This is a genomic window from Nocardiopsis moroccensis (assembly GCF_055763695.1).
The window spans coordinates 4,620,152-4,676,729 of the sequence record NZ_CP199747.1 but is presented as its reverse complement, the minus strand read 5'-3'; the positions used below and the strand labels follow the sequence as shown (position 1 = coordinate 4,676,729).

The following is a 56,578-nucleotide window of genomic DNA, read 5'->3' as shown; positions in this document are numbered from 1 at the left end:
CCACCAGGCAGCCGCCGCCGACCTCGCACGCTCGGGCCGTGATGTGATCATAGCCACGGGCACCGCCTCGGGGAAGTCGCTTGCCTTCCTTATGCCCGCGGTGGACGCGGTTGACTCCGGCGGAACGGTGCTCTACCTCTCACCGACCAAAGCACTCGCCCAGGACCAACTCCGGTGGATTACGGACCTGGGACTTTCGGGCATGCGAGCGGCCGTCTACGACGGCGACACCTCCCCGGAGGAGCGTTCCTGGGTGCGCGGACACGGGAACTACGTCCTGACCAACCCGGACATGCTGCACCACGGGATCCTCCCCGGGCACGCGGGTTGGTCGGGGTTCCTGCGCCGGCTCCGCTACGTGGTGATCGACGAGTCGCACCGGTACCGGGGGGTCTTCGGTTCGCACGTGGCCCAGATCCTGCGGCGTCTGCGCAGGGTGTGCGCCCGCTACCGGTCGGAGCCGGTGTTCGTGCTGGCCTCGGCGACCTCCGGGTCCCCCGAGCGGAGCGCCACCCGGCTGACCGGGGTCCCGGTCACCGCCGTGAGCGAGGACGGCTCGCCGCGGCCGGGGATGTCCGTCGCCCTGGTCGAGCCGGAGCTGACCGAGATGACCGGCGAACACGGCGCCCCGGTGCGCAGGACCGCGCCCTCACAGGCCGCCGAAATGCTGGCCGACCTGGTCCGGGACGGGGTGCGCACCCTGGTGTTCGTGCGCTCCAGGCAGGGCGCCGAGGTGGTCGCGATGAACGCCCGGCGGATGCTGGAGGAGAGCGGGGAGCACGACCTGGCCGGGCGGGTGGCCGCCTACCGGGGCGGGTACCTGGCGGCCGAGCGCCGGGAGCTGGAGGAGGCGCTCCGCTCGGGTGAGCTCCTGGGCCTGGCCAGCACCAACGCCCTGGAGCTCGGGGTGGACATCAGCGGTCTGGACGCCGTGCTCATCGCGGGGTGGCCGGGAACGCTGGCCTCCCTGTGGCAGCAGGCGGGCCGGGCGGGGCGGCGGGGCGAGGACGCCCTGGCGGTGTTCATCGCCCGGGACGACCCCCTCGACACCTACCTGGCCCACCACCCGGAGGCTATTTTCGGACGTTCGGTGGAGGCCACCGTCCTTGACCCGGAAAACCCGCACATCCTCGGTCCGCACCTGTGTGCTGCCGCCCAGGAGCTACCGATCACGCGTGCGGACTTCGCTCTCTTCGGTGAGACGACCGAGGAGCAACTCACCGGACTCGTAGCTCGGGGGATGCTCCGGAAGCGCCCGAGGGGCTGGTTCTGGACGAGCAATGAAAGGGCAAGTGACCTGGCCGATATTCGGGGAGCGGGTGGTCCGCCGGTCCAGATCGTGGATGTCGCCAGCGGCCAGCTCCTCGGTGAGATCGACGAGGCGGCGGCGCACGGCACCGTCCACACGGGTGCGGTCTATCTCCATCGGGGAGCGACCTATCTGGTCGAAGGACTGGACCTGGAGGAGGGGGTGGCCCTGGTGCGTGCGGCCGAACCGCCCTACAGCACCTGGGCCAGGGACACCACGGACATCTCCGTCCGGTCGGTATTGCGGGAGGAGACCTGGCCGAGCGGGGCCGCCGTCTGCTTCGGGGAGGTCGAGGTGGCCCGACAGGTGGTGGGGTTCCTCAGACGGGACGTGCGCACCGGCTCCGTCCTGGGGGAACAGCCTTTGGAGATGCCTGAGCGCACCCTCCGGACCCGGGCGGTCTGGTGGACCCTGCCGCAGGAGGGCGAGGACCGGCTGCGCAAGGAGGACGTGGCGCTGCTCGGTGCGGCCCACGCCGCCGAGCACGCGGCGATCGGCCTGCTCCCGCTGCTGGCCACCTGTGACCGCTGGGACATCGGAGGGGTATCCACCGCCGTGCACGGGGACACCGGGAAGCTGACGGTGTTCGTCTACGACGGTTACGAGGGCGGTGCAGGGTTCGCCGAGCGCGGCTACACGGCCGCCCGTGAGTGGCTCGCCGCGACCCGGGCCGCGATCGCCGACTGCGAGTGCGAGCAGGGATGCCCCTCCTGTATCCAGTCACCCAAGTGCGGAACCGGCAACGAACCGCTGAGCAAGTCCGGCGCCCTGCGCCTGCTCGACGAGGTACTGGGCGGGATCGGTGACGGGGGCGCCGTGGGCGCCGTCGGCCCGCCCCCCTTGGGGAGAGGGGACGCGGGGGAGCTCGAAGCGTAGGGGCGCAGGCGAGTGCCGGGGACGTCGGGCGGGACCCGGTGCTCGCCGGGCGCGGCGCCTCGGTGCCGAGTTGTCCACAGGTTGGGGGCGCCCACTTCCCTCCCGGCGCGCGACGGCCCAACCTGGAGGGACCGGGGCGGAACCACCTCCGCCCGGACGTCCGGGAGGTCCCATGTTCTCTTTCCCCTGCCCGAACCCACCCGACCACGCCGACGACCGCGGCATGAGCACCGCCGAGTACGCCGTGGGCACCGTCGCCGCGGTCGCCCTCGCGGGGGTTCTCTACCTCGTCGTCACGGGGGACACCGTCACCGACGCCCTCACCTCGATCATCGTCGATGCGCTCCGCTCCGGCAGCTGACCGCGGCTCGGTGACGATGGAGGCCGCGATGGTACTCCCCTCGCTGCTGCTCGTGCTGGCCGTCGCCCTCGGCGCGGTGGGCGCGGCGGCAGCACAGCTCTCCTGCGCCGACGCCGCCCGGGTCGGGGCCCGAGCCCTGGCCCGGGGGGAGCCGCCCGAGCACGCCCGTTCCCTCGCCCTCACCGCCGCACCGGGCGGTGCCCGGGTCCGACTGTCCGAGTCCGACGGCATGGCACGGGTCACTGTCCGGGTCGAACTGCGGATCGGCCCGCTCCGCGCCCCGCCGCTGACCGCTGACGGCAGCGCGGCGGTCCCACTGGAACCGGGTCGGTGAGGCGTGGGGACACGGGGTCGGCCACCGTCTGGTGGGTCTCCCTGTGCCTGCTGCTGTGGTTCGTCACCTACGCGGTGCTCCTCACATCCGCGGCCCGCCTCGAGCGGGACCGCGCCGGGACCGCCGCCGACCTCGCCGCCCTCGCGGCCGCGGCCCGGGCCCACCAGGGGGCCCGGGCCGCCTGCGCGGCGGCCCGCAGTACCGCCGAAGCCAACGGGGCCGCGCTGGGAAGCTGTGGCCTGAGCGGCCACACCGTTTCGGTGACGGTCTCGCTCTCCTCGGCGGTGCTGCCGAGTACCGTCCGGGCCCGGTCCCGGGCCGGGCCCGCCCACGGCATCCCCGGGGACACCACCGGGCAGGGGCCATGAACCCCCGTCCGGTGGGTGCTCGGTCGTGTTCTTGGGTTCTGGTGGTCGGGGTCCTTTTTCGCCGTGCTTTTGCCACCGGGGGTGACTTCGGCGCCGAACTCGCTCCTGGTAGCAGGATCACGGGGATATGCGGGTGGGCGGAAGGCGGCGTCCACCGGCCGTGTCCGTGAGGCAGGCCGATGGCAGAGTGCCGGGAGCGCCAGGGCCCTCGAACTCAGAACAAGCCCTAACGGCCCAGCGCCGAGGTGAGGAGTTCGGCGGCCATCGGCACCACCCCGATCAGGACGAAGGCGGGCAGGAAGCACAGGCCCAGGGGCGCGACGACCAGCACCCCCAGGCGCTCGATCCGCGCGGTGGCCCTCGCGCGGAGCCGCCGCCGCAGGTCGGCCGCGTGCCGGTCGAGCAGGTCCGCCACCGGCGCTCCGGTGTCGGCGGCACGGGCCAGGTCACGGCCGACCGCCACCAGGGGTTCGGGCAGGGCCGACCGCTCCCAGGACGGGAGCGGATCGGCGCCGAGCCGCAACCGTTCGGAGACCGCGGCCAGTTCGCTCCCCAGTCCGCCGCGTGCGGCTCCGGAGACCGCGGACAGGCAGGCCGGTACGGTCGCCCCGGCCCGGATCCCCGAGGCGATCAGCCCGATGAGCACCGGAAGGTCGTCGGTGATCGGCAGCCGTCCGGTCCCCCGGCGGGCACGGCGGGACCGCCACCACAGGAGAGCGCCGCCGCCGAGCACGGCGCACCCGATCGCAGGCCCGAACAGGGCCACCGCCAGGACCGTCGCAACGACCCCGGCCAGGACCCGGAGCCCGGGCGCAGCCGGCCGCCGCCGGGACGCCGTCTCCCCGGTGGGGGACCGTCCCGCCACGGACCGGGGTGGATCGGGCCGTCCCGGCCTCCGGGCCGGCCCGAGCCACACGGCGGCCACCGCACACAGCACCGCCATCACCTCGAAGAACATTCCCAACCCCCTCCTCATGCCACCGCGCCCCGGACCATACGCAGGGTCCACCAGGCGCCCACCAGATCGAGCAGCACACCGAGTCCCAGGCACAGCAGACCCAGCGGAGTGGTGAACAGGAAGGTCAGCGGTGCCCCGCCCAACCCCGCGGACATCGCCGTCCCGAGCACGGGGAGCCCGACCAGCACCAGCGCGGTGGTCCGCGGTCCCGTGGCCCTGGCGGACGCCTCGGCCCGCTGTTCCTCCCGCTCGGTCAGGCCGACCGCCAACGCGTCCACCACCCCGGCCATCCCCGCACCGGTCTCCGCCGCCACCTCCCAGCACACCGCCAGACAGGACAGGGACCACAGGCCCTCGTCCCGGTCGGCCTCCCTGCGCAGTGACCCCGCGTCCGACACCTCACCGACCAGAGGGCCGGCCTCCAGGGCCGCGACCCGCAGAGCCAGTTCGGGAGGCTGCCCGGACCGGAGCTCGGCCGCCATGACCCGGCACAGCACGATCACGGCCCGCCGCCGCTCGCCCCCCTCGTTCCTGCGCGGGAGAAGGGCACCGAGCGAGGGCCGGATGTCCGGGAGGCGCGGTTCGCGGGGGAACATCGCGGACAGCCGACTACGGTCACTGCGGGGAACCGACCAGAGCAGGGCCGCGGCCACCGCGAGCACCGCGAGGAGTATCACCGGCGCCACCCCCGGCCCAGGCGGTCGGCCACCTCCTCCGCCCCCGGGTACTCGTGCCGACGGCCGTCCGGGGCGAAGGCCACCGCGGGTACCGCCCGCACCAACCCGGAGGGCTCCCGGCGCAGGACCCGGACCTCGGACAGGCGGCGCCCCTGTCCGTCCCGGACCAGGTGCACCACCAGGACCCGGGTGGCCGCGAGCTGACTGTGCACCGCGCCCCGGGTGAGTCCGGCGGCGCAGCCCATCGCCTCCACCCGGGCGGGCACGTCCTCCGCCCCGTTGGCGTGCAGTGTCCCAGCGCCGCCCTCGTGACCCGTGTTGAGAGCCGCCAGCAACGACACGATCTCCGGTCCCCGCGCCTCGCCGACCACCAGCCGGTCCGGACGCATCCGTAGCCCCTGGCGGACCAGCGTCTCCAGCGAGACCTCCCCGCTGCCCTCGATGTTGGCCGGGCGGGTCTGGAGCCGCACCACGTGCGGGTGCTCGGGGCGCAGCTCGGGCGAGTCCTCCGCGAGCACGATCCGCTCCCGCGGGTGCACCAGCGACAGCAGCGAGGAGAGCAGGGTGGTCTTCCCGGTCCCGGTTCCGCCGCTGACCAGGAACGGCACCCGGTGGGCGACCAGGGAGCGCAACAGATCGGCCCCGGAACGCGTCAGGGTCCCACGGGCGGTCAGCCGGTCCAGCCCGAACACCCTCCTCGGCGGCATCCGCAGCGAGAGGCAGGCGCCCTCGGGCGCGATCGGCGGCAGCACGGCGTGCAACCGGGCCCCGCTCGGCAGCCGGGCGTCCACGTACGGCGCGGCCGCGTCCAGACGGCGCCCCGCCTGGAAGGCCAGGCGCTGGGCCAGCCGCCTTACCTCCTCGGCCGAGCCGAAGCGCACGTCCCGGACCCGGTGCAGCCCCTCCCCGGAGTCCACCCAGACCTGGTCCGGGCCGTTGACCAGGACGTCGGTGACATCTGCGGTCAGCAGTTCCTCCAGCGGCCCGGCGCCGGACAGGTCGGCGGCCAGTCTGCGGGTCATGGCGAGCAGCTCACTGTCCCCCAGGGCCCCGCCCTCGGAGCGGATCGCGGTCGCGACGTTGGCCGGGGTCACCCGGGTACCGGTGGCCACGAACCGGTCGCGGACCCTTTCCAGCACGGCGTTCTCCCCACGGCGGGCGATCGGAACGGCGGCCCGCGCAGCACCCGTTCCGGGGAGGCGGACGGGGGAGTCCGCCCCCGTCCCCCGGAGGTCCCGGTCCCGGCTGGAGGCCCGGCCGTGGTCCGGCCTGCCGGAGGGCTCCCCCGGACCCTTCGGGCGGCCCCGGTTGGCCAGACGGTCCCAGAGCGGCACACCCGCCTCGCTCATCGGGACCTCCGCACGCCGACGAGGGCTTCCACGACACGGTCGGCGTACCGGGCCAGCGGGGTCCGGGGGTTCCGGGCCGGGACGTCACCGGCACTCAGCACCCGGGCCAGGCCCGGTTCCGCGGGCAGGTCGGCGCCGAGTTCCAGCCCCAGGCTCCTCGCGACGACCTCGGTGGACAGACCGCCCCGGGCTCCGCGCACCACGACGCGGACCCGGTCGGCCTCCTGCCCGAGCCGAGGGGTCATGCGTGCGGCGGACACCACGGAGTACACGTCCGCGGGGACCACCACGAGCACGAGGTCGGAATGGTTGAGCAGGGCCGTGGTGGCGGGGTCGAAGGATCTGGGGAGGTCGGCCACCACCAGCTCGGCGCCCCGGCGGGCGGAGGCGAGGACGGAGCGGACCGCGCCGACGGGGAGCGGTCGGCCCTGGTCGGTTCCGTCTCCCCGGGCCCAGGTCAGCACGTCCACCCTGCCGACCCTGGGCAGTCCTTCGCGCAGGGTCCGCCAGGGCATCCGGCCTCGTTGGCGGAGCAGGTCGTCCCAGCCGGTCCTGGGGTCCGCCGCGGTGTGGTCGCAGCCCAGGTAGATGTCGGGCCCGCACCCCAGGGGGTCGGCGTCGAGCAGGGCGGTGGCCCGTCCGGCCCGGTCGCCGGCGAGGGAGAGGGCGACCGCGAGGAGGCTGGCTCCCGCTCCGCCCCGGCCGCCGACGACGGACACGAACGGCGCGGGCGGGTGCTCGGAAAGGGAGGCGAACAGGTCGACGAGGGCGGCCTCGTCCCGGGGGAGGAGGTAGGCGGAGGTGGTCTCGTTCCGGTCCGGGCGGGACCCGTCGGCCCGGGGCGGGGGTGTCCCGGCCCGGGCGACGACGGCCACGCGGGGGTGCGGCGGGGGGTGCGCGGAGCGGAGGGCGCGCTCCAGGTCTCGGCCGACCACGACGAGCGGGGCGCGGCCCCAGGCACGCAGGGCCTGTTCCGGGTCGGAGGCGATCGTGACCTCGGTGGCGGCCGCCGCGGCGAGCCGGACGAGGTCGTCGAGGAGGGCGGGGTCGGCGGTGGCGATCAGGGGGTGCTGCGGGATGTCCATCGGGCCTCCGGGGAGGGCGGGAACCTGCCCTTTCGACCTTCGCCGAACCGGGGCCGAGGCGGAAGCCTCGGTCCTGACCTGTGGATAACTCCGTGCCCGTGCCCGTGCACGGCTCCGGCGGCGGACACCGCGAGGGGGATGGGGGCGTCCGCACCCGGCGGGCGGGACACACGTACGGGGGCTGTCGTGTGTCCCGGCCCGTCAGGCGGGGCGGAGCGGATGACCTCGGACGGGCCCCGCAGGGGGAACTGGGGGCCGTCCGGTTCCGGCCTCGGGGGGACAGGCCGGATCCGCTCTCCTGGGAGGGACCTTCGGGAGCGATCGTCCGAACCTGCGTGCTCTCCTACGGGGCGCAGGGTTCGTACTTCCCGCGAAGTGACGACGGCAGTTCCGTCCTTCGGGCGCAATGTCCGCATCCGCCTGCAAAGGTGGAACCCGGTGCTGTCGGCCCTTCGCTCGACTCCTGGCCAGACGTTACCACGCAACACCGTGTATGGGTTCGGGAATCCAACAGAAAAACTTCGGCCAACCACCTTTTCGCAGAAGGGTCGTCAGCGTAGAAAGAAAGCAACAGGTGGCTGAGACCCACCCCGGCACGGAGGACGGGAACCCACGCTCCACTGGGCCCCGTAGGGCCTGTCCAGGTTTGGTGAAACCGGCTTTCACCAGGCCGGACTAGAGATAGTGGCGCTTGCTAACCCGCTCCTGCGGGCCGGAAACGGCGCCCCGGACCAGGGTTCGGGGCGCCGTTCGCCATGCGCGTGCATCTGCACGGAGCAATCGGGAAACATTCAGCACGGGCAAGCGTGACCGAACTGATATGCATTCGAGTTACTACTCGTCAGTAAATGAACTACTTTCGCGAACTCGGGGGTCTTTACCCCGACCGCCACGCCTCGATCAGCCGCGTTTGAGCGCCTCGCAGGTGGCCAGTGAGTCCTGGGCGCCCGCCCGCACCGCGCGGCAGCAGTACACGACCCACTCGGCGACGCCCTCGGGGGTACCGCCCATGTACCCGCGCAGCGCCGGACCGTACTCCTCCCGCAGGGTCTGGTGGCCGAGTTCAGAGGTGACCAGGGACTTGGGGTCCAGCCCGCGCTCGACCAGGGTCAGCCGCTCGGCGGCACGGGCCACCAGCCCGTCCCCCCAGCCGAACGGCCGGATCGCCATCAGCTCACCGTGCACCAGCGCAGAGGTCACCAGGGCCGGGACCTTCGTGCGGGAGCCCAACAGGGCGTACAGGCCCTCGAGGCGGGCGTTGGCCGCGGCGGCGCTCGGCGCGGGGCCCAGGTCCAGGGGATCCTCGACCCGTTCGCCCTCCAGACGGGGCCGGCCCAACGCGTCCTCGGACACGGCGTCGGCCGCGGCCAGGGTGTGCAGTCGTGCCAGCGCCTGCCGGGGGGCCTGGGGCCACGTGTCCACCAGAGGGCCCAGCTCACCGCCGATGCGCAGGGCGCCCTTGATCCTGGTGTCGTACACGTGCCCATCACGGATCTCGTCCATCGAGACCTCGGCGCCCTCCAGCGCCGCGGAGGCGCACGCGCCGCGCAGCGAGGACTCCATGGACACGTCACTGCTGCGACGGCGCAGGATGCGGTGCCCCAGCAGCCGGTCGACCAGGGTCCGAGTCTCGGCGACCGCGTCGCTGACCCCCGGCAGCTCGGCGATCCGGGACAGTGGGTCGGACATGGAGGCAGAAGTCGATTCGCTCACGGAAAACAACACTACGCGGCGGTAACCCCGTGCGCTCACACCACCCGGACCGGGCACGGGGGACCGCTCGTCGCGGACCGGCGACCGCTCACCGGCCGTTCGCCGCGTGCCCGGCCCCCACCGCCGCTGGACGCCGCCCCGGATGTTCACGCGGTCTGGACCACATGATTAATTGGACCCACAGCCAACGTAAGGAGAATCACAGTGGCCGACAGCACTCCCCCGAGCCAGGAGACACTGTCCAACCTTCTCCACGAGACCCGGAGCTTCCCGCCGCCCGCGGACCTCGCCGAGAACGCCAACGTCAAGGCGGGCGCCTATGACGCCGCGGCGCAGGACCGACTCGGCTTCTGGGAGGAGCAGGCCCGCAGGCTCCAGTGGGAGCAGCCCTGGGACACCGTCCTGGACTGGGATCCGCCCTACGCCAAGTGGTTCGTCGGCGGCAGGCTGAACGCCTCCGTCAACTGCGTGGACCGCCACGTCGATGCGGGTCTGGGCGACCGCGCCGCCATCCAGTGGGAGGGGGAGCCCGGCGACAGCCGCACCATCACCTACGCCGACCTCAAGGACCAGGTCTGCCAGGCCGCCAACGCCCTCACCTCGCTGGGTGTGGGCAAGGGCGACCGCGTCGCCATCTACATGCCGATGATCCCCGAGACCGTCGTGGCCATGCTCGCCTGCGCCCGGATCGGCGCGGTGCACATGGTCGTCTTCGGCGGCTTCTCGGTGGACGCCCTCGGCCAGCGCCTGGACGACAGCCAGGCCAAGCTCGTCATCACCGCGGACGGCGGCTACCGGCGCGGTAAGCCCAGCGCACTCAAGCCCGCCGTCGACGGCGCCGTCGCCGACCGGCCCGCGGTCGAGAACGTCCTCGTCGTCCGCCGCACCGGCCAGGACGTCGAGTGGAACGAGCGCGACGTGTGGTGGCACGACGCCGTCGGCTCCGCCGGCGCCGAGCACACCCCCGAGGCCCACGACGCCGAGGACCCGCTGTACATCATGTACACGAGCGGGACCACGGCCAAGCCCAAGGGCATCCTGCACACCACCGGCGGCTACCTCACGCAGGCCTCCTACACCCACTGGGCGGTCTTCGACCTCAAGCCGGAGACCGACGTCTACTGGTGCGCCGCCGACATCGGTTGGGTGACCGGCCACTCCTACATCGTCTACGGACCGCTCTCCAACGCGGCGACCGTCGTCATGTACGAGGGCACCCCGGACACCCCGCACAAGGGCCGTTTCTGGGAGATCATCGAGAAGTACAAGGTCACCATCGCCTACATGGCGCCCACGGCGATCCGCACCTTCATGAAGTGGGGCGACGAGATCCCCGCGAAGTACGACCTGTCGAGCCTGCGGGTCATCGGCTCGGTCGGCGAGCCGATCAACCCCGAGGCCTACATGTGGTACCGGGAGAAGATCGGCGGCGGGAAGACCCCGGTCGTCGACACCTGGTGGCAGACCGAGACCGGCGCGATCATGGTCAGCCCGCTGCCCGGCGTCACCTCGGGCAAGCCGGGCGCGGCGATGCGCGCCCTCCCGGGCATCGTCGCCGACGTGGTGGACGAGGCGGGCGAGTCCGTCCCCGACGGCGAGGGCGGTTTCATCGTGATCCGCGAGCCGTGGCCGGCCATGCTCCGCGGTATCTGGGGCGACGACCAGCGCTACCGGGACACCTACTGGTCGCGTTTCGAGGGCCTCTACTTCCCGGGTGACGGTGCCAAGAAGGACGAGGACGGGGACCTGTGGCTGCTCGGCCGCGTGGACGACGTCATGCTCGTCTCCGGCCACAACCTCTCCACCACCGAGGTGGAGTCCGCCCTGGTCTCCCACCCGAAGGTGGCCGAGGCCGCCGTCGTCGGCGCCACCGACAAGGTGACCGGGCAGGCCATCGTCGGTTTCGTCATCCTGCGCGGCGGCGCCGATTCGGTGCCCGAGGACCTGGTCCGGGAGCTGCGCGACCACGTCGGGGCCTCGCTCGGCCCCATCGCCAAGCCCGCCCGGCTCCTCGCCGTACCCGAACTGCCCAAGACCCGATCCGGCAAGATCATGCGTCGCCTGCTGCGCGACATCGCGGAGGGCCGGGCCATCGGTGACACCTCCACCCTCACCGACTCCTCGATCATGGATGTGATCGCCAAGCAGCTGCCCTCCGTAAAGAAGGGCGACTGACCCCTTCGGCTCACCGTCCGGTGCGAATACCACGGCGCCCCGCCCCTTCCACGGGGGCGGGGCGCCGTTCCCGCTCACCCGCGTGAGGAAACCGAACACCGCTGTTTTGCGTGCCGTGAGAGACATCAGTGGTAAGGCATGTGCGAGGATGCGGAGGATCATCCGCGTGTACGGACCGAGAGAAGGGAATCCCCACGATGGTGGACAAGCCGGGTGCCGGCCAACCTGGCGCTGCCAGCGACACCGACCGTTCCATCGGTGCGCTGGTCTCCGACGCCACCGACAACCTCTCCCGCATCGTGCGGCTCGAAATCAAGCTCGCCAAGCTTGAGGCCAAGGCTGACGCGACCCGGATCGGTAAGAGCGTCGGGGAGTTCGGGGCCGCCGGTGTGCTGCTCCACCTCGTCGCGATCCTGTTCTCGATCACCGTGGGCCTCTTCCTCGCCGAAGTGGTCGGGTGGGCCTTCTGGCTCTCCTTCCTGGCCGTCACCGGCTTCTACCTGCTGATCGCCGCACTCTTCGTCCTGTTCGCCGTGATCAACCTGCGCCGCCGTCAGGGCCTGGCCCGCACCGCGGTCACCACCTCCCGTCTCATGGGGATTCTGCGCGGCGAGATCCGTCCTCCCCAGGGCCAGGAGGTCACTCGGGACAACGGGGCCTCCGCACCCACCAACCGTTAGCCCCGGGTGTTGGACGATTCGGCGGCCTACCTCGACGGCCCCTGGGCCCACCGGACGGTCAGCGCCGCCGGTGCCCGGTTCCACGTGGCCGAACTCGGTGACGGCCCACTCGTCCTCCTCCTGCACGGCTTCCCCCAGTTCTGGTGGGCCTGGCGGGCACAGCTGGCCGGGCTGGCCGAGGCCGGGTACAGGGCCGTCGCGGTCGACCTGCGCGGCTACGGGGCCAGTGACAAGACTCCGCGCGGCTACGACCTGGTCGGCCTCTCCCAGGACATGGCGAGCCTGGTCCGCGCGCTCGGTGCCGCGGACGCCGTCGTGGTCGGACACGGTGTCGGCGGGCTCGTCGGATGGACCATGACCGCCTACCACCCGGACGAGGTGCGCGCCCTGGCCGCGGTGTCCGCGCCCCACCCCCGGCGCGCGGCGAGACTCCTCCTCCGTCCGGGGCCGGGGGTGCGGCACATGCTCCGGGCCCAGGTGCCCGTCCTTCCCGAGCACCGGCTCCTCGCGGACGGCTGCGTCCGGGTGGGCGAACTCCTGGACGCATGGTCCGGTCCGGGGTGGCCCGACCGGGAAGCCGAGGAACGTTACCGGCGTGCGTTCGCGATCCCGAAGGTCTCGCACTGCTCGCTGGAGTACCACCGCTGGATCTTCCGGTCGCGGTGGCGTACGGACGGGCTCAGGTACGGCACACGGATGCGGGCACCGGTCGGGGTCCCGGTCCTCCAACTGCACGGCGACCTGGACCCGGTGTGCCCGCCCGAGACAGCCGGCTCCTCCCGGCGGCTGGTCTCCGGGCCGTACCGGTGGACGCTGGTGGCGGGTGCCGGGCACTTTCCCCACGAGGAGCGCCCACGTGAGGTGGAGAGGGCTCTCGTAGGGTGGTTGCGGGAGATCGACGGCGCGAACGGCGGTGGAGCACTGATGGAGACACGCACGGACGGGGCGGATGGTGCCCGCGACCGCAACGAGACCGGGCAGGCACAGAACCAGCGTCCGAGGGACCGCTACGGCCGTCCGATGCCGCACGGCAGTGTCGGTGAGGTCGAACGTGTGCCCGACGACGCCGAGTTCACCGCGCAGGAGGGGATCGAGCAGGCCCAGCGTCTGCTCGACGAGGGTTTCGCCTTCACCGCCCACGAGGTGCTCGAAGCTGTCTGGAAGTCCGCTCCGGAGTCGGAACGGGAGCTGTGGCGGGGGCTGGCGCAGACCGCTGTCGGTGTCACACACGCCCAGCGGGGCAACCGGGTCGGTGCGGCCCGCCTGTTGAGGCGCGGAGCGGACCGGGTGGAGGTCTTCGGTCCGCACGCTCCGCACGGTGTGGACACGGCCGGTGTGGCGGCGTTCGCCCGGGCTCTGGCCGAGGATCTGGACGCCGGACGCGCGACCTCCGGGGACGGGATCGACACCGCGGGGATGCGGTTGCGCGGAGCGTAGTTCTGTTCGGACCGGAACGCTCTTTCTGGGGGAGGTTCCGGTGCGGCCCCGGGGCGGGCCCTGCGCAGGTTCGGACGGGTTCCCGCGCAGCCCTGGTTCTTCAGGGGCTGCTGAGGTCCGTGTGCACGTTGAGGCCCAAGAGCCAACTTTCCCTTTTATGGTTGTATGCGTGATTTAGCGTTAACATAGTGTTAATGCATTATGCGACATCATGCGTGGCCATAAGAGCGAATAAAGAAATTTATCCGCTTCTTGAGATCACCATGCGGTCACATCTTTAATTCCTCCTGGGGAAATGCCGAACGGGCCCTGATATTCAATCCCTCCCGTGCGTAGAATCCCCGGATCACCGTCCGCGCGTGAGCAACTGCGGGCGGCGTGCACCACACAGAAAGGTGGCACTGCTTCGACCCCGACAAGCGTGCCGTCGAGCCAGTTCAGGAGCCTTTCGGGGCGGCGGTACGCCCACGGCGGTGCGCGGCACCGGAGCCCACGAGGCAAACGTCCCGCACACCTTCGGCAACGGGGCCGAAAAGGACGTGCCCGTCTCAAGGAGGACGGATTGTCTGGGCTCAATCTCGCTACTGAAAGCGGCATCGCCCTGGCGTTGGAGGGCCGGGACCTCACCCTCGTCATCGTCGTCATGGTCGTCGCGCTACTCGCGCTCGCCGTCGCGGGGATGCTGGTCCGCGAGGTCCTCGCTGCCGGCCAGGGCACCGAACGCATGCGCAACATCGCGTTCGCGGTCCAGGAAGGCGCCGCGGCCTACCTGAAACGCCAGTTCCAAACCCTCGCGGTGTTCATCGTCGCCATTCCGCTGCTCCTGCTCCTGCTACCGGCGGACACCTGGGGCATCGCTATCGGCAGGTCGGTCTTCTTCGCTCTGGGCGCCCTGCTGTCCGCGGCCACCGGCTTCATCGGGATGTGGCTCGCGGTACGCGGCAACGTCCGGGTCGCCGCGGCCGCACGCGGCGGCGGCGAGAACGACAACCACAAGGCCATGCGGATCGCCTTCCGCACCGGTGGCGTCGCCGGCATGATCACCGTCGGCCTCGGACTGTTCGGCGCCGCACTCGTCGTCATCCTCTACCGGGGCGACGCCCCCATCGTCCTGGAGGGCTTCGGCTTCGGTGCCGCCCTCCTCGCGATGTTCATGCGTGTCGGCGGTGGCATCTTCACCAAGGCGGCCGACGTCGGCGCCGACCTCGTCGGCAAGGTCGAACAGGGCATCCCGGAGGATGACCCGCGCAACGCCGCCACCATCGCGGACAACGTCGGTGACAACGTCGGGGACTGCGCGGGTATGGCCGCCGACCTCTTCGAGTCCTACGCCGTGGTGCTCGTCGCCTCGCTCATCCTCGGCCGCGTCGCCTTCGGCACCGAAGGCCTGGTCTTCCCGCTGCTGGTCCCGATGATCGGTGTCATCACCGCCATCATCGGCATCTTCATCGTGGCGCCCAGGGCCAAGGACCGGACCGCGATGACCGCGATCAACCGGGGCTTCTTCATCTCCGCCGCGATCTCCGCGCTCCTGGTCACCGCGACCGCCTTCTGGTACCTGCCCGGCAGCTTCGAGGAGATGTCCGGAGTCAGCGACACCGTCATGGAGGAGATCAGCGCCGCGGGCACCGACCCCGACCCGAGGTTCATCGCGGTCGCGGCGGTCCTCATCGGCCTGGTGCTCGCAGCCGCCATCCAACTGCTCACCGGCTACTTCACCGAAACCGACAAGCGCCCGGTCAAGGACATCGGCGAGAGCTCGAAGACCGGTGCGGCCACCGTCATCCTCTCCGGAATCTCGGTGGGGTTGGAGTCCGCGGTCTACTCGGCCCTGCTCATCGCGGGCGCCGTGTACGCCGCATTCCTGCTCGGCGGCGGCTCCATCACCCTCAGCCTGTTCGCCGTGGCCCTCGCCGGAACCGGCCTCCTCACCACCGTCGGCATCATCGTGGCGATGGACACCTTCGGGCCGGTCTCCGACAACGCCCAGGGCATCGCGGAGATGTCCGGGGACGTCGAGGGCAAGGGCGCCGACATCCTCACCGGGCTCGACGCCGTCGGCAACACCACCAAGGCGATCACCAAGGGCATCGCGATCGCCACGGCGGTCCTGGCCGCCACCGCGCTCTTCGGGGCCTTCCGCACCTCCGTCCAGGAACGCCTCGGTGACACGGAGGTCTTCTCCCTCTCCCTGGACCAGCCCGACGTACTCGTCGGTGTGATCATCGGCGCCAGCGTCGTGTTCTTCTTCTCCGGTCTGGCGATCATGGCGGTGGGCCGCGCCGCCCAGCGCGTGGTCCTGGAAGTGCGCAACCAGTTCCGCACCCGCCCGGGGATCATGGACGGCACGGAGAAGCCCGAGTACGCGCGGGTCGTCGACATCTGCACCAAGGACTCGCTGCGGGAACTGGTCACCCCCGGTCTCCTGGCGGTCCTCGCTCCGATCGCGGTCGGATTCGCCTTCGGGTACGCACCGCTCGGCGCCTTCCTCGGCGGTGCCATCGCCGCCGGGGTGCTCATGGCGGTGTTCCTGTCCAACTCCGGCGGCGCCTGGGACAACGCGAAGAAGCTCGTGGAGGACGGCCACCACGGTGGCAAGGGTTCCGCCGCCCACGAGGCCACGGTCATCGGCGACACCGTCGGTGACCCCTTCAAGGACACCGCGGGCCCGGCCATCAACCCGCTGCTCAAGGTGATGAACCTCGTCGCCCTGATCGTCGCGCCCAGTGTGGTGATCTACGCGGACAACACCGCCCTGAGGGTCGGGGTGACCGTGGTCGCGGTCGGCGTGCTCGTCGGCGCCGTCCTGTGGTCGAAGAACCGGGGTTCCGGTACCGAGACCGACCTTGCGGAGATCGGTGGTGAGTCCGCGCCCAAGGACGCCCCCGAGTCGGGTGGTGGCGACGCCGTCACCGGTGACGGGGAGGACTCCACGGCTGCCGGGGACGGTACTGACCCGGGCCCGGAGGGCCAGGAGGGGGATCGGAAGGAGGAGGCCCGGGCCGGGGACGCGGGCCAGGGCTGACGACCGTCCCGGTGCGGCCCCCCGACTGCCGTCCTGGTCGCAGGTCCTCTCTGCCGCGGCCGAGGCGACGTCTGCGCGGTCCCGCCGCTGTCCTTCCGTAGCTCCGACATCCACGCGCGGCCGTCCGGAATCCCGGGCGGCCGCGCCGCTTGCGCTCGGGGTGACCGCGGTCGGGTCGATCGGGGCCGAATCAGTGCGGGGTCGGATCAGGGCGGGGCTACCCGGCCGGACCGGGGGCCCGGTTCCGGCATGGAAGGGCGCACCTAACCTGGATGTACGGACCCGCACTGGAACGGTCCGGAACGGTCAAGAGGAGTGGTTCGACGGTGTCGGGAATGAAAGGGCTGTTGGTCGTCGTGGGGGTGATGGTGGGCTTCATCGGTCTGCTGTCCGTGGTCGCGACGGTGTTGGCGTCATGACCCGGACCCTCCTGCTGATGCGTCACGCCAAGGCCGAAGACGGGTACGGCGTCATGGACCACGACCGAGAGCTCACCGACAAGGGGCGCCGACAGGCCGAGCGGGTCGGACAGCTGCTCACCGAGCGGAGCTATGAACCGGACCACGTGATCTGCTCCGCGGCCAGGCGCACCCGCCAGACCCTGGACGGGGTGCTGGGAGCCATGGACCTTTCACCGGAGGTCGACTACACGGAGGCCGCCTACCTCGCGTCGGCGGACGAACTCCTGGAACTGGTCAGCTACGTGGACCCCGAGGTACGCACGGTCCTGCTGGTCGGCCACAACCCGGCAGTCGCCCAGGTGGCCGCGTCCTTCGTCGGGAGTGAGGCCCTCGTCGCCTACTCCCCGGCGACCGTCGCCGCGGTGGAGCTCGAAGTGGAGTGGCTCTACACCGCACCGGGGACGGGCACCGGAAGCATCCTCAACTGAGAGCGCCGGCGAGGGTGCCCAAGGGCACCGAGGTGTGGTGGGGGTGAGGTGTGGTGGGGATGTTGCAGGGGACGCACCGGCAGCGCGACGAGGTGTGACCCAGGTCACTGGCCCCAGGGTTTGCATCGCCCCGGGTCGGGGAGTAATGTTCCCCGAGTCGCCTCCGACCGGCCCAAGGCCGCAAGGGGGCCACGATCTCTCGGTCGAAGCGAACGCGGGCTCTCTGCGGGCGTGATCGGATATTCGAGTCAGACATCTTCTCTTTTCGAAACACGGTGGTTCGAGCGGTGCTCGGGGCATGTAAACTTCGGAGAGTCGCTTCAAAAGCCCAGCGGAAACGCAAAGGCAAACGGAGCACACGGGCTTTACCCCGATCAGGAAAGACACAAACCGCCGATTTGGCGGGGCGCGGAACACCTGATAAAGTAAAGACACAACACAGCGAGAAAGTCGCAACAGCGGCCGGACCGCGACAAAGCCTTCCACGGAAGAGCAACCGGAACACACGTTCCGGAGCTTGTACGGGAAAAGCGATTGTTTCTTGAGAACTCAACAGCGCGTGTTTGATTTTCTTTAAGCCATGTTTGTTTTGGCCCCGACGCACCACGGTGCGTAGGGTTCCTTTGATTAACCAACGCGAGTTGGTTGGTCAGGATTTCTTCTAGGTTTACCCGTCCCAGGCAGACCCTCGGGTCGCCGGGTAGGGTTGTAGGACCTTTATGGAGAGTTTGATCCTGGCTCAGGACGAACGCTGGCGGCGTGCTTAACACATGCAAGTCGAGCGGTAAGGCCCTTCGGGGTACACGAGCGGCGAACGGGTGAGTAACACGTGAGCAACCTGCCCCTGACTCCGGGATAAGCGGTGGAAACGCCGTCTAATACCGGATATGACACACCATCTCCTGGTGGTGTGTGGAAAGTTTTATCGGTCAGGGATGGGCTCGCGGCCTATCAGCTTGTTGGTGGGGTAAAGGCCTACCAAGGCGATTACGGGTAGCCGGCCTGAGAGGGCGACCGGCCACACTGGGACTGAGACACGGCCCAGACTCCTGCGGGAGGCAGCAGTGGGGAATATTGCACAATGGGCGAAAGCCTGATGCAGCGACGCCGCGTGGGGGATGACGGCCTTCGGGTTGTAAACCTCTTTTACCACCAACGCAGGCCCCGGGTTCTCTCGGGGTTGACGGTAGGTGGGGAATAAGGACCGGCTAACTACGTGCCAGCAGCCGCGGTAATACGTAGGGTCCGAGCGTTGTCCGGAATTATTGGGCGTAAAGAGCTCGTAGGCGGCGTGTCGCGTCTGCTGTGAAAGACCGGGGCTTAACCCCGGTTCTGCAGTGGATACGGGCATGCTAGAGGTAGGTAGGGGAGACTGGAATTCCTGGTGTAGCGGTGAAATGCGCAGATATCAGGAGGAACACCGGTGGCGAAGGCGGGTCTCTGGGCCTTACCTGACGCTGAGGAGCGAAAGCATGGGGAGCGAACAGGATTAGATACCCTGGTAGTCCATGCCGTAAACGTTGGGCGCTAGGTGTGGGGACTTTCCACGGTTTCCGCGCCGTAGCTAACGCATTAAGCGCCCCGCCTGGGGAGTACGGCCGCAAGGCTAAAACTCAAAGGAATTGACGGGGGCCCGCACAAGCGGCGGAGCATGTTGCTTAATTCGACGCAACGCGAAGAACCTTACCAAGGTTTGACATCACCCGTGGACCTGTAGAGATACAGGGTCATTTAGTTGGTGGGTGACAGGTGGTGCATGGCTGTCGTCAGCTCGTGTCGTGAGATGTTGGGTTAAGTCCCGCAACGAGCGCAACCCTTGTTCCATGTTGCCAGCACGTAATGGTGGGGACTCATGGGAGACTGCCGGGGTCAACTCGGAGGAAGGTGGGGACGACGTCAAGTCATCATGCCCCTTATGTCTTGGGCTGCAAACATGCTACAATGGCCGGTACAATGGGCGTGCGATACCGTAAGGTGGAGCGAATCCCTTAAAGCCGGTCTCAGTTCGGATTGGGGTCTGCAACTCGACCCCATGAAGGTGGAGTCGCTAGTAATCGCGGATCAGCAACGCCGCGGTGAATACGTTCCCGGGCCTTGTACACACCGCCCGTCACGTCATGAAAGTCGGCAACACCCGAAACTTGTGGCCTAACCCTTCGGGGAGGGAATGAGTGAAGGTGGGGCTGGCGATTGGGACGAAGTCGTAACAAGGTAGCCGTACCGGAAGGTGCGGCTGGATCACCTCCTTTCTAAGGAGTCTTTTGAAGGCCAACTTTTTCCTATCGTTGGTCGGACTCGAAAGTGGACCCGAGCGTGCTGGTCTTGATGGCCGGCAGGTGTTCGGGAGTGGCTGAAGAGAATCGGACTCATACCTCTGGTGACTAGAAGCACCGGGGGGCGCGCTGTTGGGTATCTGAGGAAGCAATCGTGGCCATCGGCCTTCACCATGGGTGGGGGCGGGTGGTCTGGTTGGTTCCCCTGGACCACCCCTGAGAACTCCCAGCTGGTGCTGGTGTTGAGGTATCGGGGTTTGTGGTGGGTGTTTTGACTTGTGAATAGTGTGCGCGAGCATCTTATTATCTGTAGTGGCCAAGTGATAGTGGCACACGGTGGATGCCTTGGCATCAGGCGCCGATGAAGGACGTGGGAGGCCACGATAGGCCGCGGGGAGCTGTCAACCGAGCTTTGATCCGCGGGTGTCCGAATGGGGAAACCTAGCCCGAGTTGTGTCGGGTTGCCGCTACCTGAATGTATAGGGTAGTTGGTGGTGACGCGGGGAAGTGAAACATCTCAGTACCCGTAGGAAGAGTAAACAACAGTGATTCTCCTAGTAGTGGTGAGCGAACGGGGAAGAGGCTAAACCGTATGCGTGTGATAGACGGCAGTCGTTGCGTGTGCGGGGTTGTGGGGTGCATCTTTCCAGGTCTGTCGGCCTGGAGCGCTGATGGTTCTTCTAGCTGAATCCGTTGGGAAGCGGTACCGGAGTGGGTGAGAGTCCCGTAGGTGAAGGAAGAGTCTAGGTGTTGGTGTGTTCCCGAGTAGCGCGGAGCCCGAGAAATTCCGTGTGAATCTGGCAGGACCACCTGCTAAGCCAAAATACGTCCTGATGACCGATAGTGCACTAGTACCGTGAGGGAAAGGTGAAAAGTGCCCCGGTGAGGGGTCGTGAAATAGTACCTGAAACCGTGTGCTGTCAAGCCGTCAGAGCTGGGACTTGTTCCTGGTGATGGCGTGCCTTTTGAAGAATGAGCCTGCGAGTCATGGTGTGTGGCAAGGTTAACCCGGGTGGGGTAGCCGTAGGGAAACCGAGTCTGAATAGGGCGGTTGAGTCGCATGCTGTGGACCCGAAGCGGAGTGATCTACCCATGTCCAGGGTGAAGCGGGGGTAAGACCTCGTGGAGGCCCGAACCCACCAGAGTTGAAAATCTGGGGGATGAGGTGTGGGTAGGGGTGAAAGGCCAATCAAACTCCGTGATAGCTGGTTCTCCCCGAAATGCATTTAGGTGCAGCGTCACGTGTTTCTTGCTGGAGGTAGAGCTACTGTTTGGCTGATGGGCCCGACAAGGTTACTGACGTCAGACAAACTCCGAATGCCGGTGAAGTGAAGCGTGGCAGTGAGACTGCGGGGGATAAGCTTCGTAGTCGAGAGGGAAACAGCCCAGATCATCAGCTAAGGCCCCTAAGCGTGTGCTAAGTGGGAAAGGTTGTGGAGTTGCCCAGACAACCAGGAGGTTGGCTTAGAAGCAGCCATCCTTTAAAGAGTGCGTAATAGCTCACTGGTCAAGTGGTTCTGCGCCGATAATGTAGCGGGGCTTAAGTACACCGCCGAAGCTGTGAAGTTCAGCCCGTTGAGGGCTGGGTTGGTAGGGGAGCGTCGTGCATCCAGTGAAGCTGCCGAGTGATCGTGTGGTGGAGGGTGTGCGAGTGAGAATGCAGGCATGAGTAGCGAAAGCAACGTGAGAAACGTTGCCGCCGATTGACTAAGGGTTCCTGGGGCAGGTTAATCCGCCCAGGGTGAGTCTGGACCTAAGGCGAGGCCGACAGGCGTAGTCGATGGATAACGGGTTGATATTCCCGTACCCGTGCATGAGCGTCCAATACTGAATCAGGTGATGCTAACCACGCCGGATCTTTCAAAATCCTTCGGGAGATTGTTTGTATCTGGTCTGGGACCCGAGCTTGTAGTAGGTAAGTGATGGGGTGACGCAGGAGGGTAGCTCTACCCGGCGGTGGTTGTCCGGGGGTAAGCGTGTAGGCCGAGGGGTAGGTAAATCCGCCTCTCGTTGAGGCTGAGACGTGATGCCGAGCCGTTTTTGGTGAAGTGAGTGATCCCATGCTGTCGAGAAAAGCCTCTAGCGAGTTCGTGTGTGGCCAGTACCCTAAACCGACGCAGGTGGTCAGGTAGAGAATACCGAGGCGTTCGGGTGAACCATGGTTAAGGAACTCGGCAAATTGTCCCCGTAACTTTGGGAGAAGGGGAGCCCTGTCTGGTGACGGTCTTTACGGCCTGAGCTGGGTGGGGTCGCAGATAGCGGGGGGAAGCGACTGTTTATTAAAAACACAGGTCCGTGCGAAGTCGTAAGACGCTGTATACGGACTGACGCCTGCCCGGTGCTGGAACGTTAAGAGGACTGGTTAGTTGGGGTTCGCCCCGGCGAAGCTAGGAATCTAAGCGCCAGTAAACGGCGGTGGTAACTATAACCATCCTAAGGTAGCGAAATTCCTTGTCGGGTAAGTTCCGACCTGCACGAATGGCGTAACGACTTCCCCACTGTCTCAACCATGGGCCCGGTGAAATTGCACTACGAGTAAAGATGCTCGTTTCGCGCAGCAGGACGGAAAGACCCCGGGACCTTCACTATAGCTTGACATTGGTGTTTGGGATGGTTTGTGTAGGATAGGTGGGAGCCGGTGAAGTCGTCACGCTAGTGGCGGTGGAGGCGTTGGTGAAATACCACTCTGACTGTTTCGGGCATCTAACTTTGGACCGTGATCCGGTTCGGGGACAGTGTCTGGTGGGTAGTTTAACTGGGGCGGTTGCCTCCCAAAGAGTAACGGAGGCGCCCAAAGGTTCCCTCAGCCTGGTTGGTAATCAGGTGTTGAGTGTAAGTGCACAAGGGAGCTTGACTGTGAGACGGACGTGTCGAGCAGGAGCGAAAGCTGGGACTAGTGATCCGGCACCGGCGTGTGGAAGCGGTGTCGCTCAACGGCTAAAAGGTACCCCGGGGATAACAGGCTGATCTTCCCCAAGAGTCCATATCGACGGGATGGTTTGGCACCTCGATGTCGGCTCGTCGCATCCTGGGGCTGGAGTTGGTCCCAAGGGTTGGGCTGTTCGCCCATTAAAGCGGCACGCGAGCTGGGTTTAGAACGTCGTGAGACAGTTCGGTCCCTATCCGCTGTGCGCGTTGGAGACTTGAGAAGGGCTGTCCCTAGTACGAGAGGACCGGGACGGACGAACCTCTGGTGTGCCAGTTGTCCTGCCAAGGGCATGGCTGGTTGGCTACGTTCGGGAGAGATAACCGCTGAAAGCATCTAAGCGGGAAGCTTGCTTCGAGATGAGGTCTCCTGCCTCCTGGAGAGGGTAAGGCTCCCTGTAGACGACAGGGTTGATAGGCCGGGTGTGGAAGCCTTGTGAGGGGTGGAGCTGACCGGTACTAATAGGCCGAGGGCTTGTCCGCTGCAGATAATTGGATGTTCGCGCACACTATGTTCACGGTTTTCCGCCGTGTGGGTTCCCCTGTTTTGGGTGGGGTTGAGCTTGCGGGGTGGTTGTTGGTTTCCGTGGTGGTTGTAGCAGGAGGGTCACACTCGGTCTCATTCCGAACCCGGTCGTTAAGTCTCCTTGCGCTGATGGTACTGCCCTGTGGTGGGGTGGGAGAGTAGGTCGCTGCCACGGTTTTTCTTGAGAAGAAGGGGGAGGGGTTCGCTGGTGCGGGCTTCTCTCTCTTCTTTTTTTGTGGTGGTTTGTGAACATGTGAAAAGCGGGGTTGTTGGCTGGGGTGCCGGCCCCCCGGGGGGTGCCCGCCCTCCCGGGGCCCGCCCCCTGGGGGCTGGGGTGCAGGCCCCCAGGGTCGGGGTGCCGGCCCTCCCGGGGGTGGCTTGGAGGGGTTTTTCCGGGTGGGTGGGTTCGGCTCCTCTTTTTTGCGGTGATCTTGCTACCAGGAGCAATGTCGGCGCCGAGGTTGCTTCTGGTAGCAAGATCACCGTGGTGGGGGTGCGGGGGTCTGCGCGGGTGGTGCCTTCCAACGGTCTGTGGTCGGGGTTCAAGGCACCCCCCTGGGGTGGTCTGGGCCCGGTGTTCGTCCGGCTGAGCCCTGTGGGGGCTGGTGTAGGGCGTACTCGGAGGCCGCTACGCACCTCGCGGGACGTGCTTGATCTTTCTACGTCTGGTTCTGGAAAAGGGCGAGGCCCGTAGCTCGCCAACCCCCTGGACCACTGATGTGTTCCAGAGATGCGTGTCCCCAGCCCTGGCGAAAACCCCCTGTGTCCGGGCGCCGCCCACCGCGCTCCGGCCTACCCCCACCACTGGGGGAGGGTAAACCAGGTGCACGTTCTGTGACCCCCTGGGGCTGAGGGGGTCTGCGCGGGTGCGGCTTCAAACAGCGGATGGTCCGGGTTCACAACCCCTTGGGGGCCGGGAGCCTGACAAGCGCGGCAACCCCCAGGGCGTGAGGGGGTTGGTGGGGGTCAGGCGTGGAGGTCGGCGGCTTCGATTTCCTCGCGGGTGATGCCGAGGATGAAAGCGATCGTGTCCAGGTACGGCACGTTGACCGAGGTATCGGCCTGTTGGCGCACCACGGGTTTGGCGTTGAAGGCCACGCCCAGGCCGGCGGTCTGGAGCATGTCGAGGTCGTTGGCGCCGTCGCCGATAGCGACGGTCTGGGCCAGGGGGACGCCGGCCTCCTCCGCGAAGCGCTGGAGGGTGGTGGCTTTGCCCTTGCGGTCGATGATGGGGCCCACCAGTTCGCCGGTGAGTTTGCCGTCGATGATTTCGAGGGTGTTGGCCGCCGAGTAGTCCAGGTCCAGGCGCTCCACGAGGACGTCGGTGATCTGGGTGAAGCCGCCGCTGACGATTCCGCACTCGTAGCCCAGGCGCTTCAGGGTGCGGACCAGCGTACGGGCGCCCGGGGTCAGCTCGATCTCGTCCCGGACCAGGTCGATGGCGGACACGTCCAGGCCCTTGAGGAGGGAGACACGGCGGCGGAGCGACTCCTCGAAGTCCAGCTCGCCCCGCATGGCCTCCTCGGTGACCTTGGCGACCTCCTGCTCGCAGCCCGCGTGTGCGGCGAGGAGCTCGATGACCTCGCCCTGAATCAGGGTCGAGTCGACGTCCATGACGATGAGGTGCTTGCCGCGGCGGTGCAGGCCGCTGGACTGGACGGCCACGTCCACGCCCTGGGTGGCGGACTCCATGGCCAGTTCGGCACGGAGCTGGTCCGGATTGCCGCCGGAGATCTCCATCTCCACGGACGTCACCGGGTAACCGGAAAGCCGTTCGATCCGGTCGATGTTGGCACCCGAGCGGGCCACACAGGAGGTGATGGCGCCCAGGGCGCCGGGGCGGAGCGGGGCGGCCAGGACGGTCACGTGGAGCCTCTCCGCGGAGGTCTCGTTCACCCGTCCGTTGCCGGCGCCGTACTCGACCTCCATGTCGAGGTCGATCGCGGTCTTGTCCAGGGCGGCGCGGACCTCCTCGAAGACCCGCCGGCGACTCACCCCCGGAGCGACCCGCTCGTCGACCTCCAGGACCGAGCCCAGGACCAGCCGTCCGCCCAACACGACCTGCTCAAGGTCGACGATGGTGACGGGGAAGACGGAGAGGGTGCTCAGAAGGCGTGCGCTGATGCCCGGGCGGTCGCGCCCGGTCACCGTTACCAACAACGTGGATTCATCACTCATGGCGTTGTCCACGGTACTCGGCCATGGGGCGGGAGTGACTGGCAGGGGCGGAGGTTTTCGCAGCTAGTTCACTATGTGGACAGAAAGACGTTCACTTCTTGCGCTTCTTCTTCGCCTTTTTGGCCTTCACGTCCACCCCGCCCAGCATGCACGTCCCGGTCAGATGCAGGACGGGGGCGTTCGGGTCTGTGACCTGGTCCGTTCCGTGCAGGTCCGTACCACCGAGAATCGCCGACGTGTTGTTGATCACCCGTACCCCGTGGGGCACCGTGATCTCCACCCCGCCCAGGATCACGGCGAGCTGGATGGTCACCTCGTGCTGGCTCAGCACCGCCTCGCGCAGGTCCAGCTCGACCCCTCCGCACAGGACCGACACGTTGGTACGGGGTTCGACCAGCCATCGGCCGCGGCGTTCACATCCGCCGAAGACCGCCACGAGGTTCTCCGAACCCTTGCTCTGACCGGCCAGGTCACGGGCCTCGCTGCCGAGGACCTCCATGCCGTTGTCGGGGCCGCCGCGGTGCGGAGCGGCGTTTCCGGGCAGATCGGAGATGATCGGGCCGAGCTCACCGATGGTCTTGGCCCTGTACAGGGTGTCCAGCCGCTCCTCGTGTTCGACCGGGCTGAGGCGGCCTTCCGCCAGGGCGTCGCGGAGCCGTTCGGCAACCTGGTCCCGGTCCGCGTCCGAAGCTCGGATGTGCTCGGGTTGCATGATGACGGCTCTCCTCCTCTGTGGGTCGGCCACGAACGGCCTCTCACCCCAGTATCGGTGCGACCGGTGCTGTCGCGGATCAGGTGAATCCCCTGGCTTCACCCCGAGAATTCCCGGCACCACTACCAGGGTCCCACTTTCAGCGGGGAAGCTCTATGGCCGCGTGCGCGGCCACCCGGGCCCGGCGCACGGCCGCGTCCAGCGTGCGCAGGGCCTCCTGCCGCAGCCGTGCCTGGTGGGCGGTGAGCCCCCGGCCGGATCCGGGCTCGGCGAGCTCCACCATCCGCGCCAGCCTCTCGGCCTGTGCCGCCACCCTGTGGGCGCGCGGGGGGTAGCCGTGGGCCAGAGCCGGGACCCCCGGGTCGCCGAGGGCCCTGTGCACGGTCGGGGCGAACCCGGCCACGTCGTTCACGCCCTGGAGCTGTTCGGCGACCTCGACCAGGGTGAGCTTCAGCCGCTGTTCCGCCTCGGCGAGGTCGGGGATCTGGGGGACGGTGTCGTTCGCCGGATACGGGGCCCACGAAACGCCCACGTAGGATGAACCACGCCGGTCGGCGGAGGGCACCAGGCCCACCTGCCGTTCGGTGAGCTGCACCAGCACCCCCTCCTGAGCCTCGATGGCGGCCTGGTTGAGTTCGGCCGGGCCCACCAGCCCGAACGGGTCACCCCAGGCGGGCAGCGCCAACCGGAACACGGACAACCCCAGGCCGCGAAGGTGCACCAACGCGGTGCGCAGCGGTACGCCGCCGTCGAAAGGCAGGTCTCCTGGCGGTACTGTCCCGATCAGGTTGGGGCCGCTCCGGCGTTCGACGGCGTCGACAGCGTCGTCCAACCCGACGTGGCCGGACAGCCAGGCGTTGCCCCAGGCGACGAGCGGTGCGGACGTCAAATGCATTACTTCAGGGTAGGGCGGCCCGTGCACCGGCGTGGGACGTGACGAGAAGGAGGATGATGGACGGGCGTGTTCTGGGCCTGAACGGGGTCACGGTACGACGCGGCGGGGAGAACCTGCTCGACGGGGTGGACTGGTCCGTGCTGGAGGGCGAGCGCTGGGTCATCCTCGGCCCCAACGGCGCGGGCAAGACGACCCTGCTGAACGTGGCCTCCAGTCAGCTCCACCCCACCGCGGGCAGGGTGGAGATCCTGGGGGAGTACCTCGGGGGCGTGGACGTGTTCGAGCTGCGGCCGCTGATCGGCTACGCGGGGGCCTCCGTGTCCGGCCGGATCGAGGAGGACACCCCGGTCCTGGATCTGGTCATCAGCGCCGCCTACGGTTACCTGGGGCGTTTCCGGGAGGAGTACGGGGTCCCCGACTACGGGCGGGGCAGGGCGCTGCTGGGGCACTGGGGCGTCGGCGACCTCGCCGAACGGTACTTCCACACCCTCTCCGAGGGCGAGCGCAAGAGGGTGCTGATCGCCCGCGCGCTGATGTCCGACCCGGAACTGCTGCTCCTGGACGAGCCCGCGGCCGGGCTCGACCTGGGCGGCCGCGAGGACCTGCTGCGCCGGCTGGGCAAACTGGCGGGCAGTGAGTCCGCGCCCGCGCTGGTCGTGGTCTCCCACCACGTCGAGGAGATCCCGCCCGGCTTCACGCACGGCCTGCTGGTGCGGGACGGCGGGATCGTACAGGCCGGCCCGCTGGACGAGGTGATGACCGCCGAGCACCTCAGTGAGACCTTCGGTCTGCCGCTGAAGGTGGAGCGTGACGGGGAGCGGTGGACCGCCAGGGCCGTATAGGGATTGTTTTTATAGCGGCAATATATTGTCCGTTAATCCTATTTCCGTCCGGATGTGGTCGACCCGGATAGGTATGGGGTAGCGTCAACGTTCAGTGAGCGGATCGCTCTGTTTCGGCGCGCTTTGTGATCATCGCCTGGAGCGAGGCCGTGGGGGCGCGGTCCGCCCCCCACGCTGCCTGTCACCCCCGTCAGGAGATCCGGAGCCGTCTCAGATGCCGCTGCTGAAAACCGTTACCCGGTCCGATACCGGGGGGGTCCGGTAACCCATGGCCCCGATCATCATCGTCGTACTGTTCGTCGCCGTCCTGTTGATCATCTTCTGGCGCAGTGTGCGTATCGTGCCGCACTCGATGGAGGACGTGGTCGAGCGTTTCGGTAAGTTCCACCGGACGCTCAGCTCCGGTTTCAACATCGTGGTCCCCGGTGTCGACCAGGTCCGGGAACGAATCGACCGCCGCGTCCAGGTGGTCAGCTTCCCGCCCCAGTCGGCCATCACCGAGGACAACCTGGCGGTCGAGGTCGACTCGGCGGTGTACATCCGTGTGGTCGACGCCTACCGGGCCACCTACGAGGTCGCCAACTTCATCCAGGCGGTCGAGCAGCTCACCCTCGCCACCCTGCGCAACGTCATCGGTGGTATGAACCTGGAGGGGACGCTCACTTCCCGCGACCAGATCAACCGCGAACTCAAGTCCGTCCTGGACGAGGCCACCCGCGACTGGGGCATCGAGATCAGCCGGATCGAGCTCAAGGGCATCGAGCCGCCGTCCTCCGTGCAGGAGGCGATGGAGATGCAGATGCGGGCGGACCGGGAGAAGCGCGCCCAACTGCTCAGCGCCGAGGGTGAGAAGCAGGCCGCCGTCCTGCGGGCCGAGGGTGAGCGCTCCTCGTCCGTACTGAGGGCGAAGGGTAGTGCCGAGGCGCAGATGCTCACCGCCAAGGCCGACGCGGACGCACAGACCCTGAGGGCCCGGGGTGAGGCCGACGCCATCCACATGGTGTTCAAGGCCCTGCACACGAGCCGGGTCGACCCGGACGTGCTGGCCTACCAGTACCTGCAGAAGCTGCCCGAGATCGCCAAGGGCGACGCCAACAAGGTGTGGATCGTGCCCGCCGAGATGGGGCAGGCGCTCCAGGGCGTCAGCAGCGCCTTCGAACGCATCCAGAACGAGGTCGTGAAGATCCCGACCTGACCGGAGGACCACCATCGTCGGGCCCCGGGCGTTCGTCGCCCGGGGCCCGTGCCGGTACGAGCCCCGGCCTGATGATCCGATGACCCGGTCTCGTAGGCTGTGCTGGCCCTCGACGGTCGGGGAGCGACAGATATCGGGAAGCGGCGCGATGGAACTCTGGGAGGCTCTGGTCATTCTGCTCGCCGGTGTGGCCGCCGGCGGGATCAACGCCATCGCCGGGTCCGGGACGCTCTTCACCTTCCCGGTGCTGCTCGCGCTCGGCTACCCGCCGATCACTGCGACGGTCTCCAACACCATCGGCCTGGCCCCCGGTACGCTCAGCGGCACCATCGCCTACCGGCGTGAGCTGGCCGGGCAGAAGTCCCGGGTCCTCCGGCTCGGCTCGATGTCCTTCCTCGGAGCGGTGACCGGAGCGCTGCTGCTGGTCCACCTGCCCTCCGGCGTGTTCGAGGCCGTGGTGCCGTTCATGATCGGTGCCGCCTGCGTGCTGATCATCCTCCAGCCCCGTATCACCACGTGGGTCCGCTCCCGCAAGCCCGCCCGCCCCGACGGCGGCCCCTGGCTGCCGGTGGGCGCCTACGCGACCGGTACCTACGGCGGCTACTTCGCCGCCGCGCAGGGCATCATCCTGCTGAGTTTCCTGGGTACCGCGCTGGACGACGACCTCCAGCGGATCAACGCGCTGAAGAACGTGATGACCACCATCGCCAACACCACCGCGGCGGCCTTCTACATCGCGCTCGCCTCGCCCGCCTGGCCGGTGGTGGGGCTGATCGCGGTCGGCACCGTCATCGGCGGTTACCTGGGCGCCCGGTTCGGCCGTAAGCTCAGCCCGGCCGCGCTGCGCGTGTGCGTGGTGCTCGTGGGGCTGTCCGCCGCCGTCCAGCTGGTCGCGGGCCGGATCTGACCCGGGTTCCGCTCAGGCGCCGCGGAAGTAGCCGCGCCGGTCGGCGTCGTCGATCAGGGCGCCGGCGTAGGCCCCCAGGGCCTCGGAGCCCTCGGCGATCAGCTTCACCTTCTCGGTGACCTGGGCCCGGGTCACCCCGAAACGTACCCAGGCACCGCCCTCGTTGTGCCAGTTGGCGAGGATCGGGGCCAACCGGTCGACCGCGCGGGCGAACCGGGCCTCCGGGGTACGGCGGGCCTCGAACTCGTCCCACAGCTCACGGGCGTGCGCTGCCTGGTCCTCGGGGAGCAGGGGGAAGAGGCGGTCGGCGGCGGCGCGTTCGCGCTCGTCCTGCGTCTCGGCGTCCACCTGGTCGAAGAGGAAGGTGTCACCCGCGTCGATCTCCACGATGTCGTGGATCACCAGCATCTCGGTGACGCGGTCGATGTCGGTGCCCTCGGGTGCGTACTCGGCGAAGGTGCGGGCGGACAGGGCCAGGTGCCAGGAGTGCTCCGCGGAGTTCTCCCGCCGGGAGCCGTCCACCAGCAGGTTCTGCCGCAGGACGCGCTTGAGTTTGTCCGCTTCGAGGAGGAAGCGCAGCTGCGCGTTCAACCGCTCGTTGTCGACCCCGCTGGCAAGGACCGGTGCCGGTTCCGTCACGTGGTTCGCCCTCCTGGTGGATGAGTCGAAACGGGTCAGATGGGACCGCGGCGCGGTCGCCCCTGGATGATCCCATGGAACGTGTACCGGCTGTCGCGGCGGAGTCCGGGAAGCGGCCGCGGGGGAAGCCGGAGGGGTGGACCGGGTGAACCCCGGTGTTCTGCGTGCCCCATCCGGTCTCACCGGGTCGGGGCACGGGCCCGGCTAGCTGCCGGTGACCGCTCGTACCTGCGCGGAAGGGGCCAGGTGCTGGTGGAACCACTCGGTCAGGGCCCGGTCGGTGAGGACCCCGGCCGGGGTGAGCGGACCCGGTTCGAGGCCGGGCTCGGGGCCGATCGCGTGCGCCAGGTCGGGGACCACGATGTGACGGAGCGCATTCCCCGCGCCCTGCGCGGCCAGGGTGTCGTGGAAGGCCGAGCCGTGTGCGGACGGGACCACCTCGTCCCGGCCGCCGTTGACGACGAGCAGCGGGGTCGCGTTGCGGGAGATCTCTGCGGCCCTTCCGGAGAGGTCCAGCCAGCCCCGGGCCTGTTGGGCCTGGGCGCTCCAGCGGTACGGAGTGCCCGTGCGGCGTTCGCGTGCGGCCACCAGCAGTGCGGGGTCGACGATGGGGTTGATGGCCGCGGCGGCACCCACGGGGATCCGGTCCTCGGCCAGGGCCAGCAGTGCGGCGGTGGCCCCGGCTCCCACCCCGACCAGACCGACCGGGGCGTCGGAGACGGGGAAGGCCGAACGCAGTTCCTCGGTGACCCGGCGCAACTCGGCCGCGGCCTCCTCCACCACGGGTCCGAAGAGTTCGACGAGGTAGTCGCGGGCCCCGCGCTGGTTGATCTCGGCGACGCCGCCCTCGGGCAGGCGTGCTCCGAACAGGGGGAGGCCGAGGTAGACCCGCCAGGCCGGGAGGGAGGTCATGGGCACGGCTCCGGCCAGGGCCGACTCGCTGCGCGGTGGCTCGAAGGCGTGCAGGCCCACGACGAGCGGTGCCGGGGACTCGGTGGGCATCGCCGGGGGCAGGGCGAGGAAGGGCACGCCTGCGGCGGTCCCGGTGACGGGACCGGACAGGGGTGGGGCGTCGGCTACCACGGGAGGTCACCTCCAGTGCGTTCGGAGAAGTGGGACAGGTAGCTGCTGACGAGGCGCTTGGCCTCGTACACCAGGGCGGGGTCGCCGTCGGGGCTGTCGCGGAACGCGAGCTTGAGTACGGCGTCCGCCGCCTCGACGGCCACGTGGATGGCACGGTCGAGTTCGTCGTCGTCGGTGATGCCGGTGACGGAGACGATGATCTTGCGCAACCGTACGGATATGACCCGGTTGTTGTCACTGCCGCCGCTGAGCAGCCGGGGGTCGACTATGTCACCGAAGTGCAGGCTGCGAAAACCCGGCACGTTGCGGTGCATGTCGATGTACTCGTCGATGATGGTGTCGACGGCGACGGTCCAGTGGGTGAAGGAGGTGTCGGCCAGGCGGTCGGTGACGCGGGCGCTGAACTGGTCCAGGAAACGCAGCCCGAGGGCCTGGGTGATCGCCTTCTTGTCCGGGAAGAACTGGTAGACGGAGCCGATGGCCACCCCGGCGCGTTCGGCGATCCGGGTGGTGGAGAGATTGTCGTAGCCGACCTCGTCGAGCAGGTCGGCGCAGCAGTCGAGCATGCGCTGGACCCGGACCATGCTGCGTTGCTGGGCCGGGAGCCTGCGCAGAGGGGCCTGCGCGAACGCGAGTTCCTCGTTGGCGACGCTTGCGGGTCCACGGTTCTCACGCGACGCGGTGGTCCCGTTGGCCGCACCGGGAGACCGCCGTGCGCGCGGGGGCGTTGAGCTTCGGGAATTAGTCGTCACACAACCTATGATGCCTTTCCGGAATCACCTGGTTCCGGGGAAATTCCAGTTTCGTGCCAAAGAACCCCGGGAGAGGTCGTCCTTGACGGGGCCGGCCGACGTTCTCCGAGGTGGAAGCGGGAGTGAGGGGAACGGAACGGAGCAGCCCCTTTTGTCCTCCACGCCCTCTGTTGTCGCTGTAGGTAGTCGGAATGTCGCATTCCGGTCCGTGTTACCCGCCGGAGGGCGTGGCATTGTGGGGCCTTGCCCGACGCAGCGCACGTACCCCTCCAGGAGGTTGGCGTGAACACCGAAGCCCCCGAGACCACACCCGAAGAGCTCGACGCCGTACTGCGGCGCGCGGCCGACGCCGCACCGCTCCACGCGGCCCTGCCCGCCGCCGAACGAGCCCGCGCGCTGCGGGCCGTCGCCGACGCCCTGGACGGGGCGGCCGACGAACTCGTCCCCGTCGCCATGGCCGAGGCCCACTACCCGGAGGCACGCTGCCGGGGCGAGCTCGGCCGGACCACCTTCCAGCTCCGCCTGTTCGCGGACGTACTGGAGGAGGGCGAGTACCTGGAGGCGATGATCGACCCGGCCGACCCGGACTGGGGCACCCCCCGGCCGGACGTGCGGCGCCTGCTCGTACCGCTCGGCCCGGTGGTGGTCTTCGGGGCCGGTAACTTCCCCTTCGCCTTCTCCACCGCCGGAGGCGACAGTGCCTCCGCCCTGGCCGCGGGCTGCCCCGTCGTGGTCAAGGCCCACCCGGGCCATCCCGAACTGGCCCGGCGCACCGCTGACCTGGTCATCGCGGCGCTGGCGGAGTCGGAGGCACCCGAGGGGGTGTTCGCTCTGGTCAGTGGATTCGAGGCGGGGCGGCGCGCGGTGACGCACCCGCTCACGCGTGCGGTCGGCTTCACCGGCTCCATCCCCGGCGGACGGGTCCTGTACGACCTCGCCGTCTCGCGTCCGGACCCCATCCCGTTCTACGGAGAGCTCGGCAGCGTCAACCCGGTCTTCGTGACCCGGGCGGCGATGGCGGCCCGGGGCGAGGGAATCCTCGAGGGGTACGCGGGTTCGGCCACGATGGGGTCGGGCCAGTTCTGTACCAAGCCCGGGGTGGTGTTCGTCCCCGAGGGCGCCAAGCTGGACGCACTGGTCGACGACCTGGCGGCCCGGGCCGCCGCTCCGCTGCTCAACGACCGGGTGGCCGAGGGGTTCGCACGTGGTCTGGACGCGTTGGCCGCACACCCCTCCACGGAGGTGCTGGTCAGCGGGGAGGGGACCGGGCAGGGCCGGTCGCCGAGCCTGCTCCGTACCGACCTGGACTCCCTGCTGGAACACTCCGAGGACCTGCTCGCGGAGTGCTTCGGCCCCGCCACGCTCGTGGTGACCTACCCCGACGAACGGCGCCTGCTGGAGGTGGGCGGGGTTCTGCACGGTCAGCTCACCGTCACCGTGCACGGTGAGGAGGACGATCCGATGGCCCCGGCGCTCCTGGCCCTGGGCGCCTCGGTGGCGGGGAGGGTGGTCTGGAACGGTTGGCCGACCGGGGTGGCGGTCACCCACGCGATGACCCACGGCGGCCCCTACCCGGCGACGACCGCGCCTTTGCACACCTCGGTGGGCAGTACCGCGATCCGCCGCTTCCTGCGGCCGGTCACCTACCAGTCGGTGCCGCAGCCCCTGCTACCCCCGGAACTGCGGGACGGCAACCCGCTTGCCGTGCCCCGGAGGGTCAACGGCGGGCTGCCGTCGGAGTGAGGTTCCGGTCTCCGGCCGTCCGGGGAGCCGGTGCTCTGCGAACGCTCAGGTGGCGGAGGCGTCGTAGGCCTCGCGGAAGGCCTTGAAGCGTTTGTGCTGCCCCCTGGCGTAGGAGTAGACGAGGACGAAGAGCGTGAGGAACACGGTGGCGGGCCCGAGCTGGAACAGGTGCTGGGCATCGAACCCGGGGCCGATGACGTCGGCCAGGGGGAGCAGGGCGGAGAACACTATGACGACGAACAGCCCGCCCATGTAGTAGTTGGGGTTGCTGTTGGACACGAGCCGGTCGGACAGCCGACGGGCCAGGTGGTTGATGGCCGGGTCCGGCCCGAGCCGTCCGCTGGCCGCCTGGAGCCTGGCCGAGGCGTACCGGACGGGGTCGGACTCCTCCACCTCGGGCAGGTTCCTCCCGTGGAAGTACATGGGTACGGCGACGAGGAGGGCGCCGACGAACGCCGCGAGGAGGACCCCGACCAGGGTCCAACCCGGAATGCTGGTCGGATCGGCCAGGGACGGGGCTGCGGCGACGGTGGCGAGGAGGGTGGTGGCCGCGGCGGCCAGGGCGGCACCGCGGAGCGCGAAGCCTGCGGGATGGTTCTGGGCGTAGAGCTGGATCCGGGCCCCGGTGATCTGGGAACCGCTGGGGCGGGGGGCGTGGGGGCCGGCGGGCTGCGGGTTGTTCCTCTCGAAGCTCATGTCCACGAAGGTACGGCGGTGGTCCCCGGCCCCACCACGCTCTTATGTTGGCTCTATGGATCAGATTTCCCCCACTTTCGTCAGGTCGCTCGTCCAGGACCTGCCCAAGGTGGAACTACATGTTCACCTTGAGGGCTCCATGCCGGCCGAGACCCTCTTCGAGCTGGCCGGACGGCATCGGGTGAGGGGCGTCCCCGACACCCTGGAGGAGCTCAGGGACTGGTACGCCTTCACCGACTTCCCGCACTTCGTCGAGGTCTACCTGGCGTCGGTGCACACGCTGCGGGAGGAGGCCGACTTCGCGCTGCTGACCTCGGTCGTCGCCGAGCGGCTGGCCGCGCAGAACGTGCGCTACGCGGAGGTCCACGTGAGCCTCTACGCCCACCTGATGCGCGGCGTACCGTCGAAAGTGGTGTTCGACGGGATCGAGCGCGCCCGGTTGGACGCCGAACGCGAGCACGGTATCCGGCTGAGGTGGATCCCCGACTTCCCCGCCGACTTCGGGGTGGAGGCGGCCGAGAGGACGGTCGAGGCCGTGCTCCGGGACGGCCCGCCGAGTGTGGTCGGGTTCGGGGTCGGCGGTGTGGAGACCCCGCTGGGCCAGTACACCGACGTGTTCGGCCGGGCCCGGGCGGCCGGGCTGGCCAGCCTTCCGCACGCGGGTGAGCACGGCGGACCGGAGCGGATCCGTGAGGCCCTGGACCTGCTGGGGGCCGAGCGGATCGGGCACGGCATCGACGTGATGAAGGACCCTGAACTGGTCGAACGGCTGGTGGCGGCACAGCTGCCGGTGGATGTCAGCCCCACCTCCAACATCTGCACGCGTGCGGTGCGGCGGATCGGGGAGCACCCGCTTCCCGCCATGCTCGACGCCGGCCTGCTGGTCACCCTCAACAGCGACGACCCCACCATGTTCGGCAGTGACCTGAGCGGTGAGTACGGGGTCGCCCACGGGTTGGTGGGGGCCGAGGGGCTGGTGCGGTTGGCCCGCAACGGGGTGCACGCCTCCTACCTCGGCGCGGCCCGGCGTCGGGAGCTGTTGGCGGAGATCGACGAGGTGGCAGCTCGGCACGGGGTGCCGACGCCCTGAGGTCCGGGGGCTCCGGGGACGGTACGCGCACCGTCCCCGGAGCCCCCGGAGCACCGGCCCGCCAGGACGGCGGGGCCGCGGAGGGGCGGCCCCGCTCACGGTCTAGGCAGGCGAGTCGCTGAGCGGCAGCCCGCACTCCTGGCGCATGTCCACCCAGTTCTGCTGGGCCCGGTCGGCCGCGTCCCCCTCGTAGGGGATCGGGACGCCGCCCTGGATCTGGGCGGGGGCCCAGTCGGACTCCAGGACGTTCCCCTGGTCGAAGGTCAGGGTGAGGACACCGGTCTCCGCGGTCGGGCCGCTGAAGTTGTAGAAGACGAAGTTGCTGAGCCCGTAGTGCACGTAGGCGTCACCCTGGAACCCTCCGGGGGAGAGCACGTGGGCGTGACCGCCGACCACGGCGCCGGCGCCCGCCTCGATGAGGTCGTCCGCCAGTTGGGGGGCGTGCGGGAGCGGGCAGTGCGCGCCCTCCAGCCCCCAGTGCAGGAAGACCACGACGTTGTCGTGCTCGGCCGCGGCCTCGGAGACCGCCTGGAGCATCCGGTCCTTGGACTCGGACTTGGTGGAGGCGAGCCCGGGCTTGCCGTCGCCGGCGGTCCAGGCGGAGATGAGGTGGTCGTCGAGCACGTCGGTGGCACCGAACATGGCGATGCTCTGTCCGTTGACCTCGGCCACGTGCGGCGTGTAGGCCTCGTCCGCGTCCCGGCCCGCGCCCACGAGCGCGACGGGGGAGTTCTCGCCGTTGTCGAGGGTGTCGATCAGCCCCGATTCGCCGTAGTCCATGCCGTGGTTGTTGGCGATGGTGGCCACGTCGACGCCCGCGGCGTCCAGGGCCTCCAGCGCACTGCTGGGTGCGCGGAAGACGAAGTCCTTGCCGGGGATGGGCGTACCGCCCTCGGTGACCGCGGTCTCCAGGTTGACCATGGCGAGGTCGGCGGCGGAGAGCTGCTCGGAGACGGGGCCGAGCGCGGTCCCCGGGTCGTTCAGGCGGGACCGGAGTAGCCCCTCGAACATCACGTCCCCGCCGAAGGCGACGCTGAAGGGTTCGGAAGCGGGCTCGGAGGAGGCCTGGGGCTCGGCGGTCCCCTCCTCCGGTGTTACGGCCCCCTCGTCCAGCTGGTCCTGGTCGTCCGTCGAGGAGCAGGCGGCGACGAGCGCCAGTGCGAGGGTCGCGGCACCGGCCGCGAGGATCCTGTGGGTACGCGGGCGTGGGTCTTCCGGGTTCATACACGCTCCATTGAGGGGGAATCAGGGGCCTGTCCGTCCGATAGGACGCGTCCCCGCTGATCCCGGTTGGCCGTCGTGATCGGACGGAGGCCTTCGGCAGGCCCGGCCCGTCATCGTTCTTTCGCCCTCCGTTGCGCGTGGTCCACGGAGGGTGTCTGTGGGTCACTTGTCCGGTGTTGGTGGGCCCTTGGTCGGGAGATGGCCCGCCGGAGCCAGGGTAAACGGTTCTGACCAGCTGTTTTGTTCTTCCTCCTGATTTCGGCGCGTCGTTCTCGGTCGGCTGCTGGAGGGGACCGCGGATGGCGGGGGTGCGCTGGAGCGGTGGTGCGCCCGCCCCGGCGGGCGGGTGCGCGTCCTCGGTGGGGCAGACAACTTCTTTTCCGTCAAAAGGGGTGTTCGCGGCATTTGTTGCATAAGGTATTAGGCGCTCCGAGGGGGCAGGAAAACGAATCTACGAAGTCTTTTAGTTTTCCTCTGTGGGTCTCCGCGGGGATTTTTTTCGACTCGCATAGCTACTCTGTGTTGTCAATTGAATGCATAAAGTTGTCAAGTAAAGCTCTTTGATCAGGGGTAATGTCTCTGAGTAATTATTTAAAAGCACAGAGTGTCCAAGGCTTGGGGAAACATTTCCAGAAAAGGCCTGCGCGACCTACATGGCTGCTAGCGTTTCGGTCTGTTGGCAGTTCCAGTCGGAAAGAACTCCGAAAGAACAGAACCGCCATCTCTGCCTGTGCACGCGGGCTACACCGCCGTCCCGACGACTTCGAGGACGGGCCCGCCCCTCGTGCGACCCGGGTCGCCGCATCCGCGGCGCCGGGCTCGGGCACACGGCAGGCGCGCCCCGCTCAGCGCATCCCCTGGCAGTCTTCGTGAAAGGTCCAAGCCGCACCATGCGAAACACGTTCCGTTACTCCTTCGCCACCGCACTGACCGCGGGGCTGGTGCTCGCGCCGTTCAGCGCCGCGTTCGCCGACGCCGAGACCGACGGCTCCGGCGGTGTGGCCAGCGGAAACCAGCTCCTCGTCCCCGTCGACGTCGAGGCCGACCTGTGCGGTAACTCACTGGCTGTCCTCGGGATCTCCCAGGCCGAGTGCACCCAGGTGTCCGAGGTCCTCTACGAGAGCAGCGGCCAGGGCGCCTCCACCGACGGTTCCGGCGGTGTGGCCAGCGGAAACCAGATCGTCGTCCCGGTCGACGCCGCCATCGACATCTGTGGCAACTCCGTGGCCGTGGCCGGGATCTCCAAGGCCGACTGCGTCGAGGTCGTCGAGGACCTGAAGGAGGGGGCCGACGACGCCCCCAGCACCTACACCGACGGTTCCGGCGGTGTGGCCAGCGGAAACCAGATCGTCCTTCCGGTCGACGCCGCCATCGACATCTGTGGCAACTCCGTGGCCGTCCTGGGCGCCTCCAGCGCTCAGTGCAACACGATCATCAACATCATCCACGCCTCCCCGGACAACGAGGCCGCCCCCGCCACCGACGGTTCGGGCGGTGTGGCCAGTGGCAACCAGGTCGTGGTCCCGGTCGACGCGGCCGTCGAGATCTGCGGCAACGCCGTGGCGGTGCTCGGCATCGCCGAGGCCGCCTGCGTCGAGCAGATCTCCGACGAGGAGGAGCCCGAGGGGCCGGGCGAGACCGAGGAGCCGAAGGAGCCCGAGGAGCCGGGCCAGACCGAGGAGCCGAAGGAGCCCGAGGGGCCGGGCCAGACCGAGGAGCCGAAGGAGCCCGGTAAGGAGAAGGACGAGGACGACTCCGACAAGGGCGACGAGAAGCCCGCACCCGAGGAGCAGGCCGGCGAGGAGCTCGCCGTGACCGGTGGCGCGCTGGGCGGCCTGGTCGCCGCGGCCGTGGCCGCGGTGGGCGCCGGCGGTGCCGGTCTGTACTTCGCCCGTAAGCGCAAGGCCGCCGTGGCCGTCGCTGACGAGGAGTAGACCCGCAGAGCAGGACGTATGCCACACGGGGTCGCCGGCAGGACCGGCGGCCCCGCCCGTGTGCCCGGGGAGGGCCGTCGGCCGGGCGGGGGAGGGTCGCCGGCGGGAGCTGCGGGCGGGGGACCCGGAAGCGGGGGCGGTGCGGGCGGGCCGGGAGCGTCTCATAACCTCGAAGACGTGCTCAAAGTCCTGTTCTCCTCACGCATGACGGCCTTCCACGCGATGGTCGTGGTTCTCGTGCCGGCCTTCGTCTGGCTGGGGTTCTGGCAGCTGGACCGTGCCGAGATGCGCAGCGCGGCGGTCGACCTCCAGCGGGAGAACGTCGCGGCCGACCCCGTCCCCGTCGGCGAACTCGCCTCCGTGGGCGGCGACGTCGACCCCGCCGACCGCTGGCGCACGGTCGAGGCCACCGGGACCTGGGACCCCGAGCACGAGGTGCTGCTGCGCAACCGGGACGGCTCCCGGGGTGTGGGCTTCCACGTCCTGACCCCGCTGGTCACCGAGGACGGTACCGGTCTGCTGGTCAACCGGGGGTGGATCGAGCGCGGGGAGAACGCGAAGGACACCCCGGACGCCCCGCCGCTGCCCGAGGGCACCGTCGAGGTGACCGGGCGCCTCCAGTTCGGCGAGACCGAGGAGAACACCGGGCTGCACAACCGCGAGGGCATGCCCGAGGGCCAGATCATGTTCGTCGACGTGGACATGCTGGCGGAGGAGCTGCCCTATCCGATCTACGGCGGCTACGTGGAGCTCACCGGGCAGGACCCCGTGCCCGACCCGGCGCCGGAGCGGGTCGCCCTCCAGGAGGAGAACACCGGCATGAGCGCCTCCTACGCCGTGCAGTGGTGGGTGTTCGCCGTCGTCGCCGTCGTGGGATGGGTCGTCCTCATCCGCCGTGAACTGCGCGACGCGCGCAGTGGCGCGACGGGCGGCGAGCCGGGGGCCGGAGCGGCCCAAGGGAACGGGGACACTGGGGAGGGGTCCGCGGAGGGCCCCGCACCGGCGGAGGAGGGGCCCGGGCGGACCCGGGCCTGAACCCGCCCCGGACCTAGGAGCATCGTGTACGACGAGGTGGACTACCCGGCGCCCGGACAGGTGGAACGGCGCGCGGTGGGGGGTGCGGAGAGTGCCCGGGCCGGGCGGCTCTGGTGGGACGGTGCCGCCGACGCCTACCAGGCCGAACACGGGGACTTCCTCCGCGACGCGGGTTTCGTCTGGTCACCCGAGGGGTTGGACGAGGCCGAGGCGGGGCTGCTCGGCGACGTGAGCGGGAAGAGGGTCCTGGAGGTCGGCTGCGGCGCGGGCCAGTGCGGCCGGTGGCTGCGCTCCCGGGGGGTGCGCGAGGTGGTCGGGTTCGACCTGGCCCGGCGGCAGCTCCAGCACTCCGGACGGATCGACGAGCAGACCGGGTACCGGTTGCCCGTGGTCCAGGCCGACGCCCAGCGGATGCCGTTCGCCGACGACTCCTTCGACGTGGTCTTCTCCGCCTTCGGGGCGTTCCCGTTCGTGCCCGCGGCCGAGTCCGCCCTCGCCGAGGCGGGGCGCGTGCTCAGGCCCGGAGGGCGGTTCGTATTCTCGGTGACCCACCCGATCCGGTGGTGCTTCCCGGACGACCCCACCGAGCAGGGGATGACGGTCGACCAGTCCTACTTCGACCGCCGGGCCTACGTGGAGGAGGACGACGCGGGCCGGGCGGTCTACGTCGAGCACCACCACACCGTGGGTGACTGGCTGCGCGGGATCGTCGCGGCCGGCCTGGTGCCGCAGGACATGGTCGAGCCGGAGTGGCCGCAGGACAACGACCAGGTGTGGGGCGGCTGGGGGCCGGTACGCGGCCGGATGGTTCCCGGCACGGCCATCTTCCGGGCGGTCAAACCCGCCTGAGGGCGGGCGCTCAGCCGAGCAGGTACTCGGGCGGGACGGCGGCGGCCGGCCAGACCCCGTTTCCGGTCAGGCAGAACTCGTGGCCCTCGGCGTGCATGCGCGCGGAGTCGACGGTGACCACGACCGGGGTGCCCCTGCGTGCGCCGACCCTGCGCGCGGTCTCCGGGGCCGGGGACAGGTGCACGTGGTGCCGGTTCATCGGGCGCAGTCCCTCCCGGTGGATCGCGGGCAGGAAGCGGCCCACGGTCCCGTGGAAGAGGCGGGTGGGCGGTGCTGCCGGTTCCGGCTGGAGATCGACGCGGACCGAGTGCCCCTGCTGGGCGCGGATCCGCAGGCCGTCCGGGCTGAGCGCGAAGCGTTTCTTGTCGTTGGTCTCCACGATCTCCCGCAGCCCTTCGGGGGTGAGGCGCAGACCGGCACGGCGGCACCCGGAGACGAGGGCGTCGGTCCCGGTCCAGCCCTGGGGATCGAGCGTCAGCCCGGCCCGGGCCGGGTCGTGTCGCAGGACCAGGGAGAGGAACCTGGACGCGCGGTGGAGTTCCTTGTCGTTCATGGTTCCCATGGTGCGGACCGGGCTCTGCTGGTTCCAGGGGTTTTCGACTGCCCCGGGCCTTCCGCGTCGGTAAACCCCTTGGGGGTGGCGGCGCTGAACTTCGCCTCGGCCCGAAGGCCCGGCGGTGGCGTACTCAACGGGGCGCAGGCCCAGGAGGAGAGCCTGGCCCGGTCCAGCGCGCTGTACGACTCCCTGACCCGGTGCCCGGAGTACTACGAGTACCACCGGGCGGAGCGCGGGCTGCTCTACACGGACCGGGTGATCTGGTAGCCGAGTGTCCCGGTGTACCGGGACGACCGCGCGGGGTGGCTTGCCGAGGCGGTGGCCGTCGACTTCCTCACCGCGGCCGCACCCAACCGGCGGATGATCGAACGAGACCAGCCCGAACTGTCCTCCCGGGTGCCGGGGGCGTTCGACCGGCGCGCCCGCGCGGTGCTGGTCGTCGCCGCCCACCACGGCGCCGAGCGGTTGGTCCTGGGGGCGTGGGGCTGCGGTGTCTTCGGCAACCGTCCGTCGGAGGTGGTCGAGGTGTTTGCCGGACATCTCCGAGGGGAGTTCGAGGGGGTGTTCGCCAGGGTCGTGTTCGCGGTGCTCGACCGCGACGGGGAGGTACGGCGGCCCTTCGAGGAGCGCTTCGGGAGAACCCCGAGGGACGCGTGAGTTGAGGGTGGCGTTATGGAGGGGGAACCGGACGTGGACGGCGTGCGGATCAGGGCGGCGGTGCCGGAGGATCACGGGCGGATCCTCGCGGTCTGTGACGACTGGTGGGGCAAACCGGTCGCGCACATCCTCCCGAGGCTGTTCCTCGACCACTTCCACACCACCAGTCTCACCGCGGAGGCCGAGGGCGTGCTGGCCGGTTTTCTGGTGGGTTTCCCCTCTCCCGCCCGGCCCGATGAGGCCTACGTGCACTTCACCGCGGTGTCCCCGGACCACCGGGGTAACGGGCTGGGCCGACGGATGTACCGGAGGTTCGCCGGCGCGGCCCGGGCGGAGGGCCGTTCGGTGGTGCGGGCGGTCACCGCGCCGACCAACGACCGTTCGATCGCCTTCCACCGGTCGCTCGGCTTCACCGTGACCGGACCGCACACCGACCACGACGGCCCCGGCGTGGACCGGATGTGCTTCGAACTGCGCCTCTGAGGACGACCGGCCCCGGGGCCGGTGCGATGGCCGGGACGGGCCCGGAGGACGTGGGGCGGTGCGGGTTCCGGCTCAGCTCCCGTGGCGGCGACGGGCCTCGCTCGCCTGGGCGAGTCGGCGCAGGGAGGCCAGGAGCCGTTCCCCCAGCACGGTGCCGACCACCACGGTCCTCAGGACACCGTCCAGGTTGGTGACGCCCTCCACGTAGTCGTGGTCCAGCCGGGCGGTCTGTCCGGCGGCTTCGGCGTAGCCGTCGAGCCACTCCGGGGTGAGCTCGAAGCCGGAGCCCTCCAGGGCTGCCATCACCCGGGCCAGCTCCTCGCGCAGGGCGGAGCCCGGGTGGACGTGCCAGCCGTGCCGTTCGGCCAGGGCGTCCGCGGCGGCCAGGTCCTCCTCGCTCACGTCGCCGCCGTCCCCGGGCCCGCCGTCGACCCTCTTCAGGGTGAGGCCCATGAGGTCGCCGAGTTCGGGGCGCTGGTCCCCGTCGATCACCTGGAGGAGGTCCCGGGTGGCGGCGACGGAGAGCCCGCCGACCTCCGTGAGCGCGCCGATCAGGCGGAGCCGGTCCAGGTGGCTCTCGTCGTAACGGGCCTGGTTGGGGCTGGTGAGCTCGCCGCGGTGCAGGAGCCCCTCCCGCACGTAGTACTTGATGGTCGGTACGGAGACCCCAGAGCGTTCGCTCAGTTCCGAGATGCGCATGCCGTTCCTTCGGGAGCGGAGGCCTCTTGCGCCCGCGCCCCAAATTATGGATAGTTAGCTTATCCGTAGTGGATAGTGTGAGTATCTACCTGAGGGGCCCTCATGTTACCGTCGTCCGTCGCCCGGGGACTCCGGGCAGCTCACCACTGGCACCGGCCGCTCATGGCGGCCGCCTACGCCTGTGTCCTCCTCCTCGCCGTGAGCACGGTCGGCCTGGCCGTCGACGACCGTGTCGTCAACGGTGAGGCGGCCTGGCTGAAACCGTTCAAGTTCTCGCTGTCGATCATCGTCTACAACGCCACCCTCGCCTGGCTGCTCTCCCTGGTCGTCCGCTGGCGGCGGGCGGGCTGGTGGCTCGGAGCGGTGGTCGCGGCCATGTCCCTGGGGGAGATGGCGCTGATCATCACCCAGGTGGCCCGGGGCGAGATGAGCCACTTCAACAACTCGACCGCGTTCGATTCCGCCGTCTACACGGTCATGGGCACCATGATCACCGTGCTGTGGGTGGCGACCTTCGCCATCGGGGCGATCCTCCTGTTCCAGCGGATCCGTGAGCGCTCCACCGGCTGGGCGATCCGGATCGGTGTGGGGATCGCGCTCCTGGGGATGGGCGTGGGGCCCCTCATGACCAGCCCGACCCCGGCCCAACTGGAGGAGTCCTCCGGGGGAGCCCCGGACGTCGTCGGCGCGCACACGGTCGGCCCGGCCGACGGCGGCCCCGGCCTGCCCCTCGTCGGATGGAGCACGGTCGGCGGAGACCTGCGGGTCGGCCACTTCCTGGGTATCCACGGGCTCCAGGTCATGGTCCTGCTCGTGCTGGTCCTGGGCGTCCTCTCGGCCCGGTTCCCCCGCCTGCGAGACGATGGCACGCGCCGCCGCCTGGTGGCCGTGGTCGGCGCCGCCTACACGGGCCTGACCGCGCTGACCGTCTGGCAGGCCCTGCGCGGCCAGTCCGTGGTCTCCCCCGACGCGCTCACCCTCGCCGCCGGCGGGGCGGTCACCGTGCTCACCGTTCTGGGGCTGGTGTGGGCCCTGCGCGTATCATCCGGGCAGGCGGACCGGGAGGACGAAGAGTGCGACTCAAACTCGACCTGCACGACATCTTCAACAAGGGGCGGAGCATCGACCAGGCCCTGAACGACATCATGGACGAGGCCGAACGCAAGAAGGCCAAGACCGTGGAGATCATCCCGGGCAAGGGTTCGGGCCAGTTGAAGAAGCGGGTGCTGCGTTTCCTCGACCGCAAGGACGTCAAGGCGCGCTACCACCGGGTCGAGAAGGACTCGAAGAACTTCGGTCGGCTGTTCATCCACTTCAGGCACTGATGCGGGGGCGGAGAATCCTGACGCTCAGTGCTTGGTGGACATTGCGTAATACTCGTATTACGATCGTGGCATGGCGAAGGTGAGAATCAGTATCAGCCTTGACCCGGACGAAGCCGAGCGCGTCAGGTCACACGCGGACCGTGCGGGGATGGACGTGTCGTCCTACTTCGTCAACGCCGCGATCCGCCAGATGGGCGATGCCGAGTTGGCCGAGGCGGAGTTCGCGGGTGTCGACGCGCTGATCGCCGATGCCGAAGGGCGAGCCGAGCACTACGGGCATGTTGACGAGACCGGTGATGACTCTCTGAGCGCGGATGAGCGCCGTGAGGTCGACGAGGCGATGAGCCTGGTCTACGGGGCTGGGGAAACCCGGACCCGAAGCCGGGGCGAGGTGGCGTGAGCGCTCGCGTACCCGTTTACGACACGGGGATGCTCATCGCTTTGGCGGCGCGTAAGTCCAAGGCGGTACAGATGCACCGCGGGCTCGCACGGTCCCCGCACCGTCCCGTGATCACCGGCCCTGTCCTGGCTCAGGTATGGCGCCCGGATCCTGCGACCGTGCACGCCATGAGCGCGGTCCTGAAGGAGTGCACGGTTCCCCAAGCCCGGTCGTCTCCAGCTGCCTTGCGGCCCACGAGCGCGGGACAGCCGGAGTGCATCGCGTGTGCGACCGCTCCGGACATCACCGATTGGCGGCGTATCGGTGCGGTCCTGGGGGTGGCGGACCTCCCCGCGAAGAAGCGTCCGGACGCGGTGGACGCCCTTGTCGCCTGGACGGCCGTGAAGCACCGAAGCGCCGTGGTGTTCACCAGTGACCCTGGTGACATCGCCGCGTACGTGGACGCGATCGGTGCCGATGACGTCCACCTGGTCACGGTATGAGCCCCATGGCTCCCGTACGGGTCGTCGGTAGGTGTGCGCACTCACGTATTTCGGCCGGCTGTTCATCCACTTCAGGCACTGACCTCCGGCGGCTCGACGGGTGAGGAGTGCGGACGCCTGCTCCGCCCCGAGCTCGACGTTCCGGCCCGCGCCCGGCCCGGGCCCCGGTCCACGCCGCCCTTTCTGGTACTGGTGTGGGTGCGACGGGGCGGCTCCGCAGAAGCAGGGCCTTCCGCCGTCTGCTTCCCCCTGCCATCCCCCATCGAATGTTGGAGCGATCGTATGCGCGGCACAGGCCGATCGGCGTCCCTCGCGGCCTGCCTGGCCGCAGCAGCCCTGGCGGCCACGGGTTGCACGGCGCTCAAGTCCGAGGAGTGGGACGTGGCCGTATCCGTCGGTGAGTTGCCCCCGGCCCCCTTCGGCACACGTGTCGACCACAGCTTCGTGTGGACCGGTGCGGAACTGTTCGTCTGGGGCGGGAGCAGCGATGGGCCCCACGCCGACGGCGCCGCCTACTCCCCGGACACCGACTCCTGGCGCGTGATCGCGGACGCGGACCTGGAAGCGCGCACCCGGCACACCACCGCGGTCCTCGGGGACCAGCGGGTACTCGTCTGGGGAGGCGTCACCGACACGCTCTCCGGGGACGAGGACGGCCGCATGGCCAGGGACGGTGCGATCTACGACCCCGGACCCGACTCCTGGGAACCGATCGCCGACGCTCCGGAGGCGAGGGACCTGGCGCCGGTGACCGTGGTGGGCGACCACGTCGTCTTCGGGGGAGGCGGCTACGAGGGCGACCTCCTGGTGTACTCGCTGCGGGACGACACCTGGGACTCCGTTCCGGTGGCCGGTGCCGGGCAGCGGTTCCGCGTGTTCGACCTGGTGGCCGTCGACGACGAGGTCGTTCTGGCCGGGGCCTCGTCCGACCGCGTGTTCACCGGGCGGTTCCGGGTGGGGGACACGGGTGTGTCCATGGTCGAGTTCGTGGACGTCGAGGAGCCGTACGGGGCGTACTTCGGGCTGGCGGTCCTTCCGGGGCACGGGGCGCTCCTGGCGGTCGAGGAGAGCCGCGAGGGGCATCTGTACGAGCTCGACGGTCTGGGGCAGGCCGCGACGGTGCACGACGCCGGTGCTTTCCAGCCGCCGGTGTACTCGGTCTCCTACCCCCTGCTGTCGGGGGAGATGGCCTTCGTGGAGGGGCTGGGCGTGCTCTCGACCAATGCCGGTGAGTTCAGCGTGTGGGACGCGGACACCGGGCTGACCCACCGGTCCGGGCACGAGACGCTCGACGGCTACTGCGGCCCCGTCGAACCCGTCGGTGCGGAGGTCCTGCTCGGTTGGGGCGGCCGGTGTGAGACCGGCGGGGTCAGGATCGACCTGCGAGCCTAGGCTCCCGGGCGGTCAGCTCCGCCACGCGGCCAGGGTCGCCTCCGACCAGGCGCGGACACGTTCGGGGTGGCCCTCGGCGGGGAAGGCGGCGCCGTCCGCCGCGACCTCCGCGACGGTGTACGCGAACCCCGTGGGAGCCCTCGGGGCGGGAGTTTCGTCCGTCCGGTCCCGCCGCAGTACCCGGTGGGAGTTGGCGCGCCGGGCGTGCTCGGTCAGCCGGGTCGCCGCCTCGGCCCCGCCCCCGACGTAGGCCCGTAGTAGGTCCAGCGCGAAGGCGTGGGAACCCGCGGTGAGGGAGGCCGGGTGTTGGAGGCGGTAACAGGCGACGGCGACGCCGTGCAGCGGCCCCCACGGCTCTTGGCGGGAGTGGTCCAGGGCCAGCAGTCGTCCGAACAGTTCCTCGCACGGGACCTCACCGGAGGCCCCGCATTCCGGGCAGGTGTCCATCCCTGAATGCTTTCGCACGTGCCCCGGGAACGCGAGCACTTTTCGTGCGACACCGGATCAGGAAGGGCCTCCGGGGTTGACGCGGGTGTGACCGCCGGAAGAGGCTTGCCGTCTCTTCGTCTGATTCCGACACCGACCGGGGGCGACGCCGTGGGCGAGAAGCAGGCCGTGGTCGAGACCGGGCGGCTACGGCTGGAGCCCCTGGCGGCCGGGCCCATGGTCGACAACCGGCTGGCCTACGACGGGCCCCCGGAGCTCGGCCACTGGGCGATCCTCGGCCGGGGGCGGGTGGTCGGCCTGGCGCACCTGCGGCCCTCCCGGGAACTCCCGGGGAACCTGCCGGAGATCGGTTGGTACCTGGGCCGCCGGTACGGGGGGAGGGGGTTGGCGACCGAAGCCGCGCGGTCCCTGCTGCACCACGGACTGGACGGGCTCGGGCTCGCCTCGGTCTGGGCGCTGGTCCACGTCGACAACGTTCCCAGCCTCCGGTTGGCCGAACGGCTGGGCTTCCTCCCCGTGGGCGAGGGTTTCCACTACGACGGCCCGCACCGGGTCCACGTGGCCCTGCCCGACCGCGTCTGAGCTCGGGGCGGCCGCATGGCGACCGCGAACCACGGCGCTCACGAGTTCCACGGCACGGGCACGGGACCCGGCGCCGGGGGCGCCTCCCCCGACCCCGGACTCCCGACGGACATCATGGCGGCGGAGGTCTCCCGCTTGCTCGCGATGCCCGGGCCTTACGGGAACAACGTGGCCGACCTTCGCCGTGTCGACAGCGCGTTCGACGTCCTCGACCGACTGATGCTCGACGGCGCCGCACTCCCGTCCCGCTGGCTCCGGCCGACGGGACCCCTCCCCCCGTTCGGGCTACCACCAGGGGTAGCCGGCCTCCAGCGCACTCCTACGGGACTCGTGCGCGTCCTCGTGCCGGATGTAGCCCTCGCGCCGGGCCTCGTTCACGGTCTGGAGTACCTGGGCGGCGTACCCTCCCCGGCGCGGGTACAGCTCGCGCAGGGTCTCCTCGTCGAAGGGGACGTGGGTGCCCGAGAGGAAACAGAACGGGTCGCCGGTGTTGTCGCCGTGGTTGAGCGCGGTGGCGACCTCGTGCTCCACCAGCCGGATCCCGCCGAGTTGGTTGCCGTGCTCGTCACGGCTCGCCGTGGTGGCGTCGTCCCACTCCAGGCGCGGCGCCACCGGGGGCGCCGTGCCGTCCTCGACCCAGTCGACCACGTGGTCGTAGGCGGCGTTCAGCACGTAGTGGAACGGGACCCGGCTGTACGGGGGGCGGTCGCACCGCTGCGGTTCGGTCCCCGGGTTCTCCCGGGCGATGAGCGGGGCGAAGGTGCGGTACTCGGTGTGGCCCACGTGCGCGGTCCCGGCGACCTCCCATCGGCGGAAGTGCTCCGAGTCCGGCTCCTGGCTCTGGGCCCTGAACCGGACGTCGGTCTCCGCCATGAGCCGCATGACCGGTGTGGTGCTCTCGTCCAGCGCGCTCGAGGCGCCGTGGATCATGAAGGCGTCCACGGCCTCGTGGTCGGGGTGGAACCGGTTGTGGTACTCGGCCAGGTACCCGGCCGACTGGGAGTGCCCGGTGGCGATGACCGTGTCGACGTCGAACCCGGGCAGCGGGTCGACGCCCAGCGGCTCACGCAGGGCTCTCGCGGTCTGGGAGTAGATGTCGAACGCCGGGGCGTCGGACAGTTCCGGACCCCCGACGGTCAGGTCCCCGTAACGGCCGGGGTCCCAGGCGCGGAGGGCGTCGACCCCGACCCGCTGGGCGGAGAGCCCCACCCAGACGTGCCCCTCGTCCATGAAGTAGTCGTGGGACAGGAACCAGTCGATCTCGATGTCCTGGCCGAAACTGACGTTGTTCCACTCCAGGAAGGCGGCTCCGCTGAAGTCGTCGGCTCGGGCGGGCCGCCGGACGACCATCCGGGTGAGGTAGGGGGTGGCCCCTGCGTCGGGGTGTTCGGCGGTGCCCTCGAGGAGGAACTCCTCCTCGACGTAGTCGTGCGCGGCGAGGTCCGCCTCGATCGCCTCGCCCCCCTCGATCGGGGGGATCTCGGGGCCGTCGGCGGACATGAAGGGGTAGGAGTCGGCGGTGACGGGGACCGGGCCGGACACGGTGGCGGTGGCGCCGTCCACGGGTTCGGCCCGGGCCGGCACCGCTCCGAGCAGGCCGAGGGAGACGGTCGGTGCGAGCAGGAGGGCGCCGAAACGACGGGGGGATCGGGGGGACATCCGCAAGTTCACCTCTGTAGTGGCTCGGTGTTGTGGCCAAGCTAGGCCGGGGCACCCGGCGCGACAAGGAGTTCCGGCGCCCGCCTTCGCCCGGGGAGGAGGACCGGTGGAACCACGGATGGGTGCGCCCGTTCCCGGAGCCGCTCACCCCCGCTCGTCCAGGAACTCCTCCAGTTCCTCCGTGGTGGGCGAGGTGGCCGGACCGCGCCGGGTGACGGCGAGGGCGGCGGCCGCGTTGGCGCGGCGGGCGGCCTCCAGCGGCGTCAGGCCCGAGGCCAGGGCAGCGGTGAACACGCCCACGTGGGCGTCGCCCGCACCGTTGGTGTCGACCGCGGTCACGGCGAAACCCGGGACCCGTCGGGGCGCCGTACCCGCGGTGGCGACCAGGCAGCCCTCGGCGGAGTCGCGAAGGACCACCACCCCGGTCGGGCGGATCCGTTCGGACAGGAGTGCGGCGGCGTGTTCGAGGGCGGCGGCGTCGCGAGGGGCGATGCCGGTGATCGCGGCGGACTCGGCGGCGCTGAGGCTGAGGACGTCGGTGCGGGCCAGCACCGGGCCGAGGGTTTCGGCGGGGATGTCGCCCGCCACGGGTGCGGGGTCCAGGACCAGCCGGACCCCCTCCGGGAGCGACCCGATCCAGGTGGTCAGCTCGTCAGCGCGCGGTCCGGGCAGTAGCGAGTACCCCACCGTGTAGACGAAGTCCCCCTCCGCCGGGCGCAGGGTGCGCAGGTCGGACAGGGGCAGGTCCGTCTCGGCGCCCAGGTGGGTGACGAAGGTGCGTTCCGCGGAGGAGTCGACCAGGGCCACACAGAAACCGGTGTCCTCGGGCCTGGGCGGGTGCGCCACCCCCACCCCCTCCCCGCGCAGGGCGGAGCGGACCATCTCCCCTCGGGGTCCGGTGCCGTGCGCCCCTCCGTAGACCACCTGCATGCCCGACCGGGCCGCGGCGGCGATCACGTTGAACCCGCCGCCCGGCAGGGTTCGGGCGGTGTCGGCGAACACGCCGCCGCCCCGTTCGGGCAGGGCGTCGACGGACATGACGACGTCGATGGTCACCGGTCCCACGTGGTGGAGGAGTCCTGGCACGACGGGGCCCTTTCGTCGGGTGCGGTCGGTGGCCGGGATCGGTCGTCGGATGGCGCGGCCGAGTCCGACACCGGATCATCCCGCATCCTCGGTGGCCGGTGCCCGGCGGCCGGGCACCGGGCCGGTTGTCGAGTTTTTGCCGCGACGTTCCCGCACGGGAGCGGTGTCCGGCCCCAGACTCGGAGGAGAGCAGCGACGGGAGGCAGCATGATCACGACCGATTTCGTCACGGGCTCGCCCTGCTGGCTTGATCTGGGAGCCACGGACATCGAGGCCTCGGCCGACTTCTACGGGAGGGTGTTCGGCTGGCAGGCCGTGTCCGCGGGTGCCCGCATGGCCGGCTACAGGGTCATGAACTCCGACGGCGCCGCCGTGGCGGGGATCGGTCCGCGTATCGACGAGGACGAACCCCCCGAGTGGGGCGTGCAGTTCTGGGTCCCCGACATCGATGCCGCGGCCCTGCGGGCCCAGGAGCTCGGCGGGACGGTCCTGGTGGAGCCGACGGTGCTGTTCGAGTTCGGCCAGTTGGCGCACATCACCGACCCCCAGGGCGGCTGGTTCACGCTCTGGCAGCCCGGAACCTTCACCAGTGCGCAGGCCGTGGACCGGCCGAACACGCTCTGCTGGGTGGAGCTGTGGACGCCCTCGGCGCAGGGTGCCAAGGAGTTCTACGGCGGTCTGTTCGGCTGGGAGTTCAAGGACGTCGAACTGCCCGGGGACCAGGGCGTCTACTCGACGGCCCGCCCGGCGGGGCTGGGCGACGACCGGTACTTCGGCGGACTGATGGACATGGCGGCCGACCAGCTGCCGCAGGCCGAGGGGCGGGCCGACTGGCACCCGGTGTTCCAGGTCGCCGACTGCGACGAGGCCGCCGCCGCGGTCAGGACGGCCGGGGGCCGGGTGCACATGGGCCCCGAGGACGCGCCGGGGGTGGGGCGGCTGGCGGTCTGCTCCGACCCCTTCTCCGCCGGGTTCGTCGTGCTCGACCCGGGCGCGGGGCGGCTCCATCCGGAGGAGGGCCTGGTGGGGCCGGGCCGGTCCTGAGGGAGCGGCCCCGGACTGTCGGTACCCCGGAGCACACTCGTGGGGAGCCACTACGGGAGGCAGGCATGATCACCACCGACTACGTGATCGGTTCGCCCTGTTGGGTCGAGCTGACCACCTCGGACGTGGACCGCGCGGTCGAGTTCTACGGGAGGGTGTTCGGCTGGACCGCCGAGCCGGCCGGACCGGACGCCGGCGGGTATCGGAAACTCCTGTACGAGGGGGCGCTGATCGGCGGGCTCGGGCCGCGGACGGACGCGGCCCACCCCGTAACCTGGTCGATCTACCACAACACCCCGGACCTGGAGATGTCCTTCCAGCGGGCTCGGGAGCTCGGCGCGACCGCCCTCGTCGAACCCGTGGACGTGCCGGGGCTGGGCCGGATGGCCCACCTGGCCGACCCGCAGGGCGGGACGGTCGCGCTCTGGGAGGCCGGAACACTGCCGGGCATGGAGCGGACCGACGACCCGAACACCGTCATGTGGACCGAGCTGTGGACGCCCTCGGCGCAGGGCGCCAAGGAGTTCTACGGCGGCCTGTTCGGCTGGGAGTTCAACGACGTCGAACTGCCCGGCGGCCAGGGGACCTACTCGACGGTCCGCCCCGCGGGGCTGGGCGAGGACCGGTACTTCGGCGGGATCATGGGCGTGGCCCCGGCAGACCTGCCGCAGACGCAGGGGCGGGCCGACTGGCACCCGGTCTTGCACGCCGCCGACTGCGACAGGTCCGCCGCCGAGGTGGAGGCAGCCGGGGGCCGGGTGTACATGGGCCCGGACGACGTACCCGGGGTGGGACGGCCGGCGATGTGCGCCGACCCGCTCGGCGCGGGGTTCGTCCTGCTCACCCCGGATCCCGGTTAGCCACGGGCAGCGGCCCCGCCACCATGGGTCGGGGCCGCACCCGGGACGAGCCGTTGCCGTCCCCTACTGCCGGGTCACGGCGGAGGCGCCGCCGCGCAGCACGAACTTCTGGATCTTGCCGGTGGCGGTCTTGGGCAGCTGCCGCACGAACTCCACCTGGGTGGGCGCCTTGAAGTGCGCGAGGTTGTCCCGGGCGAAGGCGATGACCTCCTCCTCCGTCGCCGAGGCCCCCTCGCGCAGCACCACGCAGGCGCGCGGGGTCTCGCCCCAGCGCTCGTGCGGGACGCCCACGACCGCCGCCTCCAGCACCGCCGGGTGGCGTAGCAGAACCCCCTCCACCTCGACCGAGGAGATGTTCTCCCCGCCGGAGATGATCACGTCCTTGATGCGGTCCTGGATCTCCACGTAGCCGTCCGGGTGGGTGACGGCGGCGTCGCCGGTGCGGAACCAGCCGTCCCCCATCGCCTTCTCGGTGGCCTCGGGATCGTTGTAGTAGCCCTTCATCACGACGTTTCCGCGCACGGTGATCTGGCCGACCGTGGTGCCGTCCCAGGGCACCTCGGCACCGGACTCGTCGACCACGCGGAGCTCACCGGAGGTGATCAGCTCGACGCCCTGGCGGGCCTTGACCGCGCCGCGTTCGCGCACGGGCAGGTCCCGGTGCTCGGGGCGGGGTTCGCAGACGGTGATGAAGGGCGTGGTCTCGGTGAGCCCGTACACGTGGGTGAGGGTCCAGCCGAAGTCCTCCTCCAGCCGCTCGATGGTCTCGGCCGCGGGCGAGGCTCCGGCGGTGACCACGTGCACCCCGGCGGGGACGGGGCCGCGGGTGGCGGCAGGGGTGTTGGAGAGCATGATCAGCACCGTGGGGGCCGCGCACAGCCAGGTGACCTCCTCGGTGCGGATCAGCTCGAACACCTTCGCCGGGTCCATGGCGGGCAGGCACACGTGGGTGCCTCCGGCCGCCGTGACCGTCCAGGTGTAGGTCCAGCCGTTGGCGTGGAACATCGGCAGGGTCCACAGGTACTTCTCGCCGAGCCCGATGCGCAGGTGCAGCAGGGTGCCCACCGAGTTCATGTACGCGTTGCGGTGGGTGATCATCACCCCCTTGGGGCGGGCGGTGGTTCCCGAGGTGTAGTTGATGGTCAGCAGGTCCGTCTCCGCGATCTCCGGGCGGGTGAAGCCGGGGTCGGACGAGGCGACCAGGGACTCGTAGTCCTCCCAACCGGGGCGGGCACCCTCCAGGGCCACGAACCGCTCCACGTCCGGCATCCGGTCGCGTACGCCGTCGACCGCGTCGAGCTGGTCGGAGTGCACGCACAGCACCTTGGCGCCGGAGTGGTTGACGATGTAGACGAAGTCGTCGGCGGTCAGGCGGAAGTTGACCGGGACGAGGACGGCGCCCAGTTGCGGCACCGCGTAGAAGGACTCCAGCTGCGCGTGGGTGTTGGGTGCGATGTAGGCGACCCGGTCGCCGTGCTCCACGCCCATGCCTTGGAGGGCGGACGACCAGCGGTCGCAGCGGTCGAAGAACTGTTCGTAGGTCAGCCGGAACTCCCTGTCGACCACCGCCTCACGCCGCGGGTACAGCCTGCGGGTGCGGCGGGCGAACTCCAGGGGGGTCAGGGTGAGTTCCATCGTGCCCTCTCTGTGTGGTGCTGCCTGTGGTGCTGTGTCGGAGCGGTTCGTGGTGCGGCCCGGTGGCGTCGGCCCGCCGGCGCCGTGCCGGAGGGGTCGTCCGGGTTCACAGCCCGAAGAGCCCGGCGGCGTTGTCGTGCAGGACCCCTCGGAGCCAGTCGGGGCCCAGGTCCAGTTCGACCAGGACCCGCAGCTGCTCGCCGTAGGAGTAGGGGATGTTCGGGAAGTCGGTGCCCAGCAGGACGCGGTGCCCCAGGTCCCGGAGCCGCGGGAGTTCGGCCCGGGGGTAGGGGGCCAGGCGTTCGATGAACGGGGTGAACGCCATGGTGGTGTCCAGGTGGATGCGGTCGTACTGTTCGGCCAGGTCCAGGAAGGCCGAGTACTCGGGGGCGCCCGCGTGGGCGACCACGGCGGTCAGGTCCGGGTGGGCCCGGAGGACCTCGGAGAAGGGTCCGGGGCCGGTGAACTCACCGGGCAGGGGGCCGGACCCGCAGTGCACCACGACCGGGGTCCCGGAGTCGGCGAGGACTCCCCAGACGCCGCTGAGCAGGGGGTCCCTCGGGTCGTAGCCGCCGACTTGGAGGTGGGCCTTGAAGATCCGCGCCCCCGAGCCGATCGCCTCGGCCACGTAGTCCCCGGCCTCGGGTTCGGGGAAGAAGGTGGCGCTGCGCAGCGAGTCGGGGTGTCCGGCGGCGAAGTCGGCGGCCCAGTCGTTGAGCCAGCGGGCCATGCCGGGCCGGTGCGGGTAGGAGAGCGCGGTGAAGTACCGGACCCCGAAGGCTCTCAGCAGGGCGACGCGGTCCTCCTGCGTCTCCCGGTAGGTGATGGGCCAGACGCCCTGCCCCAGGGCGTCGAAGTGGTCCCACACCTTGCGCAGGACGTTGGCGGGCATGAAGTGCGTGTGCACGTCCACGAGGCCGGGGAGTCCGAGGTCCTGCCAGAGCCGGCGGATCTCGGCGCTCTCGTCGGCCCCGGGAGGCGATGAGACTCCAGTCACATCGGTCAGCCTACGACGGACCCGAACCGTGCTCGGAGCTGGGGCCGGTGGCAGCGCCGCGGCCGGGCTCAGAGGGACAGCAGGAGAACCCCGGTCACGACCACGGCGGCGGCGGTGATCCGGGCCGGACCGAAGCGCTCCCGGAAGAACACCAGACCGATCAGTGCCGCGAACACGATGCTGGTCTCCCGGAGCGCCGCGATCCCCGCGACCGCGCCCGACAGTTGGGCCCACAGGACCAGGCCGTAGGCGCCGGCGCTGACCGCGCCGCCCACCAGGCCGACCTTCCAGATCGGACGGAGCTGCTCGACCAGTCTCCGGCGTCGGGTGGCCAGTGCGACCAGGAGGAACACGGGCCCCTGGAGCATCATGATCCAGGTGATGTAGCCGACCGGGTTCCGGGTCAGGCGTACACCGTAGGCGTCCACCACGGTGTACGCGGCGATGGCCAGGCCGGTCGCGAAGGCGGCCAGGAGTGCGGGCAGGTGGTGTCTTCGGGGCAGGCCGCCCGCGAACACCAGGACCATCAGTCCGGCGGAGACGATCAGGACCCCGGCGAGTTCCGTCGGCGGCAGCGTCTCACCGAACAGGACCGCGCCGACGAGGGCGACCACCCAGGGTGCCGTTCCCCGCGCCAGCGGGTAGACCTGGCCGAAGTCACCGGTCCGGTAGGACAGCATCAGCAGGGTCAGGTACAGCAGGTGGGCGGCCAGGGAGCCGATCAGGAGCGGCCAGGCCTCGGGCGGCGGCGTTCCGACCACGAACAGCAGTGGCGCGGTCGCGAGCATCCCGCCGAGGCCGATCAGTGCGAAACCGAGCAGGCGGTCGGTGATCGCGTGCGCGATCGCGTTCCACGTCGCGTGGAGCAGTGCCGCGACCAGGACCGCGGTGACGATGGATGGGGTCATCGGGTGTCTCGGGGAGGGGGCGGGTGGCGCCGCAAGGCTAGCCCCCGAGCCGGGCCCGGACCGCCCCGGGGGCACCGGGTCAGTGGTGGCGGCGGTGGGCCCGGGCGTTGGCCGGGGCGATCCGGTTGTTGCGCAGGTGTTCGTAGACGATCGAGGCGCGCACGTCGGCGACCTCGGGGCGTTCGGTCAGCTTGTCCACGACGAAGGCGTACAGGCTGTTGTTGTCCGGCAGGGCCACGTGCACCAGGAAGTCCTCGTTCCCGGAGGTGACGAAGACCGACAGGGTGTCCGGCAGGGACCGGACCCAGTCGCGGAAGGCCTCGATGTTGTGCCGGGAGGGCTTCACCACACTCACGGTGATGAGCGCCTGGACCGGACGGCCGATGAGTTCGAGGTCCACGTCCAGCAGTGAGCCCCGAATCACACCCTTCTCCCGCAGTGCACGGGTCCTGTCCAGCGTGGTCGTGGGCGATGCGCCCACCGCCGCGGCCACGTCGCGGTTGGTTTTTCGTGCGTCTGACTGGAGTTCGGCCAGGATCGCCGTATCTAGTTCGTCAAGATCAGCCATGATCGCAGTTTACCCGTACTTAATACGGGTTGTTGTGTTTGACTCCGGAGCATGCGTAACATTT

The 56,578-nt window shown here is 69.7% G+C and carries 48 protein-coding genes, 3 rRNA genes and 2 pseudogenes (1 of these 53 only partly in view); 31 read left to right on the top strand and 22 right to left on the bottom strand.

The window, feature by feature from the left end; all coding sequences use genetic code 11:
• The 4 genes from ACUKCB_RS20640 to ACUKCB_RS20625 form a co-directional block, all read left to right on the top strand.
• Positions 1 to 2,185 carry the 3' portion of a DEAD/DEAH box helicase gene (locus ACUKCB_RS20640; RefSeq protein WP_473037240.1) on the top strand. 176 nt of this gene lie to the left of the window's left edge, so the window shows 2,185 of its 2,361 coding nt (coding positions 177-2,361); the start codon falls outside the window, past its left edge; its stop codon occupies positions 2,183 to 2,185.
• A 172-nt stretch (positions 2,186 to 2,357) separates the two neighbouring features.
• Positions 2,358 to 2,546 carry a DUF4244 domain-containing protein gene (locus ACUKCB_RS20635; RefSeq protein WP_473037239.1) on the top strand — a complete coding sequence of 63 codons (189 nt, stop codon included), beginning with the start codon at positions 2,358 to 2,360 and terminating at the stop codon, positions 2,544 to 2,546.
• Positions 2,524 to 2,880 (top strand): TadE family type IV pilus minor pilin, encoded by a 357-nt coding sequence (locus ACUKCB_RS20630; protein ID WP_473037238.1) that lies wholly within the window; start codon positions 2,524 to 2,526, stop codon positions 2,878 to 2,880. The genes ACUKCB_RS20635 and ACUKCB_RS20630 overlap by 23 nt, the downstream gene beginning before the upstream one ends.
• Positions 2,877 to 3,248, top strand: coding sequence for an Rv3654c family TadE-like protein (locus ACUKCB_RS20625; protein WP_473037236.1), 372 nt, complete (start codon positions 2,877 to 2,879; stop codon positions 3,246 to 3,248). The genes ACUKCB_RS20630 and ACUKCB_RS20625 overlap by 4 nt, the downstream gene beginning before the upstream one ends.
• 226 nt (positions 3,249 to 3,474) lie before the next feature.
• Here ACUKCB_RS20625 and ACUKCB_RS20620 read toward each other — a convergent pair whose 3' ends face one another.
• From ACUKCB_RS20620 to ACUKCB_RS20600, 5 genes are all read right to left on the bottom strand, one after another.
• Positions 3,475 to 4,206: a type II secretion system F family protein gene (locus ACUKCB_RS20620; RefSeq protein WP_473037235.1), complete on the bottom strand. Its 732-nt coding sequence runs from the start codon at positions 4,204 to 4,206 to the stop codon at positions 3,475 to 3,477.
• Between the two features lie 14 nt (positions 4,207 to 4,220).
• Positions 4,221 to 4,892: a type II secretion system F family protein gene (locus ACUKCB_RS20615; protein WP_473037234.1), complete on the bottom strand. Its 672-nt coding sequence runs from the start codon at positions 4,890 to 4,892 to the stop codon at positions 4,221 to 4,223.
• Positions 4,880 to 6,232 (bottom strand): TadA family conjugal transfer-associated ATPase, encoded by a 1,353-nt coding sequence (locus ACUKCB_RS20610; RefSeq protein WP_473037233.1) that lies wholly within the window; start codon positions 6,230 to 6,232, stop codon positions 4,880 to 4,882. The genes ACUKCB_RS20615 and ACUKCB_RS20610 overlap by 13 nt, the downstream gene beginning before the upstream one ends.
• Positions 6,229 to 7,317 (bottom strand): septum site-determining protein Ssd, encoded by a 1,089-nt coding sequence (gene ssd / locus ACUKCB_RS20605; RefSeq protein WP_473037231.1) that lies wholly within the window; start codon positions 7,315 to 7,317, stop codon positions 6,229 to 6,231. The genes ACUKCB_RS20610 and ssd overlap by 4 nt, the downstream gene beginning before the upstream one ends.
• Before the next feature lie 900 nt (positions 7,318 to 8,217).
• Positions 8,218 to 9,006, bottom strand: coding sequence for a Fic family protein (locus tag ACUKCB_RS20600; RefSeq protein WP_473037229.1), 789 nt, complete (start codon positions 9,004 to 9,006; stop codon positions 8,218 to 8,220).
• Between the two features lie 228 nt (positions 9,007 to 9,234).
• Here ACUKCB_RS20600 and acs point away from each other — a divergent pair, with 228 nt between their 5' ends.
• From acs to rrf, 9 genes and pseudogenes are all read left to right on the top strand, one after another.
• Entirely contained in the window at positions 9,235 to 11,205 is a 1,971-nt protein-coding gene (gene acs / locus ACUKCB_RS20595) for an acetate--CoA ligase (RefSeq protein ID WP_473037228.1), read from the top strand.
• A gap of 197 nt (positions 11,206 to 11,402) precedes the next feature.
• Positions 11,403 to 11,885, top strand: coding sequence for a phage holin family protein (locus tag ACUKCB_RS20590; RefSeq protein WP_473037227.1), 483 nt, complete (start codon positions 11,403 to 11,405; stop codon positions 11,883 to 11,885).
• Positions 11,886 to 11,891: 6 nt separating this feature from the next.
• Positions 11,892 to 12,803: pseudogene (locus tag ACUKCB_RS20585) on the top strand (alpha/beta fold hydrolase); the annotation flags it as partial.
• Positions 12,804 to 12,809: 6 nt separating this feature from the next.
• On the top strand, positions 12,810 to 13,322 hold the full coding sequence (locus ACUKCB_RS20580) for a DUF309 domain-containing protein (protein WP_473041080.1): 513 nt from the start codon (positions 12,810 to 12,812) through the stop codon (positions 13,320 to 13,322).
• Positions 13,323 to 13,884: 562 nt separating this feature from the next.
• The gene (locus tag ACUKCB_RS20575; protein ID WP_473037226.1) at positions 13,885 to 16,347 is read left to right on the top strand and encodes a sodium-translocating pyrophosphatase; all 2,463 of its coding nucleotides are present in this window, start codon (positions 13,885 to 13,887) and stop codon (positions 16,345 to 16,347) included.
• A gap of 415 nt (positions 16,348 to 16,762) precedes the next feature.
• A complete protein-coding gene (locus tag ACUKCB_RS20570; RefSeq protein ID WP_473037225.1) occupies positions 16,763 to 17,236 on the top strand; it encodes a SixA phosphatase family protein in 474 nt (157 codons plus the stop codon).
• A 716-nt stretch (positions 17,237 to 17,952) separates the two neighbouring features.
• Positions 17,953 to 19,485 (top strand): 16S ribosomal RNA (locus tag ACUKCB_RS20565).
• 337 nt (positions 19,486 to 19,822) lie between these two features.
• Positions 19,823 to 22,918 (top strand): 23S ribosomal RNA (locus tag ACUKCB_RS20560).
• Between the two features lie 101 nt (positions 22,919 to 23,019).
• Positions 23,020 to 23,135: ribosomal RNA gene (rrf, locus tag ACUKCB_RS20555) — 5S ribosomal RNA — on the top strand.
• The 16S, 23S and 5S rRNA genes sit together here, the layout of an rRNA operon.
• A 791-nt stretch (positions 23,136 to 23,926) precedes the next feature.
• Here the strand turns inward: rrf and serB are convergent.
• The 3 genes from serB to ACUKCB_RS20540 form a co-directional block, all read right to left on the bottom strand.
• Positions 23,927 to 25,138, bottom strand: a complete 1,212-nt coding sequence (serB, locus tag ACUKCB_RS20550) for a phosphoserine phosphatase SerB (RefSeq protein ID WP_452540187.1) — start codon at positions 25,136 to 25,138, stop codon at positions 23,927 to 23,929.
• Between the two features lie 91 nt (positions 25,139 to 25,229).
• Positions 25,230 to 25,850, bottom strand: coding sequence for a DUF1707 SHOCT-like domain-containing protein (locus tag ACUKCB_RS20545; protein WP_473037224.1), 621 nt, complete (start codon positions 25,848 to 25,850; stop codon positions 25,230 to 25,232).
• 139 nt (positions 25,851 to 25,989) lie between these two features.
• Positions 25,990 to 26,745: a hypothetical protein gene (locus ACUKCB_RS20540; RefSeq protein WP_473037223.1), complete on the bottom strand. Its 756-nt coding sequence runs from the start codon at positions 26,743 to 26,745 to the stop codon at positions 25,990 to 25,992.
• Positions 26,746 to 26,801: 56 nt separating this feature from the next.
• Here ACUKCB_RS20540 and ACUKCB_RS20535 point away from each other — a divergent pair, with 56 nt between their 5' ends.
• The 3 genes from ACUKCB_RS20535 (at position 26,802) to ACUKCB_RS20525 (ending at position 29,689) form a co-directional block, all read left to right on the top strand.
• Positions 26,802 to 27,587: an ABC transporter ATP-binding protein gene (locus tag ACUKCB_RS20535; RefSeq protein ID WP_473037222.1), complete on the top strand. Its 786-nt coding sequence runs from the start codon at positions 26,802 to 26,804 to the stop codon at positions 27,585 to 27,587.
• Between the two features lie 268 nt (positions 27,588 to 27,855).
• Positions 27,856 to 28,782 (top strand): SPFH domain-containing protein, encoded by a 927-nt coding sequence (locus ACUKCB_RS20530; RefSeq protein WP_191273813.1) that lies wholly within the window; start codon positions 27,856 to 27,858, stop codon positions 28,780 to 28,782.
• Between the two features lie 148 nt (positions 28,783 to 28,930).
• Positions 28,931 to 29,689 (top strand): sulfite exporter TauE/SafE family protein, encoded by a 759-nt coding sequence (locus ACUKCB_RS20525; protein WP_473037221.1) that lies wholly within the window; start codon positions 28,931 to 28,933, stop codon positions 29,687 to 29,689.
• Positions 29,690 to 29,701: 12 nt separating this feature from the next.
• On the opposite strand, the gene ACUKCB_RS20520 is transcribed toward ACUKCB_RS20525, so the two are convergent.
• The 3 genes from ACUKCB_RS20520 to ACUKCB_RS20510 form a co-directional block, all read right to left on the bottom strand.
• Positions 29,702 to 30,328: an HD domain-containing protein gene (locus ACUKCB_RS20520; protein WP_473037220.1), complete on the bottom strand. Its 627-nt coding sequence runs from the start codon at positions 30,326 to 30,328 to the stop codon at positions 29,702 to 29,704.
• A 204-nt stretch (positions 30,329 to 30,532) separates the two neighbouring features.
• Entirely contained in the window at positions 30,533 to 31,411 is an 879-nt protein-coding gene (locus ACUKCB_RS20515; protein ID WP_473037219.1) for an alpha/beta hydrolase family protein, read from the bottom strand.
• Positions 31,405 to 31,995 (bottom strand): TetR/AcrR family transcriptional regulator, encoded by a 591-nt coding sequence (locus ACUKCB_RS20510; protein ID WP_473037218.1) that lies wholly within the window; start codon positions 31,993 to 31,995, stop codon positions 31,405 to 31,407. The genes ACUKCB_RS20515 and ACUKCB_RS20510 overlap by 7 nt, the downstream gene beginning before the upstream one ends.
• A gap of 450 nt (positions 31,996 to 32,445) precedes the next feature.
• Between ACUKCB_RS20510 and ACUKCB_RS20505 the strand changes: the two genes are divergently transcribed.
• Positions 32,446 to 33,906, top strand: a complete 1,461-nt coding sequence (locus tag ACUKCB_RS20505; RefSeq protein WP_473037217.1) for an aldehyde dehydrogenase (NADP(+)) — start codon at positions 32,446 to 32,448, stop codon at positions 33,904 to 33,906.
• A 45-nt stretch (positions 33,907 to 33,951) separates the two neighbouring features.
• Here the strand turns inward: ACUKCB_RS20505 and ACUKCB_RS20500 are convergent, their stop codons facing one another.
• Positions 33,952 to 34,602: a hypothetical protein gene (locus ACUKCB_RS20500; protein ID WP_473037216.1), complete on the bottom strand. Its 651-nt coding sequence runs from the start codon at positions 34,600 to 34,602 to the stop codon at positions 33,952 to 33,954.
• Positions 34,603 to 34,657: 55 nt separating this feature from the next.
• Between ACUKCB_RS20500 and add the strand changes: the two genes are divergently transcribed.
• Entirely contained in the window at positions 34,658 to 35,692 is a 1,035-nt protein-coding gene (gene add / locus ACUKCB_RS20495; protein ID WP_473037215.1) for an adenosine deaminase, read from the top strand.
• Positions 35,693 to 35,794: 102 nt separating this feature from the next.
• Here add and ACUKCB_RS20490 read toward each other — a convergent pair whose 3' ends face one another.
• Complete coding sequence (locus ACUKCB_RS20490; protein WP_473037214.1) at positions 35,795 to 36,916, bottom strand: CapA family protein; 1,122 nt, start codon at positions 36,914 to 36,916, stop codon at positions 35,795 to 35,797.
• Between the two features lie 890 nt (positions 36,917 to 37,806).
• Here ACUKCB_RS20490 and ACUKCB_RS20485 point away from each other — a divergent pair.
• The 3 genes from ACUKCB_RS20485 to ACUKCB_RS20475 all read left to right on the top strand — a co-directional run bounded on the left by ACUKCB_RS20485 (position 37,807) and on the right by ACUKCB_RS20475 (position 40,734).
• Positions 37,807 to 38,850, top strand: coding sequence for a chaplin family protein (locus tag ACUKCB_RS20485; protein ID WP_473037212.1), 1,044 nt, complete (start codon positions 37,807 to 37,809; stop codon positions 38,848 to 38,850).
• Positions 38,851 to 39,027: 177 nt separating this feature from the next.
• Positions 39,028 to 39,885, top strand: coding sequence for an SURF1 family cytochrome oxidase biogenesis protein (locus ACUKCB_RS20480; RefSeq protein WP_473037211.1), 858 nt, complete (start codon positions 39,028 to 39,030; stop codon positions 39,883 to 39,885).
• A 24-nt stretch (positions 39,886 to 39,909) separates the two neighbouring features.
• Positions 39,910 to 40,734: a class I SAM-dependent methyltransferase gene (locus ACUKCB_RS20475; RefSeq protein WP_473037210.1), complete on the top strand. Its 825-nt coding sequence runs from the start codon at positions 39,910 to 39,912 to the stop codon at positions 40,732 to 40,734.
• 10 nt (positions 40,735 to 40,744) lie between these two features.
• On the opposite strand, the gene ACUKCB_RS20470 is transcribed toward ACUKCB_RS20475, so the two are convergent.
• Positions 40,745 to 41,287, bottom strand: a complete 543-nt coding sequence (locus tag ACUKCB_RS20470) for an RNA 2'-phosphotransferase (RefSeq protein ID WP_473037209.1) — start codon at positions 41,285 to 41,287, stop codon at positions 40,745 to 40,747.
• An 84-nt stretch (positions 41,288 to 41,371) separates the two neighbouring features.
• Between ACUKCB_RS20470 and ACUKCB_RS20465 the strand changes: the two are divergent.
• Both ACUKCB_RS20465 and ACUKCB_RS20460 read left to right on the top strand, forming a co-directional pair.
• Positions 41,372 to 41,947 (top strand): annotated as a pseudogene (locus ACUKCB_RS20465) (TIGR02452 family protein); the annotation flags it as partial.
• Positions 41,948 to 41,980: 33 nt separating this feature from the next.
• Positions 41,981 to 42,430 (top strand): GNAT family N-acetyltransferase, encoded by a 450-nt coding sequence (locus ACUKCB_RS20460; protein ID WP_473041079.1) that lies wholly within the window; start codon positions 41,981 to 41,983, stop codon positions 42,428 to 42,430.
• 72 nt (positions 42,431 to 42,502) lie between these two features.
• On the opposite strand, the gene ACUKCB_RS20455 is transcribed toward ACUKCB_RS20460, so the two are convergent.
• Positions 42,503 to 43,129: a MerR family transcriptional regulator gene (locus ACUKCB_RS20455; RefSeq protein WP_473037208.1), complete on the bottom strand. Its 627-nt coding sequence runs from the start codon at positions 43,127 to 43,129 to the stop codon at positions 42,503 to 42,505.
• A 102-nt stretch (positions 43,130 to 43,231) separates the two neighbouring features.
• Here ACUKCB_RS20455 and ACUKCB_RS20450 point away from each other — a divergent pair, with 102 nt between their 5' ends.
• The 5 genes from ACUKCB_RS20450 to ACUKCB_RS20430 all read left to right on the top strand — a co-directional run bounded on the left by ACUKCB_RS20450 (position 43,232) and on the right by ACUKCB_RS20430 (position 46,728).
• Positions 43,232 to 44,266, top strand: a complete 1,035-nt coding sequence (locus tag ACUKCB_RS20450; RefSeq protein ID WP_473037207.1) for a hypothetical protein — start codon at positions 43,232 to 43,234, stop codon at positions 44,264 to 44,266.
• Entirely contained in the window at positions 44,203 to 44,454 is a 252-nt protein-coding gene (locus ACUKCB_RS20445) for a Smr/MutS family protein (RefSeq protein WP_473037206.1), read from the top strand. Before ACUKCB_RS20450 ends, ACUKCB_RS20445 begins: the two co-directional genes overlap by 64 nt.
• Positions 44,455 to 44,524: 70 nt before the next feature.
• Positions 44,525 to 44,854: a plasmid mobilization protein gene (locus tag ACUKCB_RS20440; protein WP_473037205.1), complete on the top strand. Its 330-nt coding sequence runs from the start codon at positions 44,525 to 44,527 to the stop codon at positions 44,852 to 44,854.
• Positions 44,851 to 45,336 carry a hypothetical protein gene (locus tag ACUKCB_RS20435; protein ID WP_473037204.1) on the top strand — a complete coding sequence of 162 codons (486 nt, stop codon included), beginning with the start codon at positions 44,851 to 44,853 and terminating at the stop codon, positions 45,334 to 45,336. The genes ACUKCB_RS20440 and ACUKCB_RS20435 overlap by 4 nt, the downstream gene beginning before the upstream one ends.
• A 282-nt stretch (positions 45,337 to 45,618) precedes the next feature.
• On the top strand, positions 45,619 to 46,728 hold the full coding sequence (locus ACUKCB_RS20430) for a Kelch repeat-containing protein (RefSeq protein WP_473037203.1): 1,110 nt from the start codon (positions 45,619 to 45,621) through the stop codon (positions 46,726 to 46,728).
• 12 nt (positions 46,729 to 46,740) lie between these two features.
• Here ACUKCB_RS20430 and ACUKCB_RS20425 read toward each other — a convergent pair whose 3' ends face one another.
• Complete coding sequence (locus ACUKCB_RS20425; RefSeq protein WP_473037202.1) at positions 46,741 to 47,175, bottom strand: DUF5946 family protein; 435 nt, start codon at positions 47,173 to 47,175, stop codon at positions 46,741 to 46,743.
• Between the two features lie 150 nt (positions 47,176 to 47,325).
• Between ACUKCB_RS20425 and ACUKCB_RS20420 the strand changes: the two genes are divergently transcribed.
• Entirely contained in the window at positions 47,326 to 47,757 is a 432-nt protein-coding gene (locus ACUKCB_RS20420; protein WP_473037201.1) for a GNAT family N-acetyltransferase, read from the top strand.
• Between the two features lie 285 nt (positions 47,758 to 48,042).
• Here ACUKCB_RS20420 and ACUKCB_RS20415 read toward each other — a convergent pair whose 3' ends face one another.
• Entirely contained in the window at positions 48,043 to 49,416 is a 1,374-nt protein-coding gene (locus tag ACUKCB_RS20415; RefSeq protein WP_473037200.1) for an alpha/beta hydrolase domain-containing protein, read from the bottom strand.
• Between the two features lie 144 nt (positions 49,417 to 49,560).
• The gene (locus ACUKCB_RS20410; RefSeq protein WP_473037199.1) at positions 49,561 to 50,502 is read right to left on the bottom strand and encodes a PfkB family carbohydrate kinase; all 942 of its coding nucleotides are present in this window, start codon (positions 50,500 to 50,502) and stop codon (positions 49,561 to 49,563) included.
• 207 nt (positions 50,503 to 50,709) lie between these two features.
• Between ACUKCB_RS20410 and ACUKCB_RS20405 the strand changes: the two genes are divergently transcribed.
• Positions 50,710 to 51,546, top strand: coding sequence for a VOC family protein (locus tag ACUKCB_RS20405; protein WP_473037198.1), 837 nt, complete (start codon positions 50,710 to 50,712; stop codon positions 51,544 to 51,546).
• Positions 51,547 to 51,611: 65 nt separating this feature from the next.
• Positions 51,612 to 52,406: a VOC family protein gene (locus tag ACUKCB_RS20400; RefSeq protein WP_473037197.1), complete on the top strand. Its 795-nt coding sequence runs from the start codon at positions 51,612 to 51,614 to the stop codon at positions 52,404 to 52,406.
• A 63-nt stretch (positions 52,407 to 52,469) separates the two neighbouring features.
• Here ACUKCB_RS20400 and ACUKCB_RS20395 read toward each other — a convergent pair whose 3' ends face one another.
• From ACUKCB_RS20395 to ACUKCB_RS20380, 4 genes are all read right to left on the bottom strand, one after another.
• On the bottom strand, positions 52,470 to 54,041 hold the full coding sequence (locus tag ACUKCB_RS20395; protein WP_473037196.1) for a long-chain-fatty-acid--CoA ligase: 1,572 nt from the start codon (positions 54,039 to 54,041) through the stop codon (positions 52,470 to 52,472).
• Between the two features lie 106 nt (positions 54,042 to 54,147).
• Positions 54,148 to 55,038 carry an amidohydrolase family protein gene (locus ACUKCB_RS20390; RefSeq protein ID WP_473037195.1) on the bottom strand — a complete coding sequence of 297 codons (891 nt, stop codon included), beginning with the start codon at positions 55,036 to 55,038 and terminating at the stop codon, positions 54,148 to 54,150.
• Between the two features lie 68 nt (positions 55,039 to 55,106).
• Positions 55,107 to 55,946 (bottom strand): EamA family transporter, encoded by an 840-nt coding sequence (locus ACUKCB_RS20385; RefSeq protein WP_473037194.1) that lies wholly within the window; start codon positions 55,944 to 55,946, stop codon positions 55,107 to 55,109.
• A 79-nt stretch (positions 55,947 to 56,025) separates the two neighbouring features.
• Positions 56,026 to 56,514: an Lrp/AsnC family transcriptional regulator gene (locus ACUKCB_RS20380; protein ID WP_473037193.1), complete on the bottom strand. Its 489-nt coding sequence runs from the start codon at positions 56,512 to 56,514 to the stop codon at positions 56,026 to 56,028.
• Positions 56,515 to 56,578: the final 64 nt, after the last annotated feature.

Excerpts from the sequence above, each read along its gene's own strand:
- ACUKCB_RS20395 (WP_473037196.1), bottom strand. The coding sequence starts at position 54,041 with ATGGAACTCACCCTGACCCCCCTGGAGTTCGCCCGCCGCACCCGCAGG.
- ACUKCB_RS20635 (WP_473037239.1), top strand. The coding sequence starts at position 2,358 with ATGTTCTCTTTCCCCTGCCCGAACCCACCCGACCACGCCGACGACCGC.
- ACUKCB_RS20530 (WP_191273813.1), top strand. The coding sequence starts at position 27,856 with ATGGCCCCGATCATCATCGTCGTACTGTTCGTCGCCGTCCTGTTGATC.
- ACUKCB_RS20485 (WP_473037212.1), top strand. The coding sequence starts at position 37,807 with ATGCGAAACACGTTCCGTTACTCCTTCGCCACCGCACTGACCGCGGGG.
- ACUKCB_RS20500 (WP_473037216.1), bottom strand. The coding sequence starts at position 34,602 with ATGAGCTTCGAGAGGAACAACCCGCAGCCCGCCGGCCCCCACGCCCCC.
- ACUKCB_RS20455 (WP_473037208.1), bottom strand. The coding sequence starts at position 43,129 with ATGCGCATCTCGGAACTGAGCGAACGCTCTGGGGTCTCCGTACCGACC.
- ssd (WP_473037231.1), bottom strand. The coding sequence starts at position 7,317 with ATGGACATCCCGCAGCACCCCCTGATCGCCACCGCCGACCCCGCCCTC.
- serB (WP_452540187.1), bottom strand. The coding sequence starts at position 25,138 with ATGAGTGATGAATCCACGTTGTTGGTAACGGTGACCGGGCGCGACCGC.
- ACUKCB_RS20415 (WP_473037200.1), bottom strand. The coding sequence starts at position 49,416 with ATGTCCCCCCGATCCCCCCGTCGTTTCGGCGCCCTCCTGCTCGCACCG.
- ACUKCB_RS20545 (WP_473037224.1), bottom strand. The coding sequence starts at position 25,850 with ATGCAACCCGAGCACATCCGAGCTTCGGACGCGGACCGGGACCAGGTT.
- ACUKCB_RS20470 (WP_473037209.1), bottom strand. The coding sequence starts at position 41,287 with ATGAACGACAAGGAACTCCACCGCGCGTCCAGGTTCCTCTCCCTGGTC.
- ACUKCB_RS20570 (WP_473037225.1), top strand. The coding sequence starts at position 16,763 with ATGACCCGGACCCTCCTGCTGATGCGTCACGCCAAGGCCGAAGACGGG.
- ACUKCB_RS20430 (WP_473037203.1), top strand. The coding sequence starts at position 45,619 with ATGCGCGGCACAGGCCGATCGGCGTCCCTCGCGGCCTGCCTGGCCGCA.
- ACUKCB_RS20630 (WP_473037238.1), top strand. The coding sequence starts at position 2,524 with ATGCGCTCCGCTCCGGCAGCTGACCGCGGCTCGGTGACGATGGAGGCC.
- ACUKCB_RS20405 (WP_473037198.1), top strand. The coding sequence starts at position 50,710 with ATGATCACGACCGATTTCGTCACGGGCTCGCCCTGCTGGCTTGATCTG.
- ACUKCB_RS20535 (WP_473037222.1), top strand. The coding sequence starts at position 26,802 with ATGGACGGGCGTGTTCTGGGCCTGAACGGGGTCACGGTACGACGCGGC.
- ACUKCB_RS20580 (WP_473041080.1), top strand. The coding sequence starts at position 12,810 with ATGGAGACACGCACGGACGGGGCGGATGGTGCCCGCGACCGCAACGAG.
- ACUKCB_RS20540 (WP_473037223.1), bottom strand. The coding sequence starts at position 26,745 with ATGCATTTGACGTCCGCACCGCTCGTCGCCTGGGGCAACGCCTGGCTG.
- add (WP_473037215.1), top strand. The coding sequence starts at position 34,658 with ATGGATCAGATTTCCCCCACTTTCGTCAGGTCGCTCGTCCAGGACCTG.
- ACUKCB_RS20425 (WP_473037202.1), bottom strand. The coding sequence starts at position 47,175 with ATGGACACCTGCCCGGAATGCGGGGCCTCCGGTGAGGTCCCGTGCGAG.
- ACUKCB_RS20400 (WP_473037197.1), top strand. The coding sequence starts at position 51,612 with ATGATCACCACCGACTACGTGATCGGTTCGCCCTGTTGGGTCGAGCTG.
- ACUKCB_RS20510 (WP_473037218.1), bottom strand. The coding sequence starts at position 31,995 with ATGGTCCGGGTCCAGCGCATGCTCGACTGCTGCGCCGACCTGCTCGAC.
- ACUKCB_RS20450 (WP_473037207.1), top strand. The coding sequence starts at position 43,232 with ATGTTACCGTCGTCCGTCGCCCGGGGACTCCGGGCAGCTCACCACTGG.
- ACUKCB_RS20610 (WP_473037233.1), bottom strand. The coding sequence starts at position 6,232 with ATGAGCGAGGCGGGTGTGCCGCTCTGGGACCGTCTGGCCAACCGGGGC.
- ACUKCB_RS20385 (WP_473037194.1), bottom strand. The coding sequence starts at position 55,946 with ATGACCCCATCCATCGTCACCGCGGTCCTGGTCGCGGCACTGCTCCAC.
- ACUKCB_RS20620 (WP_473037235.1), bottom strand. The coding sequence starts at position 4,206 with ATGTTCTTCGAGGTGATGGCGGTGCTGTGTGCGGTGGCCGCCGTGTGG.
- ACUKCB_RS20525 (WP_473037221.1), top strand. The coding sequence starts at position 28,931 with ATGGAACTCTGGGAGGCTCTGGTCATTCTGCTCGCCGGTGTGGCCGCC.
- ACUKCB_RS20590 (WP_473037227.1), top strand. The coding sequence starts at position 11,403 with ATGGTGGACAAGCCGGGTGCCGGCCAACCTGGCGCTGCCAGCGACACC.
- ACUKCB_RS20380 (WP_473037193.1), bottom strand. The coding sequence starts at position 56,514 with ATGGCTGATCTTGACGAACTAGATACGGCGATCCTGGCCGAACTCCAG.
- ACUKCB_RS20600 (WP_473037229.1), bottom strand. The coding sequence starts at position 9,006 with ATGTCCGACCCACTGTCCCGGATCGCCGAGCTGCCGGGGGTCAGCGAC.
- ACUKCB_RS20440 (WP_473037205.1), top strand. The coding sequence starts at position 44,525 with ATGGCGAAGGTGAGAATCAGTATCAGCCTTGACCCGGACGAAGCCGAG.
- ACUKCB_RS20490 (WP_473037214.1), bottom strand. The coding sequence starts at position 36,916 with ATGAACCCGGAAGACCCACGCCCGCGTACCCACAGGATCCTCGCGGCC.